Raw genomic sequence first — 40,657 nt, 5'->3', positions numbered from 1 at the left:
TGATAATTATATGCTGGGGGACACTACAAAAATCTCGCATCTTATTTTTAAAGCAATGATGCAAACATTTGGAACAGACACATCCAGATTCCAACAACCAAGTAGTGTATACACACTGAATAATGAACTGTACATTACTGGAGTGAATCCTGACGTTGTACCACCAGCACCGCCAGCGGCACCACCAGCGGCAGCGCCACCGGCAGCAGCACCACCGGCAGCAGCACCACCAGGAGTTCAAAGTCCGGGACAAAACAATAAGAAAGGAAATAATAAGGATAAAAAGGATAAAGATAAAGGTAAAAAAGATAGAGGCAAGCATGGCTAGGATAAGTAAGGGAAAAAGATAATTGAGTCATGAAGTTTTTATAAGCTCTTGAACTCATCTTGTCATAGTTGATACTACAATCAACTATGGAAAGAACTTTCATGTTTTAACATGATATACTTATCATTATAAAAATCACCATCTATTTCAACATCAAAAAATGAATTATTACATTGATTTATTTAGCTTGTGGACAGGAGCTCTCTGTCTACAAGCTTTTTTGTATCATCCAAATATAATTGCATTTTGGCATTGAGACCTCTAAAAGAGATTGTAGAAGATACAGATCATGATGGAAACGAAAAAGCCCCAAAGTATATCTCTACTTAGGGGGACGTTGTTCATAAGGAAGATATGGAACTTTCTTAGATGTATATGTAATTACATCAGAAGAATAGATTTCAATTTTTAATTTGTTTTCTAACATTTTTGCAAGAATGAGTATCGGTTGATTATATTCATTTTTAAAGATTAAATCAGGCCCATTCCAACTAACGGTAGCATCCCGCTTTGGTGGAACGTATGAAACCTCCCTACTGTGTGAATAGCGATGAACAACTTTTAAACCTGCATTATCAACTGCATTAAAAAGGGTAGACGATACTTGACAAATTCCACCGCCAAGATCTTCTGAAAGTTCCCCTTTCACGATTACAGTAGCAGGCATATATCCTTTTCCTGCTGTTCTTTCTCCAACCACTGTATTAAAGGAAAATAGTTCACCTGGAAACAGAACATAATTACTAATGGCTTTTGCTGCAAGATAAATATTATTGCTTCTTTCTTTATTATTGGAATTAAAGAATGTTACATATTCCCCAATTTTTTCACCTCTAATATTTCCGAGTAATTCACTGTCGACTCTTGGATAAATGGCTAGTAAGGGGACTTCTAATTTAGAGGAACCATTATTAAAATAATAAGAAAAAATTTTTTCCGTAAAAACTTGGCGGTTTAAACGGTAACCAACTTGTTCCGGTATAATATTCCCGTTCTTATCTATAGTTGCATTTTTAGGATTTTTAGTAACATGCTGGTCTATTTCATCCATAAATTTTTTAAGCTTTTCTGTATCCATGATGGGTAATACAGGTAAGTTCATTGAAAAATCAGTACGGTTGACAACTGAGATGGGATAACCATTGTTAGTGATTGATAAGCTTTCTGGCATATTTACTTGTTGAGATAAAATTATTAGCCCAAGCATCCAGCTGAAATTCATATGCTTAAAACCTCCCTAATCTAATTATGAGTTGAAATCTTCATTTCATGTAATTGTAGCTGCACTTTTATTACGGTTATTTCTGGAAAGGAATCCTTTTATAGAAAAAGTTGTGAAGAATTTCACTTAATTACGCCCTTAAAAATGAGGTTCCTTGCGAATACATGTAAGTGGTCGGTACAAGGGAGTGAGAGAAATGAGAATTTCTATACCCGATTTTATAGTCATCTTTTCGGGTTTTATCTATGGTATTTATGAAATATTTATAGATGACACACATGTCTATATCACAAAAATAGTAGGAATGCTGTCCTTAATTTTATCATTATGGGTACTTGTTTCATGTATAGAGTCTAGAAAAGACAAAACAGAATACTAATTGCATATTTAATATGATATGTGAATTTTACGAAAAAGGAAGATTCTTCTGCTGAGGATAGAAAGTGTGGAATTGTTTAGTATATAAGGAATGATGTTTATAGTAAGAATACAAAAAAACATGTAAGAAACGAGGTGGATACCATAGATTTCTTACATGTGTATAATATTTTACATTGTATGGTCATATTTAGATAACGCAGGGATCCGTTTTGTGAGGCGGTTATATATACGAAATACAAATTGTGCAAAAGGCTCTATTCTACCTGAAAGATAAAGGATGCTGGCGCTCGTTCCCCATGAGAGAACTGCAGCTCCTATAATATCTGCCGGATAATGAACGCCTACATATATACGGGAAACTCCAACAAGAACCGCCCAAATACATGCAATATATTTCCAGGCATCTTTGCGCAGCAGCAGCATACTCGCAATTGTAAAGACAAGGATACCGTGATCGCTTACGAATGAAGAATCCTTAGAATGGGATACCAATTGATGTACGTGATGCATGACAAATGGACGGGCATGATAATAAAAATGGTGCAGCAAAACATTCAAAAATAAGGCAAGTATCATAGATAAAACTGTATATAACGCCGTATATTGTTTTGCCATTGCAGTTTTTCGATTCCCACTGCTAAACCATAGAATGATCATGAATAGGACGGCAACAAAAGGTGCACTATTCGTAATACATATCATCGTTTTATCAAGAAGTGCTGAGTGTCCGGCCCATCCATTAATCCATTGAAACGCTGTGTAATTCATGAATCTCTCTCCTTACCTTGATACATATGTTTTCTAAAGAATTGACAGGTTAGCATTTGAGCTATACTATTTCTTCTTTCTTTTAATAGCCATCAATATAAAATAAATGATTGTAACTGCTATTGCTGCTATTGTAATTGGTTGAACGTACGGCTTTGCTAGTGTATTGATGTTTTCCCAGTTTTCTGCAAGTTGTTGTCCCAAATAGATAAATAACACAGACCATGGGAGAATCGCTAATGTTGTATATAATGTAAATGTTCGGAGGGACATGTTAGAAATCCCTGCTGGAATTGAAATAGCATGTCTCACAATAGGAATGAAGCGTGCCGTAAAAATAACTCCTATTCCATACTTTTGAAACCACATTTCTGCTGTCTCAATCTGATTATCCTTTATAAACAGGAATTTTCCGTACTTTCGCAAAAATGGTCTTCCACCAAACTTTCCAATCCAATACAAAAATAATTGTGCGATGAGCCCGCCAATGGTGCCCGCTATAACCGCACCTAAGAAAGTAACTTTTCCTTGTGAAACGAGATATCCAGCGTAAGCCAGTACAATTTCGCTAGGTATTATTTCTACCATTAATCCTAGAGCAATACCTATATAGCCCAGGCTCATTAATGCGAATAGGATAAGACGAATAAACTCACTCATATAAAATCCCCTTGTTGCTATACGTGATGGGTATTACGAATGCAGTAATACAATAAGATGCATATTATCTTTTCTGTAGTTAGGAATATACAAAGAGACACGACTAAAGATTCATGATAAACTGCTTTTATGAAAATTTGATGAGAATCCGATGAAAATATAAAAGAAGTATGTGAAATCGTTGATTTTTCGGGAATATATTTCTAGAAAAGGTGTATAGTACGTGGAATCCCTCCTTTTAGGAGGGATTCCACGTACTATTTTCAAAAAAGGGGAAGGTGTAATTGAAAAGAGTTCTATCAGCTTTAGACAGCTTGTCCTAATTATTTAAGCCTTCGCTGCTTTTAATTGTTCCAATTAACAGACGACCGTTTTTCATTTTTATTTATTTGCTCCTTTTAAGGTACTAAGCGAATTGTTCAGTGCAGATTTGTAATGGCTGGCATCAGGATTTCCTGAACGAACTGCCGCTAATACAACGTCAATCGTTCCATCAATTTTGGTCCATGTTTTGCCATCTATTTTTCTAAGCTTAGGCTCCGATGTGTCCCATTCATGTTCCAAATTGTCAGCTCTTTTTTTCGCTGAAGCAAAGTCATTTGTGTTTACATCATTTAGCATGTTATTTTCAATTTTAACAAAATCTGTTAATTGACCAGATAATGTAGCTTGTGGAGAAGTGGTTTGCGATGCTGTATCATTGCTTAACCGAACATAACCGCCTATACCAACAACTAAGAAAATACACAGTACCACAACTGTTTGCATAAAAACATTTTTCTTGCTTCCATTGGCTTGGTTTGTCTCTGCTGTTTCATTCTTTGCGGTTATATCAATTTTTGTAACGGCAAGAAAAACGATAATCGCTAAAATAGCTATAAGGAAAATTACACTAGTAATTGTTGTCCCCAAGCCTAACCCGCCATTCATTTTTGATTGGGATAGGTAATCTCCTAAGGATGCTCCGAGTGGACGAGTCAGAATATACGCAACCCAAAAAGCTAATATCCTATCAAGTTTCAAAAGCCTCCATACCAGAGATACGCAAGCTATTATAATCACGACTGTTATTCCTGTGCGAAGATAACCAAGACCGAGTTGTTCGGAATATAAATCGCCAACTGCTGTTCCAAGTGCAAATGTGAAAAGAATGGTAAGCCAATAGAAAATTTCTCTTTTTCTTGTATAAATGGAGTGTATCGAGAGTGTTTTTTCACTCAGATACCAAAAAAGAAAAGTTAACCCTAGCAGCACGGAGAAAACTATTGTACTAAGTTCAAGAGGTACTCCCATTGCGTCTGTCAAATTATCGGTTACCAATGTTCCAAATACGCTTATAAGTACAACTGTTATCCAATAAATTCCTGGAACATATCTAGTTGCTCTGAATTGAAAATACAATACAATGAAAAACGCTACTCCCATAATGATTGTAGTTAGAGTTAAACCAAATCCAAGGTTGAAATTTAAAAAGTCAGCAAATGTTTCACCAACAGTTGTACATAAAACTTTGATGATCCAGAAGAAAATAGTAACTTCTGGTACTTTGCTAAGTAAAATTTTCATTTCATTTTGTTTTGTTTCCATATATTACTTCCTTTCAATACTTTATATTGGGATTGAAATAAGATGAAATACATTCACAATAATGAAGAAGCTGTCATAGTCAGTACCTTAGTATCCAGAAAAAGACAGTAATTTCTGAAACCTTATTCAACATCTGTCAAACCTTCTTAATTATTGTCCTAAATTTGTTCAGAATGCTCTATTGATAAATTTCACTCTCCTTTTCAATGAATAGGTAGTTATTTAATCGCTAAATTGTTCACTAAAACAAGTCTTTTATAAAGACGGCCTTTTAACTGTAATTTATTAGTATTAAGAAATCATGAAAATATATTAAATTTTATTAAAGGTTATTTGGAAAGGTAGCCTTTCATATTGTTTCTTTATATTGTTCAGAAAGTTACTATTTTCTGAACACAGAAATATAACAAGTAGTTTAAAGGTTTTTTAGATTAATTTGTGTTCAGTTTTCCTCCTGACGCCCTTAACGTTGTTGATCCGCGTTTTGTTGGCGGGACCCCTTCTGGTTTGTTCGTCCATTCTTCAACAAAGGAAACCGACTAAGAAATCGAGAAATATGAGGTAAAAACGGACTTCTGATAACGTTAATTATGTGAACACGAATACTCTCCAGATCGCTTAGCTGGAGAGTATTTTTGTATAATCCTAGATACATTTAATTCCGATAATTAGGGATTATGTCAATCTGACATGTATATAATATACATTGTAAAAACTACATAACTGTAATGTTTTTTTATAACTATCTTAAATATTATATTTTACAATGAATGAAGTCTTTCTTTGAGAAAGGAGTACAGAATGGAAGAGGCAGTTAAAGAAAATACGAAAAAAAATTCACCTTGGGAAGTATTACAAACTGCTACACGTTTAGGAATTACTTCTTTTGGAGGACCGATTGCTCATTTAGGATATTTTCGAGAAGAATACGTAAATAGACGAAAATGGATAGATGAGAAGAAATATGCAGACTTAGTAGCACTATGTCAATTCTTACCTGGGCCAGCAAGTAGTCAAGTTGGAATTGCTATTGGATTTATGAGAGCCGGCTATTTAGGAGCTCTTGCAGCATGGATTGGTTTTACATTACCTTCTGTAATTGCACTTATTATATTTGCTTATTTTGTCAAAGGAAGTTCCTTTACGGAAACAGGATGGCTTCATGGATTACTGGTAGTTGCGGTAGCTGTAGTTGCTCAAGCGGTTTGGGGAATGGCTAAAAACTTAGCTGCAGATCGTCCCCGTGGTACCATAGCCATAATAGCTACCATCATTACTTTACTCGTACCCAATGCTATAGGACAGGTGGGGACAATTATTGGTGCTGGAGTGATTGGATGGTTATTATTCCGAGAGCATTCTGATACAAAAATAGAGACCAAGTTTACATTTTCCTCTGCTCAAAAAAGAGGAATGGGACTACTCATATTATTTTTCATCCTGTTATTCGGGCTCCCAATTTTGCGACAAATTGTGGATTGGAAAATACTTGCTTTACTAGATAGTTTTTATCGTTCTGGTGCACTTGTATTTGGTGGTGGGCATGTTGTATTGCCTTTATTACAATCAGAAGTTGTGCCAACAGGATGGGTAACGCAAGAAGAGTTCTTATCTGGTTACGGTGCTGCACAAGCTGTACCTGGTCCTCTTTTCACTTTCGCTTCCTATTTGGGTATGGTAGCTAATGGATGGAGTGGAGCTATTATTGCAACAATAGGAATTTTCCTTCCGGCTTTTTTACTTATTATTGGGGCATTACCTTTTTGGGATTGGTTGCGTCATCATCCAAGTTTCGCAGCAGCATTAAGGGGTATAAATGCTGCAGTAGTAGGTATTTTATTAGCAGCTCTCTACGATCCTGTATGGACAAAAGCAATTCATACATCTTTGGATTTTGTGCTTGTACTAATTTCATTTAGCCTTCTTGTTCTTTGGAAGTTTCCACCTTGGATTGTAGTTATTGTAGGAGCGGTAGGAGGATATGTCTTTTCATATTTCTGATTTAGCTCCCGATAACATACGATTATGTTAATACACTCCCTCCAGAGTACTTAACTGGAGGGTATTTTTTATAGGTTTCTAGATACATTGACTGCCGATAATGACGGGTTATGTTAACTGGACTTGTATACGGTATTCATAAAAAAACGCCTAAATAAAATATGTGTTTCGCTACGCAAAATCGTGCATTCCTCCCCGACTTACTCATGGGGCTACGCCCTTCACATTCCTTGAAGTCGGGGTATCCTGCACGAAAAATCTGATGAAAGGGATGTAGTATCTAATCCTTTCCTTGTTTTCCTATTAATCGCGTCACAACAAGCATCGTGCCCGGCAATGAATGGGTTTTTCGATACGCCAAATATTTTCCGCCCCATATCGGCTTATATTTTTCTTTAAAATACCGTAAGCCGCTAAAACTGTACATATAACGTACGTTATTAAAAATTGCGGCTGCCACGCGTTCGGACCAAAAAGAATGAGGGGAAATCCCTACATTCGAAAGGGGAGCCATTCCAATATTGAAATATTGATAGCCTTCTTGCTTAGCCCATTCAAACAGATGCAGCAGCATAGCATCCATAATTCCATTGGGAGCCTCTGGACTGTACCGCATTAAATCAATCGAGATTTCATTGGGCTGGTAGACCGGCATAAGAGTCGTAAAAGCAATAATACGACCATTTTCATCTGCAATCGTGGCGACTGGCGCACGATTGATATAATCCAAATCGAAGTAGCCGAGTGAAAAGCCTTTTTCTTTTTTCCCATCCAGCCAAGCGTCTGATACTCGTTTTAACTGTGTATACAATTCATTTGTAATAGGGGAGGGGATTATAGAAAATACATAGCCTTCCCGTTCAAATCTATGCATAGTTGCACGAAGGCCCGCACGTTTTTTGCCTGAAAGGGTAAACGTACTGACATCCACAACAGCTTCTTCTCCGAGTTTAAAGAAGTTGTAACCAAAGTCATGATACAGTCCCATCCATTTACTTTCAATTTGATAGAAAATACAAGTATATCCAAACTTGTCTGCTTCATGAAGAAACTCTGTAATCACCTTTGAAAAGGATAAAGGGTTGCCGCTTGGATCTCCCAATACAACGAGGCGGTTGCCTGAACGGGCAAATTGAATCAGCGCTTCGCCATCGCTGCTAAAGAAAAAGCGTTTATCCCCAAGAAACCCAAGATGACTTAGTACATTTCCACCATGCTTCTCTAAAAAGAGCTGTAAACCGGCAGCAGAAGCTGGCTGACCCATCATTTTCGTTTGTGAGCGATTGAATAATATCGCTCCTATAAGTAAAAAGACGGGAACAAAGACCGCTGTTACGAGTGTACTTCTATATACTTGTACAGCTGTTCGTACAACGTAATGCGGTTTGAATATGTTTTTCGTTTCTGATAGCCACGTACCGAATGAGTGGTACGCATATAAAATAATAAGCAAAACGATAGCAACTTTTCCTGCATCAACCAGTGTAAGCTCCGTCCGTTCTCGTACAAATCGTTTTCGCAGTGTGTAAAATACAGCAAGAATGATGAGTAGCAGTGACGTTTCTTCTAAATCGATTCCCTTTAGAGCATTGAATACCGCTCCACCGATAAGAGCAATCGATATCATGTAATAGGCTCGTTTCGTTTGATGATATACACCTTTTGATAACAGGATAAGAAGCACCCCGAACGAAAGGGACAAACTGAATGAAACCTGTACGAGCTGTTTTGGTACAAGAATGCGCAGTGCATGCGCCCGGTCAGACTCTGTAGGAAATAAAACGGATAAAATGATTATGCATCCGGTCAAGGCTGACAGCGCTGCTAAAGCCCATGAGCTTAACTTAGAGAAGAAGTTCCGCTGCAGTACCCATAGGACGCCCGTTGTCTCCAAGGCTGGCGCAATAAACGGCTTATCCGCCACCTTCTTCAATGTTGTGCCAGTCATCTCGAATGCTGCAAACGCAAGTCCCAACCCGAACGGGAAGATGTAGTATACAAGGCGATATAGTAGAATGACGGATAGGGCTGTTTCTGCACCTACTCCATATTGCTTTATTCCCATTAGAAAAATAAGATCGAAGGAACCGAGCCCGCCAGGTATAAGGCTGAGGCTGCCGGCGATGGCAGATATAATGTACACACCTAAAGCTTGTCTGAATCCTATGTCCACGCCTAGTAAGGAAAGGATAACGTAAAGAGCAATACCGGCTGATAACCATTCTACAAGCGATGCGAGAGAGTATAGAACCGCAGGACCTTCCTCCCCTGTAAGCGCCTTTCCTTTCTTGTGCCGCAGCTTCGATGTTCCGATGTATACAGGACCAAGAAAGGCGAAAATAATTAATGCAGGCCAAAGCCATGGCTTCTCTTGTAATACAAAACTGGTGTCTAACACACCAATTAACCCTAAGAAGGATAGAAAAGACAGTCCGGTAATAAATGCGGTCGTCATCCATGCGATGTTTTTAATCAGATGCCCATTATCTTGCACGTATGGGCGATAAAGCATTGCGCGCAAGCCAGCCCCTACAAGACCGCCAAAGCCGAAAATACTGTTAAATGAGTTGGCAATCCATGATATACGAAATATTTTTCGCACAGGTATATCTGCCTTCATAGAGCGCAGCATGAGAAAATCATAAAAGAACATCGTGGAGACGGCTAGTGCACCTACTGTTACCGCTAAAAAGAAGCCGCCTGTAGGAATGTGCTTAATGACTTGTACTGCATTACGAACAGATAACGCTGCCAGTTCCTTTCGAGCCTGAACAGCTACAATGACAAGTACAAGCAGGGGAAACCAAAGCTTTCCGATGCGTAAAATCCGTTCCCATGTGATTGGCATATAATCATCTACTTTCAATAAGAGTAAAATATTATGTTTACCCGTGGTATTAGTATATGTACAAGTATAAAAACAAGCATGGCTTTATAGCCACATCCCTAGTTAAATAAATCGTGCTATACAAAGCAGAAAACATTATAATAATCCTTGTTTGTGTTTATCAGTAACAGGGGGATAAAGATGTCAACTATCCACCACTTAGTACGCTTGAAGTGGGGGCTTGCGAGTGACCAGCAGTAAGCAGTACTGACGGTCTAAGACCTCCTACCTTGGAGTGTCCTCTGCATCATGGGCGTGTTGACGATCGCCCTACTACAAGAGACATGGTCAAGTAGCAACCGTTATACACGGCATTTCCTAGTAGCAGTACTCAAATTTCCACACGTACTAGGCAGACGAGTTACGTCTAAGATTTTACGGTTGCAACGTATTCCTGCAACCAACCTCATATTATTCATCCGCAGTCTATTCAAGTATTACCCATTATTATTCAAAAATTAAAAGAAAAAGGATATGAATTTGAAACATACAATGAACAAGAACATTTTATGTTGAACTTTTGGCATGATAATCGTTTATAGGATTCTAGTGCAAAAATAATTTTATCGGCTTTCGCTCTAGCGGTCATACGTTCCTTACATACCTCAACCACATGACGAAGGTTGGTTTGCCTGCATTCAGTGTTTTTATTAGTCTGAGTGCACGTAAAGATAGTTTTTTGTCTGACTTACCCACATGTCTTTCCAAAGTATAACCGTTCTTTGGAGATTCTTCCATCTTATCAAGAATGGTGTCACTTGCTTATTGAACCTTTGTATCTCCATTCTGATTCTCAACGGCTGGATTACATCCACTTACTACTACTGCTGTAAGTAATGCAACCCATAGCAACCGAATCCACTTTATTCCGGTCACCTCGTGTAACAATATACAGGAAATACAGATTTTTCAAAAAAGGAATGTCATATAGAGGTTCCGTCACATGCTGCTAGCTTGATAGGTATTCGTCATGACCCCCTATCTAACATTCTTCAGATAAATTTATCATCAAGATGTTATGTATTATAAATTGACCGATCCAATGAGAGATGAAATAATCTTGATAAAACCACGAATAATTTAGGAGCCAAGGTATATTGAATTTTCTTGGCACATGAGGAGTAAACAGAATGGATAACAAAGACATGGAAGTTGTAGAGCACCTTGAGGAATTTAGAAGGCGTCTTTTCATTATTCTGGGCTGTTTTTTTATCTTTTTAATTTTCGGTTTTGTGTATGTGAAGGATATATACAAAATATTAACACAGAGTCTACCATTCAAGTTGACCATATTGGGTCCTAGCGATATTTTATGGATTTATTTTTCTATATCGGGAATCATTGCATTAGCCCTTACCATTCCTGTAGCAAGCTTTCAGTGTTGGCTATTCGTGAGACCCGGCCTACATGCTCATGAGAGAAAAGCTGCACTGATGTATATTCCTTTTTTGTTTATTTTGTTCGTAACGGGCTTATTAATTGGGTACTTTTTTGTTATGCCAAACGTATTTCGTTTCATCAACTATCTTGGGAAAAATATGTTCATCGAAATGTACACAGTCGATAAATATTTTGGCTTCGTCTTTAATCTTGTTGTTCCATTTGCCGTTTGTTTTGATATGCCCGTCATTCTCATGTTCCTAACTTCTATCGGTATAGTTAAACCGGTATATTTAAAGAAAATGAGACGCTACGCTTACTTTATTCTTGTTGTGATCGCTTGCTGTATCTCTCCGCCTGATTTTGTATCTCATATATCCGTTTCGATTCCTCTAATCTTGTTGTATGAGTGCAGTGTCTTATTGTCAAACTTGGCATACAAAAAACGGCTCAAGAGGGAACAAAATACACATCTAGAAATGGAAGTAAGCAAGTAAATAGCGGCATGTATTTCCTTATAAGAAATACAAAGAATGGCTTTTCAATGGGAAAAGAATCACACGAGAAGCCATTCTTTCTGTACAATTCCAACAAGGAGCTTCACACCCCGCAGCCACTACTTTCCTTGTAATATTGAACTATCGTTCTCCGTTAGTTCAAAACCTTCAATAAGATTTTATGCCAAACTTATCCATGAGAATCTCTTTGAATATGTTGTTGTCAATTTCTTTTTTATATTCTTTTCCATCAATCCATTCGGTGAACGAGGTATCCGTTAGAATTATGTTTCCTCGTTCATTTTGCCTAGTGACTAATGGCTTCTTATTAAAACGAGATTCTGGATGCTCCGATATTATCCTCTGTACCTCATTCAGTTCCGAAAGATCCTTAACCACAACTGTGGAATCAAAAACATACCCTAGTTTCCAATCATCTTGTTTATGTTTCAATTTCATATACAACAAGTGATCACCATACTCACTGTCCGCCTTTTTCACTCTAAATTCACCATTATTGGATATAACAATGTCCCCATTTAATGGGACTGGCTTTAATGGTAAGTTCCCCCCGAATCCGGTATCAACCAAATATTGTTGTCCATCGTGAGTTATGATATTGACTACATGTGTTCTTCCAGTCGCACTCCACCGTTGTCCAATATGATCATATGTAACACCTCTAACTAGGGTTGAATTAAAGCCATTTTCAATTAGAAATAAATAAAAAATAGAGTTGAGCTCATAACACAGCCCACCCTCATTTCTTTTAATCATTTTGTCGATTAGATTCTCTTTTGTAATGTCAGTGGTTCTATTTTCAATTACGCATAAATTTTCAAATGGTATTTCTCTTGCAGTCTTTTCCAGAACGATGTCTAAGTTTTCAAAAGTTATGATTTCGTTTTTTAAGACACCTATCCTATGACGAAATAGCGTATCTAACTTTTCCATTCATCATTTACCTCCCATAGAATTGAAGTATCCTCATATTACAAAAAGAATCTACTTAGAATACCATCTTTTTGGTTCTGGTGCAAAAACTTCAAGATCATGCAATTAGTCTCTAAATCTTAGACATACTGATACTACTACTTTAAAAAAGGGGCAAGTTCACCGAGGGGTGAAGTCTGCCCAAAATCGAAAAGAATTCATTGATAAACTGTTTGGCATTGCATCATAATTCGTAAGTTAGCAGGAAATTCATGTCCTATGTTTTTTTGAAATCATCTTTGCACCAGAACCTTCCAGTGCATGTCAGTAACACACTGGAACTCGTTCTAACTGCATCTTTTTAGCAACGTAGTATCGACTATATCCATCTTTTAATTGTTTTGTTTCCCTATCAATTAAAATAGGTTGGTCGATGGTCCCTGTTTCCTGAATCTTACGAATGACTTTTTCTTGTTTCTCTGCTCTTGGTGTAGTTTGCAAAATAGACTCTGGAACACAAATATCTTGCAATGGAATGATCTCTGTTGTTCCGTCTGGAAGAGTATGCATTACATCTAACCTGACGATCTCTTTTACCTCCTCCACAATCATTTTTTTCTCGGCTTCCTCTTTCATCTGTTTTGACTCTTTAGGCTGCTCTACAATCATTGTCTTCTTTTCCGCTTTAGGCTGTTCATTTTCTTTGTTTGGTAGTTCCGAAATTTGCATACATATAATACCGATTTCCCCAGGACAATCTGTTAGGGAAGCTTCTAAAGTTGGTTCCCCTTGTATAAGAAAGCGATATTGATGAAATTTCCCTGTATCTACTTTTAATTTATTAAACTGTTTTTTACTGACAAACACCGTATAAACAATAGACGTACTTTTATATGGAATACCTTTTGGAGGAGCTATACTTCCTCGTTCTTCCATTTCAAATGAGAAGTAGGTGTTACAATCCCGAACCTCGCTAACTGGAGAACCTGTTAGTGTCATTTTATGTGCCATTATTCCTTCCTCCCCCTATATTTTCTCTCCAATATGGAGTAACATTTGTTACTAGCTTCATTGTATCAAATAATTAGTAGAATATTCTGTACTTATGGAGATTTATTAGTTTTTGATTTAAAAAGGAAATATGAACAGAATTATAATAACAATAACATCAACGTTATTGTTATTGAATAGAGAGAGGAGAGTTAGGTGTCCCTGCTCAAAAACAACAAGTAGTGAGAATGTTCAGAAAGTCCTACCTTTATAAACGAAAAAAGAATCCAAATAATTGAATAATTAATCACAATAAAGTCTCTCCACAAACGGCCCAGATAATGGAATAAACTAAAATGACAGTTAGATATGGTTCCTTTATCACACAACCATACAGTTGCTTACATTTGACGAGCTTACATATACTTGTCAGGTAACTGTAGGGTGCTTATATTCAAGGAGGTAAAAGATGGATTATATTTCACCGAAAGAATCGGTGTTAAAGGTGAAACGGTGGCCTAAAGATACCATAGCGGCGGGTCGTCGTCATACCGTTGGGCTTAAATCTGACGGCACGGTGACGGCTGTGGGTGATAATAAATATGGCCAATGTGATGTAAGCGGCTGGCGCGATATTGTGGCGGTCGCGGCGGGTAATGTTCATATGGCGATGAACACGGGTAATGCTCATACAATTGGGCTTAAATCTGACAGTACTGTGGCGGCTGTGGGTTGGAATAAGCATGACCAATGCGATGTAAACGACTGGCGCGATATTGTAGCGGTTGCGGCGGGTTGGCGTCGTACCATTGGGCTTAAATCGGATGGCACGGTGGTGGCTGTGGGCCAGAATAATGAAGGTGAATGCAATGTGAGCGGCTGGCATGATATTGTGGCGGTCGCGGCGGGTGACTGGCATACCATCGGTCTTAAATGGGATGGCACGGTGACGGCTGTGGGTAATAATCGGTATCGCCAATGCAATGTAAACGGATGGTGCGATATTGTGGCGGTCGCGGCGGGTTATCTTCATACAATCGGGCTTAAATCTGACGGCACGGTGACGGCTGTAGGTTTGAATAAACATGACCAATGCGATGTAAGCGGATGGCGCAGTATTGTGGCGATAGCGGTGGGTAGTAATCATACCATCGGCCTTAAATCTGACGGTACTGTGGTGGCTGTGGGTTGGAATGAGTATGGCCAATGTAATGTAAGTGATTGGCGCGATATTGTGGCGATAGCGGCGGGTTGTGCCCATACTGTCGGGCTTAAATCTGACGGCACGGTGGTGGCTGTGGGCGATAATGAATATGGCCAAAGCGATGTAAGCGGATGGCGCGGCATGCAACTGCCCGGAAATTAGTTTTTAATAACAAGCCAGAGAATCACTGAATGAGTTAATGAGCATTGCTTCAGAAATAAGGCTATTCCATTAGAGGGACAGATTGTTGAGGATGTAGTTTATAATAGTGGGGAACCGTATCATAAGTAAATGGAGTTTTTGCGAAAAAAGTAACAGCACCCTCTATTTTTTGATAGAGAAGTGCTGTTTTGTTATTTGAACGCCTAGATGCACATTTATTGCATGAATGGTTGTTTTTGCTCTTGTGATGAATTTAATTTTTTTTGCTCAATCCGGATTTTCTTATCCAAGTGAAGGAAAAGAATGACCAAATGCAAAAAATGGCTGAATTCCTTCACTTGCGCTTTTGCTTACTTTAATATTCTCCTTTAATTACAAAAAATGAGCCCCGAATTGTTCCAGCTAGTTTAGACTTCTGCCTAGCAAACTTAAACTTCCCTTCTAACTCCTTTGGCACCTCCATCCCTTCAGAAAGCTTAAAACCAACAGCCCGCTTCTTAGGGCCATCAACCGTATACATGACGTTGACCACAAGACCATCCTCATAAATGACGTAGGCAAATTTGATATTTTCCACTTGAAAACGTGACGTTTCTAAAGGTTTGGCCACAAACTCAATATCACGTTCTTCTTTCAAAATTCGGTTCACATAATCAAGGGTCTCCTGGCTTTCGCTAGCTTGTACAACCGTAAATTCATGCTTGTATTTGTTCATAAAATAACGGGCTTCATTAGCACGTAAACCTGCAAGCGCCTCTGCTACAGGTGAAGACTCTAAACCAACCGTAGACACATTTTTAAAATCAACGATATAGGGCAATTCTATCCCTCCTTTTATCTCTTTATTTCCTAACAACAGGAATCCACATTTCACCAAATACTAAGCCATTTCGCTGTCCCATCTCAACCGTTGCATTTGACCCACCAACATAGGCAAAATTCTCTGCTTCTGGCAAGACTTGACCAAAGGCAATGCCCTTTTTACGAAACTATAGAGTATTTTGCTAGAATTCAAAGTCTAGAATCATTTTACTGGTTTGACCTGTAAACTTATAATTATAAGATCCTTTCAGGCTTTCTAAGTCACCGGTAGCTTTGATGATTGTTGCTGGAGAATCTAAATTTCCCTTATCAAATATTCCTTGCTCTATAGCTGTAAATGTTCCCTGTTTTCCCTTATAAGTTCCTTCGAAATACAGAAATCCGGAAATTTTAGAAGTGGCCAAATGACCATCATCTATAGTTGAGTCTAAATAATATAATAAATATTCAACAAAAGCCTTTCCTTTTAATTCACCATTAATATCATATTCGACATGGGCAATGTTAATAGGGAAATCTTTTCTAGTGTCATCGACTGGCTTTTCATCCCATTTGCTTACTGTGAATGTTACCTCCATACACGTAAACCCCCTTCATTATTAGATGAATAATCTACCTTCAGTATATCACCTAAAAAATACCATCAACACTGGTATCTCATAGAAGTGTTTTTATTTATTGTTTTACTAACTTTGTGAGGTATTACAGTTAAAGTAACGGGGGCTACCGTTAGAAAAGTTACATCTTTACTTCCGATAATTAGGGATTATGTAAACTTGACATGTATAAGATATTCATTAAATAGCAAAGGAATGATAAGAGAAATATTGTTGATTATTTGATAGTATAAAATATAAAGAAGAAGGTGGTTATATGAGTTTAAAAATAAGAGAAGGTAGCTTAGAAGATGCTGAATTAATTTGTGAGTTGGTTGTGAATCTTTTATCTGAGTTAAGGGGAAAACCATTAGGTAATCATAGCTTAATGAGTATTTGTAAGGAGTTATTACAGAATAAGAGACAGCCATATATGGTTTACTTAGCTTTTAAAGAGAACGAATGTCTAGGTATTATTACATTGTCGGAATGCGCATCTTTATATGCTCAAGGAACATATGGGATTATTCAGGAGTTATACATAATACCAGATGGCAGGTCTCAAGGTATTGGGAATCAATTAATTAACAGAGCAAAAGACTACGGAATTAAGTGCGGATGGGATAGAATTGAAGTTGGAGCTCCTAGTGTTGAACAGTGGGGAAAAACGATATCTTTTTATAAACGTGAAGGCTTTCAAGAAATAGGGCCGCGTTTAAAATATCATTTATATTGATTTAGCAACTAGTTAATCCAATCATATAGAATGTTGCGATAACGGATGTTATGTTAACAAAAAAGCCCTCCAAGTCGCTTAACCGGAGGGTTTTTGATAGTCTCCCAAAGGACATTGAATCCCGATGATGCAGGATCTTGATAAAGTTATGAGATAGCCTTTCTTATCTCCAAAGATCTATCGTTCAGTTTTCTTTTTACTCGCTGAAGCGCATTATCAATTGTCTTCACAGGCATATCTAATTCTTTTGAAATTTCCTGATAAGATTGACCATCTATATATAAACCTAATACTCTTCTTTCTAAATCACTAAGCAATTCTAGTATTTTTAGTTCTATAATACCGACTTTTTCCTTATTAATGATTAATGCTTCTGGATTCGTTATTTTTTTTTCAGATATCACATCCATAAGCGTATAATTTGATTCTTCATCATAAATAGGTTTATCCAAAGACACACACGAATTTAAAGGAACATGCTTTTGACGACTAGCAGTTTTGATCGCTGTTATAATTTGTCTGGTGATACAAAGGTCAGCAAAGGTCCTAAAAGAGGCCGTTTTTTCTCTTCTAAAATCACGAATGGCTTTATACAAACCAATCATTCCCTCTTGAACAATGTCTTCTTTATCGCCACCAATTAAAAAATATCTTCTTACCTTCGATTGAACAAAATTCATGTATTTGTGGATTAAAAAATTAGAGGACTCACTATCCCCATTGTGAACCAATTCTACCAAAACTTCATCTTCTAACTTATCATAATTTTCTGTTGATTCTACGTTGAAGTGTACACTCATTTATATCCCTCCGCTGAACTGCCAGTAACACTAATTATTGTTTCCTAGTTTTTGTACCAATCTCTATCAAATTCGTCGTTCAAATCAAATATATTTACAAAATAAAAAGGACCTCTATAAGTCCTGTTCCCTTTGGTACCGGCCCCACCTACGCTGTATACCTTTGACAGCCACACGCGCCATCCAACCCAATTACTATCATAACAAAAAACACTTACAACTTCTTGGTTAATCCTTCGTCAAATCCCGCTATTCATATGTCGAAAAATGTACGCAACAAAATAAAAAGGGACACACCGCCCATAAGTATGATTATGTTAATAAGAAACCTCTTCAGACTTTCTGCTCTGAAGAGGTTTTTGATAGTATATGAGACATATCGACTGCCAATAATTCAATATTATGCAAAATAAGGATGGATATGGTATGCAAATAAAAAACATATCTAATCCTCTTCTCACTTGTTAAGATAGAGAAAAATCAAATTTGGAAAAGGAGTGCTATACATGTCTCATTACTATCTCTTTATTATGATGGCGATGCTCCTGATTATCTTGCCTGGTCCCGATACAGTATTAGTAACACAGAATACACTGACTCATAGTAAAAAAGGTGGTTTCCAAACAGTATTAGGAGTCTTCTCTGGTATCCTCGTTCATACCCTTGCAGCTGTATTAGGCATTTCAGCAATTATAGTAAAATCAGCGGTCTTATTCTCCGTTTTTAAATACGCAGGTGCAGTGTACCTAATTTATCTTGGGTATATGTCTCTCTGGTCTACGAGACAAAAGGGTACACAACGTGAGGAGTCCGAAATGTCATCTAAATACAAAGATAAATCAGGATTCAAGCAAGGATTTCTGACTAACCTATTAAATCCAAAGGTAGCCGTCTTCTTTCTTACGTTCTTACCGCAATTTATCGACGGTGGAACTAATACGTTTGTACAACTTCTTGTTATGGGGATTATTTATGCTATCCTTACGTTCATATGGTTTCTGCTTTATATCTACCTTGTACATCGTATAAGTGCATGGCTGAAAAAGCCTTCTACCCAACAATTTATTCAGGGTGTCAGCGGTCTTGTCCTGATTGGATTTGGAATTAAGTTAGTATTAGAAAAACGACACTGAATGATAAAAGTAACTTTCGCTAACGTTAATCATGTGAATATGAAACCCTCCAGCTAAGAACTGGGGGGCGTTTTTTATAGGTTTTAGATACATTGACTCCCGGTAATGCCGGATTATGTTACCCTAAACATATATAGGGCATACATAAAGAAAAGGAGTATTTGGAGGAAGCCTATACATAAAACTATTGATGTTTGATAATAGTTCAAAAAAGAAAGTACGAGGATTAAGAAAAAGATGTCACACTGTTTTAATGTATATCAATATAATAATTTCTGTTTTTTGACTTAGGATTGGATGATATACTATAAACCTATAATTCCATATTATAGGAGGGGGTCTCGTGGGAATAAGAGAACAAAACATTTCAACAAGTAATGGAGCAAGGGAAATATATGTTGACGGCATTAAATTTATAATTTCACATTGGGAATTCAATAATGACGGCATGTATGGGCATATTTATTTTCTTGTACCAAATGGTGTATATGAGTATGGCTCTAACAATGGTGCGTATATGAAACTTTACAACGGTAACTTTTATAGTACTGAGGGTGAAAGGGAATACGATTTAGCACACGCAGCCACTTCTTGTTTTCTTGATGATGATATAAGTCGTTATACCTTTGAATACATTATCACAGAAGCTGCAAAGTTTATAGACTTCAACACGTTGAGAAAAAAGCATCCAATTGCACTTGAGGGTGAAGTTTACGCAAATGTAGAAAAGGAAGAGTTTTATAAAGCATTAAACGAATGGATAGAAAAGAACGGTTGGAAGCATAAATGAATTCCCTTTGTTATGAAAAGCCTCCATTTTTACTTCGAGGGGCTTTTTTTCGTTTCTATCAGATTTTGCTGAAAGAGTACCCCTACTTCAATTTCTTGAAGGGAATGAGCCCAGAAATAAGTAGGGGGTGAATTTCAGCTTTGCGAAGCAACAGCTGCCTTTCAAGGGAAAGAGTTTGTTCTTATCGGGTTGAAATAGTCTAGGTGGGGATCCCAGTTTCGAATGATGTTGATTGCAAGCTTATTATGCTCTACTTACTCAGTATTATTCATAAAAGGAAAAAGCTATCCATAATGAAATGGATAGCCTTTTCCTCTAGAAAATTGGTTTGAGTCATCCCAACAATATTGCCACCAAGGAAGAATCTATTGCGGGATGTAATCCTATTATAACACTTGGTATTCTATGATATACAGAAATTTGCACAAAATTTTACATACACCAATTGAAAAGCATTTAAGTAAAGTAAATGTTATTTACGTTCTTTCTGTTGGTGAACTACCCACCACTTATCCGCTGCGCGTCTTGAAGTGGGGGCTTCGAAAGACAAACAACATCTTTCTCTTTTATTACTACTTCACTCACAAACCTAACGGTTCATGTCCATAGCCTTGAATTTGCGGCGTTCCTACCGCTATTTGGAAACTGATACACATTATGCAGACAACACGCCCATTTCCTTCAAAACATGAGTACCGTATTGCTTGAGGTTAAGTGCTGCATTATAATCTCTATCAGTTTTTGTACCACATCCGGTACATCTGTATATCCTTTCGGATAATGTAAGTTTATCTTTCTTATGTCCGCAACCATTACAGATTTTACTAGATGCGAAATATGTATCAGCAACAATATAATATTTGCCTTTTCTTTCACATTTGTATTTGAGCATCGTGCGAAATAGCCCAAATCCGTTGTCATGTAACTTTTTCCCTAAACGTAAGCATTGTGCCAAGTTCCGTAAGTCAATATCTTCTACCACAACAGCCTGATAATCATTGGTTATCTGATTCGTCATCTTGTGGAGGGTATCTCTTCTTTTATTTTTTACCTTTGCCATGACCTTTTGATATTTACGTACTTGTTTTTGATAATTCTTACTATATAGAATATCACCGTTTTCATCTGTTTTCGCATTGTTTTTCTTACGAGCAAGGGATTGATTCATACGCCGTTGACGGTTTTCAACGATCTTATGGTATCTTGTATAACCGGCAATGTGACCATTACTATCTACATACAGTTGTTCCTGACTATAATCTAAACCGATTACATCATCAGGAGATAAATTCTCTTGTGGTTGAGGTACCTGGAACGGATAATCGATGGACAAGGAGACCATATATCGGGTTCCCTCACGCTTTACCGTCGCCTTTTTAATTACACTATCAGCTGGAACATCTCGATGTAGAATCATAGAAATTCCTTCTTTGAATTTCGGAATACATAAAAAACATTCTCCGTTTTCTTGCCTTATTTTTATATTTCCGTTTGTTTGGTTTGTCGTGTAGCTTAACTTACCTTGCTTTTTACTATGGAATTTAGGCACACCTTTGATGTCTCTAAAAGTAGGAATATAACCCATGGTTTTCATTTTTTTACGTACAGACTTTTTATACTGCATAGGCTTTTTTGCATATTCCTCATTGTATTTCTGAATAGCTGCTTGAAACCTCATTTTCGCATCATTGTAGACAAAAGAATCATTGCTTTTATCTAAATAATCGTACTGAGCAGTAATTGTTGTATAAGAAGGAACCTTATAACGAATAAAACCACCTGCAAATCCAATCCCTTCTAAATGTTCATACAAACCAGCTATATATACATTGTAAACCTTTCTCTCACACCCAAATGCTCGTTCTAGACGTATCGCTTGTTCTTCAGTAGGAACAATAGAAAAACGAAAACCAGAAGTGATCCAACCATCTGGTAAAGATTTTTTTGTTCCTTTTATATGAGTTCCATCTTCCCTAGTTGCCATTTTCAACACCACCTTCCATGTCTTGGTAATACCATTATAACGAATGTATGTTCGATTCTCAATAACCAAATACAAAGAAGAGAAAAAATAGGCTTACGCCTACTGAAAATTCATCCCCCACCTACTCATTGGGCTACGCCCATCGCATTCCTTGAGGAAGGGGACTTCTTTTCAGAAAATCTGTTAAAGTGCGGCACCTTTACCACCATCAATGTTTATTGAGGTACCTGTTACATAAGATGCTGCATCCGATGAAAGAAAAGTAATTACTTTTGCAGCTTCTTCTGTATTACCGATCCGTCCTAATGGAATCTCGTGGCTGGGGTCAGTAGAAAATTCTTCCCATGTCTTATCAGGAGCTTTCTTTTTCCATATTTTCTCAATTTGATTACTGCGAATTAATCCGATACATACCGTATTAACCCTTATTTGGTAGGAGGCAAGATCCTTACTCATTGCTTTTGTAAGAGCCAAACCAGCTGCGCGACTTACGTTTGTTGGTAATCCTGAAGCGGGAGGTGTTTTTGCAGAAGATGTTGTAATGTTAACAATCGAACCCCCACCAACTTCCTTCATGTAAGGAAGGGCATATCGTGAGCAGTGGATAGCACCAAATAACTTTACATCCAAGTCTTCTTTCCATAAAGCGGTTTCAACTTGTTCAAAAGGTTTAGCATTAGCTGTTCCTGCATTATTGATGACAATATCTAAACGCCCAAAATGTTCAGCCGTTTTATCTACGGCATATTTACAATTGTCTTCTTGTGTTACATCAGCTTGGATTGGTAAGACCTCAGTACCAGTTTTTTCAGTAATATAAGCGGCTGCCTTTTGTAGCTGCTCTTCGTTTCGTGCAACGATTGCAATTTTTACTCCTTCATATGCTAAATGAATGGAAGTTTCTAATCCGATTCCCCTACTACCTCCTGTTATAATCGCTACTTTTCCAGTTAAACCCAAATCCATTGTTCGCTAACTCCTTTCAATCTTTTAGATTACTATAAAAAATAAATAGATTCCTCCACTCATCTTGCGCTAACCTGCAGTCAAAAAACAAAAAGTAATCATCCCTAAAAGGAAGATATTAACATATAGCATCTTTATGCTATATTAAACTTCAATTCACGATTATATCTTTTGACAAAGGCTGTCGTCACGATCTAAATGAGGAACTTCGATATCTACTGTGTTTGGATATTTAACTCCAAGGCCTGTATTTAGAGCGACAACAGTTTCATCTTCTTTAATCCATCCTTCCTCTCGTAAGCGTCGTGCAGCTAGAAACGTAGCTGCACCTTCCGGACAAATGAAAGAGCCTTCAAGCTGAGCAACCTTTCTCTGTTCATTTACAATCTTATTTTCTTCTACTGCAATAGCGCATCCATTTGTATTGTATAATGCCTCTAAAACAAGAAAATCTCCTATGGCTTTTGGTACATTGATACCAAAGGCAATGGTTGTGGAATCTGGCCAGAATTCAGATTCTTGTTTTTTCTCGTTCCATGCTTTTACAATAGGTGCGCAGTTTTCGGCCTGTACAGCTACTAGACGAGGAAGGTCACCTTTTATCCAGCCAAGCTCTTTTAATTCATTGAATGCTTTATATATTCCTATTAAACCAACGCCACCTCCTGTTGGATATAAGATGACATCGGGAAGATTCCAGGAGAATTGTTCGGCAATTTCCAGCCCCATTGTTTTCTTACCTTCTATTCGATAAGGCTCTTTAAGCGTAGAGGCATCATAAAGATCTCGCTCTCTAATGGCTTCACCGACAATCTTACCAGCATCGCTAATAAGTCCGTCTACTAAATACAAGTCGGCTCCAGCTACTGCACATTCGTTTCTTGTAATAGCAGGTGCATCTTTGGGCATCACAACTGTTGCTCTTATTTCTGCACGTGATGAATAAAGTGACCAAGCGGCTCCGGCGTTACCATTTGTAGGCATAGCTAACTGTTTAACTCCCAGTTCTTTTGCTTTTGATACACCTACCGCAGCTCCTCTAGCCTTAAATGATCCTGTTGGAATAATACCCTCATCTTTCATATATAAGTTTTGAATACCCATTTCTCTCCCTAGCCTAGGCATTTCTACGATTGGAGTCATTCCCTCACCTAAAGAAACTACATTTTTGGAATCCTCTATCGGAAGAAGTTCATGATATCTCCATAAGTTTGGCTTTCTATTTTGAACAATTTCTGGAGTTAGATTAACTTTTAGGCTATCTAAATCATAAGCTACCAATAAAGGTGAGCCACATTCACACAATTGATGCTTTTCTTTTGTACTATATTCCTTTTTACATTTAGGGCAAAATAAATGAGAAATATAACTAAACGGCATAATAAACACCCCTTTAAATTTTTTAAATATAATACCACATAAAAAAAATAATTTATAGTATTTTCATAGGAATTATGAGATATCATCATAAACCCTTTCTATATCTCAAACCTCTTCTTCATACGCTGTAGCAAGGACAAACAGGGGGGAGGATGAGACAATTGATTTCTACCTATCAAGTTGAATACACGATAACCATTGGAAATCGAGTTATAGGTGAATATCTCACAGTGTATGCCTCTTCTGAATTCATTGCTATAGACAAAGCTAGACAGGAGCTTCATCGTCGTTTTGGTTCTGCAACATCCGTTGAATTGCATACTTCTTCAAGCGTAGATGATGTATCAGAATATATTACTATAGAAATTTAAGTAGTCAGCCCTTCAGATTGTTTAACTGAAGGGCTTTTGGTAGTCTCCTAAATACATTGACTCCGGATAATGGGCAATTATGTTAACTGGGCATGAGAAGAATATGCATTGCTATTCTAACTACATTGATGAATAGGAGCCAACTGAGGAAGTTTTTTTATTGGCCCTCTATATCAACAGCATTTTCATTGACATTCCATATTATTCCGATTAATATAGTGAGAAATATGAAATAATGTAAATCCCTTATCAAGAGAGGTGGAGGGACTGGCCCAATGAAACCTCAGCAACCACAGTTTTTATTCTGTATGGTGCTAATTCCAGAGGAGCTTAGCTTTTTAAGATAAGAAAGGAGAATTTTTATGAGTATTAAAGAAGAGCAACTATGGGTGAATGATTATTTAGACTTATACATTTATGCCGGAAGTATGGGTGATATATCATGGCAGCAAGAAATTACTGAAAAACTACATAATTTCCATAATGAAATTAGAAAACAAACGCCATCCTTCGTGTTTAATAACCTTTTGAAAGAATACAAACATATCAATGAAGAAATTCTTACGATTTCCCACCAACTGCGAGATCAACCTTCTAATAGCTATTTACACGAGAAAATTTTGGAACTACAACAACAACGTATTTCATTAGATATCGAGATTCGTTTAGTGAAAAATCAACTCTAGAAATTATGTAGTATACAATTATAAAAGCATCTTTCAAAAACTGTCCGGCTATTTAGCAAGTTTAACTCTTTACTTATGCAGATACAAAACGTTCAGAGGAGGAGAAAAGAGTGAAAAATGGCAATACGGTCATCTTTAAAGGGGAAGAGTATAAAGTCATATGGATATACAATAATGGTACTTGTGAGATTCAGAAAAATGATCGGGGAGGTAAAGTAGAGCTAGTAGCATTTTCTGAATTAACTATTTTATAAGATATAGTGAGTGTACATATAAAAAGCACCTTATCGAAGTAAGATAAGGCGCTTTTTCAATAAGTACTAGCATTTTTCTTTCATGTTCATCATCATGTTCATCATAGATGTCATCATTACATCACACTCTTGCATTTTAGACATCATTTGATTCATGTCCATCATCATTTCTTTTTCACACATTTGCTCCATCATCATTCTCATACACTTCATCTCGCACATCATTCTTTCCATACATGTCATCATAGACATATCCATGCACATTTTTTCCATTTTGATTTCCTCCTAAATGTATAAGTTTTTGAGATAGATAAGTGATAAAAAAAAATAAAAAAGCACATAAACAGTTACTCAGATGTATTGAATAATTGAAGAAGTACAGAAGCATCGGAATACGAATCCTGTAATTCGAATCATTATGATACATAAAGAACTTTTTAGTGCTTCTTGTCGTCGAGACAGCGTTTCTCTTCTATCCAAATTGATTATATGATTCTCATTTATTACTATCAATGCATTACATAGTATCTTAACAATATTTACTAATTTTCAAAAATGCTGTCGATATCTTTGCTTTAATGTAATCTTATTCATAATCTTATCCCCTCCCTCAAAAGCTTTTAGTAGATTCCACATTTATAATTATGATGCAATAAATTGTGTTCGCCAACTCTTATGTAAGGTTTTTTAACAGAAAATTTATAATTTTCAAATAAATTAAACCAATTCTTTATCTTATTTCTCTTTCTCATTTTTTGCTGTCGATTTTCGAGCACGCACATAATGAAAACATACGATAAGCAATTTTTGACATGGAACTTCCTCAAAAAGGTAGGGAAGAGCATACATCTCTTTCATAGTATGTAAGAGCTTCATAACCTCGCTACTCTTATACACGAGTGTCATACCGTCATACCCTCCTTTCATTTATGGCCTGCTTCTATATACAAGTAGGGATTCCCTGCACACCATTGATGCCCTGTTAGCAATGCCCGAGCACTTACTCCTGAGAAAAAGGAGGCTATAAAGGCATCCCCTGCTTGTTAGTATTTACTTATAGGGAATCCCTTTGTAGTAGCTACAGATCATGTAACCAAGGACAAAGTAGGAGTATCATACACGACGGTCATACCGTCATGCCTTCCTTTCATTTATGGCCTGCTTCTATATACAAGTAGGGATCCCCCCTGCACATCATTGATACCCTGTTAGCAACCTGCGAACACTTACCCCTGAGAAAAAGGGGACTATGAGGGCATCCCTTGCTTGTTAGTGGTTTCTTATAGGGAATCCCTTTGTAGTAGCTACAGATCATGTAATCAAGGACAAAGTAGGAATATAATACACGACAGTCATACCGTCATGCCTTCCTTCCGTATAAGAGAAGAGGCCTTCGGGATAAAAGTAAGACTGACTATCCTCGACACATGGCATGAGGTAAAAATTAGCAGAGTCGTGAAATCAAACGATAATAAACCATCTTTATTTAACAAACGTTTAAAAAAGAAAGGTTATTGTGTAGATTGTGATGAGTTCTGAGATTTTTAAAAAGTAGTTCCCAATTTGCAAGAATTCCCTTTCCTTATGTCTATTATAAAATTTATATTAATTTTAAATTATGATATGTGAAATTTTAAATTTGCATACATTACCGTTTATATCATTTGTATAGTAAAAGGTGATCGACCTTAAAGGATGCGTTATAATAAACATGTTATATATCTTAATAAATCAAAAAATACCAATAATTGTGTATCCGTACCTTCTAACGGAATCCCACTACGTCCAGGTAAAATATTTTTTGCACCATTCTTCTGTACTAATCTGCATTACTTTTTATCCACTTCGTTAAATAAAAGGAATCCATTTTGAAAAAGGATTAATCAAAATGGACACGCTTAAAGAGTGTAGGGATAGGACTGAACGGCATAATTGCTCAAGTAGATTGCAACCAAAAAGTTATTTGATCGTATTACTATATTAATATCCTCGTAACATTGATGCATTATGATGAAAGGGTGAAAAAGAGAAGGGGAATCATGAAATGAATATTGAAAAATTTAATGATAGCGCAGAATTGTTAAAAGTAGTTGCCCATCCTGTAAGACTTGCACTTGTAAAATTCATGATTGATAACGGCCCGTTAAATGTAACTTCTCTTCACGAGGAGTTCAGAATGCCGCAAAGTACAGTTAGCCAACATCTATCAAAATTGAAGTCTGTCAAGGTTATTTCAGGAACACGCAAGGGCTTAGAAATTTATTATGAGGTAAAGGACAAGCGAGTGGAAACGATCCTGGATGCGGTAATCAGTGCCTAATTATTAGCTATTTGGTACATAAATTCATTAGAGGCGAGTCGCTGCGGCGGTTCGCTTTTTATTTGGCTTTATTAAAGAATGTTGTTGATTTTCTTATCAAACTACCGAATACCGGTTAATTAAGCAAGAAATTGTTTAATTCTACTTGGTCAAGAATACAACCAAATGACACGGTATTAGATAATCATCAGAGTAATAGTTTAATCTTCATCGTTACATATCATAAAATTATAATAATAAGTAAAATAAGTTTTTGATGTATTAAATGATGAAATAAGTAGACAATGTATGTGTTTTTAGGAAAATAAAAACATCAAAAAGTAAAAAAAGACATCCTCTTGATGATTAGGTGTCTTTTTACATCCAGAAATCAGTATATTCATGTTTCTTTCCTACTAACCCATCTAAAGCCTTGAGAATCTTATTAGCTGTCTTTACATTCGGACCTACAGCTTTGTATTTACAGAGCCGACTTATGGTCGCTGTACTGACCTTACTAAATTCGGATAATGTTTTCTGAGATATGTTGTGTTTATACATATACTTTGCTAGCTTGGTCTCAGGTAGTTTTCCTAAGTTCATCCAACGTATAGCCATATGAGTTCCCCCCTTACCATTAGTCTATCCAGTGTTCTTATTCTGTAAACATATCATTAATTGAATTGTCCAAAAATTTCATTTCTTATATTTTGCAAAAATGAGAATAGTGTACAAGCTATATTTAATAAAATTTATCAGGACGTCAATAAGACGTTACGTCAAAAGGGGGCTTATCAAATGACAAAAGAAACAGCTATTTATTTATTACAGAGTAAAGACGTCTATTTAACGCCAAAAGGAAGAAAAATGCTTTATAAGATGTTGTCGAAAGAAAATAAGAGAAAGGTAGCACAAAAATAATGGTATACCGTCCTACAGTTCGATATGCAGATGTTTTTCGTGATTATGTAGGGGCTCTTTTCCATGCTACTACATTAGATCGTAACCAGATCATCCGAGGAGCTCTTTTTGCTGCAGCACAATCAAAAGAGTTCCAGGAACTATTAGAGCCCTATAAAAAGAAAGACGTCCCTCTTCCTTCTTCACCATGGCACCTCGAACAACACGTATTATGGCTAGAACAGTGTCCTAAAATAGAAGGGGGAGGTAAGGACGTCAATGTTAACGATAAACGAATGGGTGAAGTTAAAAGGGATTTTGAAATATATAAGCGACGAGAAGTCAGTTCGCCAAAAACTCAAGCGCAGGATATTCAATATAGATGTAACCAATCGATTGAGGGACGAGAAAGGAAGGTTCCTTCCCAACCGCGAATCCAACCTAAGGTCATTAATCAAGGAGGAATCTCCATTAGAATCGGATGAGTCAGATAAGCCAATTAAATTAGTAAAAGTGAAAGGTAGCTATGGAACTTATAAGATTAAGGAAAGATGGTTTACGAACGAAGAAAAGGTGGTTTTGTATGTATTTGCTGCTATAACAATTCTGGTCATATTATTATAGGGAATTTTATAGACACGACTATCCTCAGTAAAAAGCACAAAAATCAGAATTGTGCTTTTTTACAGATTTTCCGAACGAGAAAGCCCACGCAGGGCGTAGCCCGTCTTTAGACGTGGAATGAGAGTAAGGTCAAATACGGAGTATCACAGATAAACCGAAGGTTTGTGATGCTTCAAATATTTGAAAACTCCACTCTTTTTTTGTTGCTCTTATGTTGCAGTATTTTATTAAAACTGATACATTTTTTATATGAATGAATATAGAAAAACAAGCACAACTGTATCATTGTTGAACTATCATTTTGTGTTCTGTCCTCGGTATAGAAGAAAGATTTTTCTGCAAGCGGAGGTAGAAAAACGCTTTAAAGAGTTAGTACATGAAATGTGCGAAGAGCTGCAAATACAGATTGTCGCTCTTGTATGTAATGAGGATCATACGCATATGTTTCTCAACGCACTTCCATCATTAAGTCCTGCGGATATTATGGCAAAAATCAAAGGAGTGACTTCCAAAAAATTGCGTGAAGAATTCCCGCACCTCCGGCACTTACCAAGCCTATGGACACGCTCGTACTTCGTTTCTACCGCAGGAAATGTATCGAGTGAAATGGTTAAACAATACGTTGAAAGTCAGAAAAAACGAGGCTAGAAAGGAGCTGAAACCTATGACAAGAAAGAGTACGCCAACCTATACAATCGAATTTCCCTTGCGCATTCCCCTTTGGCAACAGCACCGCTTGGAAAAGAAATTTAAAATTGCTAGAACTGTCTACAATTCTTGTCTAGGTGAAACTCTGAAACGACATAGAGCCGTAAAAGCGGATAAGCAGTATCGCACATTGCTTAGAGAACCTAAGTCAAAACAACGTGATAAGCAATTAGCGGATATTCGTTTAGCTTACGGCTTTTCTGAATATCGATTGCACAATTTTGTGAAGTCCGTTCAACAAAAACTTAAGGAACATATCGGTAGCTTTGAGGCACAAAAACTTGCTACAAGAGCGTTTCAAACAGTAGAGAAACTACATTATGGAACGGCAAAAACAGTACGTTTTAAAGCGTTTGATGATGACATTTCTGTTGAAAATAAATCAAATACCACTGGCTTGCGGTATACAGATGGCAATATTCTTTGGGGCGATAAACCGACAAAGAAAAATCCTAAACCTAAGAATTGGTTATGTATGCCGATCGAACCAAAAGCCGATGATGAATATGCTCACGTATCCTTGGTGGATAAGACAAAATATGTGCGCATCTTAAAACGTGAAGTACGCGGTAAGGTACGCTACTTCGTCCAGCTCATTCAAGAAGGCTATCCACCAGCCAAACGCAATCGTAAGATTGCGAATGATGAAAGCAAACGGGTAGGTATTGATATTGGTTCTTCTACAATTGCCATTAGCAGTGAAAATACAGTAGAACTTCGTGAGCTTTCACCAGAGTGTCATACGAGTGAAAAAGCGCTGCGTTGTATACAACGAAAAATGGATCGGTCTAGGCTAACTACCAATCCCGCCAATTTCAATGACAATGGAACAGCTAAGAAAGGTAGATTCGTTTGGAGCTACTCCAACCGATACGAGAAACTGCGTCAGAAACGCAAAGAATTATACCGAAAACTTGCCGTTCAACGAAAAATGTCTCACGAAAAGCTGGCAAATGATATCCTTGCTCTTGGTTCTGATATACGAGTAGAAACCATGCGGTTTCAGTCCCTGCAAAAACGTGCGAAGCATACAACTCGTAATAAGAAGAATGGTAAGATGAACTGTAAAAAACGGTTTGGGAAATCCATTGCCAACCATGCTCCCGCCATGCTGCTAACAATAATTGACCGTAAACTTGGTTATCAGGGATGTTCAATGAAGAAGATAGATACCTACTCTACAAAAGCAAGTCAGTTCAATCATGTAACTGGTGAATATAACAAGAAACAACTCTCGGAACGTTGGAATGATTTTGGGGAGTTCCGCATCCAACGTGATTTATATAGTTCCTTCTTAATAGGAAATACAAATGAAACTCTCAATTCCGTTGATGTAAATTTATGCAACGCACAATGGGATCGCTTTGTTGAATTGCATAATCGTGAGATTGCACGACTCAAACAATCGTCAAGTAAAACATTGCGTTGGTTTGCCGCATAAATACAAATCTGATTGGTCGTGACAACGCCCAAGAGAAGTCGGAACGATAAGCACATCAAGAGTCTTTTTAGGCTTGTTGAGAGAAGTGCCTTGCTATACGCAATACGTCCGTTCATGTTCTAGGAGAGCGCACACCAGTGCTTTGGTAGAAACTCTTTCCGCAAGGAAAGATAAGGGTACCATTGAGAAGTGTGCTAGATACCATGTATCCACTGTACCCTAGAACCCCACTGCTTCAGCGGTGGGAGTTGTCAGATGTCCCAAAAATCCGTGCTACGATAGGTGTGAGAATGATCTACCTTTCGGATAGCAGCCAATATCTTTTTCATCACGTTTGTGTTAGGCGTATAATCTTTATTTTTGCAGGCCTTACTTACTGTGGATTCATCGATTTCCGCAAATTTAGCAAACTCTTTTTGCGTAATCCCGTTCCGATCTAACCACATTTTTAATTTCGTACGGAACTTTCGTTGCAACATGTTTCTTCTCCCCTATGCTTGTATTTTTTGTTTACAAGTTTGGACAGAAAATTGGATTTCTAAACAATACTTTTTGCTGGCATTCCCATTTTACAATGAGTTATAAGGAGTGAAGACGAACGATTTTACGGATGAATGACGATGGAAAGCGGTATACATAGAATGCTACGATTCCATTACACTAGCTTACGAGAATCGTAGCAAAGGGGTATTCCGAAAGAACTCAAACTTTTGTATTTATTACCCTGTTTAAAAGGGGCAGTGCCAGGTCCTTTTAAGGAACTGTTCAAGCTTTGGATCAAGCTCATTGGTATGCTCCACTTCCTACACTCTTGCTCTGAAATTTTGCTTAAATCGTTGTACGGCGCTTCCTTCTGGTTGTGGCGCTTTTTCAGCTAATCCAGCGTGGTGGAAATCTCTAACAACATGATGATGCACACGCTTTTGCTCTTCCATTAATACATGCAAATCACGAACAGCATTCCTGTAATCAGCTTTTTGTACCTTTAGTTCCTGCTCAATTCTGTGTAAATCCTCTACCATTTGTAGCTGAATGGTTTCACGGTAGTAATCGTCTAACTCATGCACCGTCTTTTGAAATGACTTCTATTTGGCTCAAGCGGCAATATATCATTTTATTGGACTCGTATTTGCATAGTAAACGACCTAATTTTTCGCAAAGCTGCTTAGCCTTTTTCAAAAGTTTTTCCCTACCTTCTTTCACCTTTTTTTCCTTCCTTTTTAGGTGTCGTTTTTCAAGAGAGATTGAAGAGCATAAGGGATTTCTGCTATCACATAGCGTGATAGACTAGGCAAAGCCTAGTGAAAACGTGATATCAATAAAAGTGTTTGGATGTCTCCATTGTGTTCCCCTATTTTTGAGGGATGTCCCTATCGTGTCCCCATAGAAAGTAAGCGATGTCCCCCTCACGTCCCCATCATTTTTTTCTAAAACCTTATATTTTTAATGGATGTTAAATCTCTCAATTGATTGTTTTTTATGTTCTTAACGCCCATTCATTTTTCTTATAAAGGACGAGATTTTCTTCCACTTTTAGTGGTTGCTTTTTTCTCTCTACTCTATTTGATTCTTACTTACTCTTTTCCTATCCTAATCTTTTGTTTAACCCCCTTTGATCTGTGTATTTTCGATACTCCAGATTGAATACAACCCATTTACAACTCTACGACAACCTACCAATACATTCAGAAACTGGGTATACATGCAACGAATCTTAAAAGGCCTGTAAAGCCATCTAAAGAAGGTTAATTAAAATATAAAGAAAATTCTACCACTCTATAGAAATAAACGCTTAAAAACGATTCTAGAAAGTCTGACATGCATTATAGAATTAGTTGTTACCCTAACTGCCAGAAATTTCTGAGGATCTAGCGGATCCTTAATAGTTATCTACTTGAAATAATTAAGGACTTGTATGTCAAAAAGTGACTGTAAAGAGAGCTACACACAAAACAAGATGGGGACATGAGGGAGCCATTGTATAAAATCTATGGGACCACGAGGGGGACATTAGTCGAAAAAAGGGGCACACAATGGGGACACTTCGTCTTTTTTCCTGTACCCACGATTTCGTCAGGCGTTGCCGGACTCCACAACCTAGTTGGGGACAGAAATCCCTTATGCTCTTCAGCCTCTTTAATTTTTTGGCACTAAAAAAGGGCTGCATACACAACCCCATGCCAATCAACTCCAAACATTTAGCATTCCGAGCATCCTTTGGCCTCTTCTCGAACACATTTTTAGCTGCGCACAATGCTTCCAAGCGCCTTTCGTTAATTTTAAATTTCATTTCTAATCCATCCATCTTTCCCCATGCCTCGCCATTCCCCCGCTAGCATAACATCTGTCATCGTATCGTCCACTATCTCGGCCCCTTTTTTTGAAAAATCCACCGATATTAGCATAGTTAAAATGTCCCTAGGCGAATCCATAAATAAACCACCTTAATCATAAAAATTAAAGTGGTTTCTTATACATTTTGAGCTCTTCTTCTAATCTACGTCGTTCTTCTTCCAAATCTATTTCTTGTTCGCCTACATTTGAGAATAACGAAAATTCTTCTTGCCTCCAAAGGGGATATTCATTTTCTTCCTCTTTTTGTTTTTGCAGCCAAAGGGGAACTATTTCTTTTCTACCTTTGGCAGTTTTGAAAACAGAAGCTGTAAGATTGTTTTGGATTGCCCATGTTACGAATCCAATGGGATTATGTACTGACCTTGAATTTACAGCATATCTTAGCAATTCAGTAACTTTGTATGTCCCATATTTGCTCCAGAACTCCACTATTTCTTTTTTCACGAACAACCCAAATTTGTTTATTTGTTGGTTTATTTCTTCTATTGCTTCGGTTTCTGGTTCGATGTTTGGAGAAGAAAGCTCCTCTACTTTTGATTTGATGAAAAAACGAATAGAGGTGACTTTTCTACCAGTTTTAATTTCCTCAAAAGTAAAATCTATATCAGTTTTTGCTCGTAATTCTTTTTGTGTATCAAGAATTGCTCTTCTTTTGAAATCTGCATATAAAGCGTAGGTATCTTCGACACCAAGTATCTCTTTCAACTCGTTCACTTCAAATACTTTTTCATCTCTAAATGAATAGCGCTTTAAAAGTTCATACATTCTAATAGAAAATGAACGCTTTAGCCTGACAACATTTTGAAGTTCATATGAAGTAAAATTCTTTTTTAATTCAAAAAAGAACTCTTTTAATTCTTCATCAATACCTAATTCCATGTAACCTTCCCGTTCTTTGTATACAACCTTCGTTAACCATGTTGTTTGAATGATTCGGTCCCCAATTCGGACTTCGAATGCATTCCCTCGTAGTTTCAAAGTTAATTTTCTAAGTTCACTATATGCACTATTACCTTTTAAGCCTATTAGGTCACAGAATTCCTTGATTCCAATTATATATGTTTTATCATAAGAATCATTTTTAGAAATTTTCGCAGCTACAGTTAGAATTAACTTTTGTTCCATTAATCCTAACCGATATTTTGATTCCATCAGTTCGTTCCCCTTCCGAACTATATCTGATGGTTGCAATTTAGTCATTCATTCATCCCCTTAGTTCCAAACTTTACTAATTTTATTATCCATAAATAAGATAAATATGACAATTATTTTTCCTGACATAGTTAACACCAAATTTGTCATAGTGGCACCAAAACTGACATAGTTAACACCAAATTTGTCATAGTTATACACCAAATCTGTCATAATTAACACCAAATTTGTCATAGTTAACACCAAAACTGACATAGTTAACACCAAATTTGTCATAGTTAGAAGCGAAAAAGCCAGTCATATCAAGCACTCCAGCGTCCCTTAATGTTTTAATGTTTTTAAATGTTTAATAAATAATGTAAATAACAAACAAGGAGTTGTTGTGTATTTCACCATTTCTTTTGTTAAAGTACGTACTTAGAATAATAGACACCAAATCTGTCATAGTTTAGTTCAAAAAGCATCGATTCATTCCTAATTTTTATGCTAGTTAAGTTCCGATTTGAATAGTAGGCACCAAATTTGTCATAGTTAATATTACAGCTTTCACTATTTGTAATAGTTTATAGTTCTATCTTTTTTGTTATAGTTCCACTTCTAAACAACAGACCGTATTTAAAATAATGCTTTTCAGAAAGATAGAACACATCAAAACCGGTTTCTTTTTCTACCCGGGTAACTTTGTATTGAAATTTCGATAGAGTCGCTAGAATCGAGTGCTAGGGCCCTTAAAATAAACATTAGAACTATGGAACCAGATTTATGAACTGGCTTAAGACTAAACTATTTTTGTACAGGTTGGTTTAGTTGTGTTTGAGGCTCCTAACGCTCCCATCCAGCAAGCGACAATAGAATTACATAAAATCTAATTGAAGCAATAGAATCGATCGCTAGGATCCTCAAAATGAATGTTTAACCAGTACATACTAGTTGAGTCTATCCAAAGGGAAAATTATTATTGTTCTTGCCTGTAGATTTTTCCAAACATTTTGATTTCAGTACATTTATTTTTTAAAAATGTCTCTATTTTTAGTAGTTCTAGATAGGATATTATTGCTTCGCTATCGCCCAATATATTATAGGCAAATTGCATCAATTCTTTGATAGAGAAATTACTAGTGAGAGTAATAAACTTACTTTATCTTGCGAACATAACGCTATTATTCATAGGATGTTTTTAAGCAGAACTATTCTATAGAATCTATAGAAGCATTTTATTGAGATGGTTTAAAAAGGCTTTCACCAGATAATCGGAAAGACCTTTGTGAATCTTCCTTTGTTTGGTAATCAGGGAAACTTTTTAAGGGAATGGCTCGTAGAAGCTTCTATAGAAGGGCTAAATTTGTAGATTTTTAGGGAGGAATCATTCTCAATTTTATTTTTATGAAATTTTCATTTTCTATATACAGGATTACTTAGGGAATGGTGCTTCTGATATGAGGGAATGGCTTTAAAAAGAAATGAGCCAAGTCTCCTTGTATCGGTATCCTCAGCTCATATAACTAAGGGAATGGCTCCAGCTCTCTAATTTTCAAAGAGGCGCCGGAACCATCCCTTTTTATTCTTCTGTGTTGGTTTTTCCTGTTGAAGTGTATCCCTAATGCTATTAAATTCTGTATTAAGCATTCTTTCAGTTTGAGAACGAAAGTCCTTCATAAATTCTGTTGACGATGCTACTTCTTCTCTATATTTTTGTAACTCCTCTGTTATCAATTCTTTCGCTACCTCTGATCTTTCTGAATGGTTTTGTCCCATTCTCTCCATGAATTCCCTTGTTGTTTGAACGGTTATAGTTTGTTCATTCATACTACTTTGAATGCCCCTCGTTACTTCATAGATTTCATGAATAGATTTTCTTTGAAATTCCAGTTCCTTTTGAGTCGATTCTATTAATAACAATTTCTCAGGATTCGCTTGGATTGAATCTAACTTTTTTTCCGCCTCAGAAAGTCTAGAATCAATTTTTTCCACAGCTTTCATGAGTTTGGAGAACATTTCGAAGACTTGTTCAGCTGAAATGGTAGCAGCGTGTTCTATAGAATCTATAGAATACTCTTTTCGCCATGCGAGGACGATTGTTTCAATTGCTTTCTCTACAGTTACGCTGGAGCTTTTCAATTCTCCTATTTTTCGAAAAATTGAAATCTCTTGTTCTCGTATTTTTCTCGTTCCATCGGGCTTTTTTGCAAATTCGTAACCCTGCCTATCTAGCTCCGTACAATATTTGCTGATGGTACTGGGTTGTACCTGAATTACTTTAGCAGCCTCTTTAATCGTGTATACAAGTTCAACGTTGGTGTCGCTAGGAATCTCTTGCAGGAATTTCATACTCAACCTCCCTTTCTGTATTTTATAGGTTCCACATGAGTTCTATAGACTCTATAGAATACAGGATTAAAACATTCATTACTACTATAAGGATTCTATAAGATGTTCTACAACCCTTTTGCAAAGTGGCTTCGTAGCAAGATTTTAGGATTCTATAGGCTCTATAGAATCTATGATATGTATATAGAACATCGTGCACTATAGGAAACTCTTTAACACTAGTTATATCTTAGGGGGAATTCCTTTTTGAATCTATTGGAATAATTTATTTTCTAAACAAGAATTGATAAAAAATAATAATAATTCGTTTTGATTTAAAATCTAATTAAAACGAATAAAAAAGAGAAGTTCTTCCTGCGAGGAGAATGAAAGGATAAGCGAAAAATATGTTCAGAATGATTTGATTTAAATTCGAATATATTTATTTTTAATAAAAACGATTATATTTAAACGTAAACATATTTGTTGTGATTCAAAATGTTGATTGTGCAAATAGGTTTTGGTAAAATGTAACTAATAACAATTTAAATGTAAGTTTTATTGATTTGTTTTTTGAGAATCATTCAATCTGTTAATTGTGGGGAGGAAATTTGAATGGTGAAATATCAAATGGAAGTACAAAATGATAACGGAAATAGCCAACATAAAATTATAGTGGACGGTACGCTTCTTAAACACCCTAATGTATATACAGTGCTTCATAGCATTCCAGGTGAAACGGATGGAGATTTACAAACAGCTGTTGTTAATTTACATAAAAACATTGATGTGAGAATTGAATCAAAAGCAATTGGAGGGGACTCAAGACGCTATTTAATCGGTGATGCTGCTCTCGAGAGTGTAGTTGGCAGTGACTTATATAATATGGACGTGACAAACGTTCAAAAACATAAAGAAAAACTTCCGATTGTCAACACTTTGGGAATTATTGCTGTTATGGCGGTGAAAAAACATTTCCAACAGATTGGTTCTCTAACTGATGCAGAAACAATAGAAGTGCAAGTTGACATGATAACAGCTCTCCCGGCAAGCATTCATACTGTGAAGACGGAAAAGGAGTTTTCTGAGAAATTTTTAAACGGTGTACACGAAGTTAAGGTATACGTAAAAAATCTAACGATCAACGTTCAGATCCGCTTTGAATCCGTACAAACCCTGCGTGAGGGGGTTCCTGCTATGTTTGCCATCATTGAAGATGGAAAAGGGAACTATCGCAATGATGACTTATTTAAAAGATTTAAAGAAGAGTACAAGTTGGAAAAAGTAGATGGTTCATACTTGCTAGAAAAGAGAATCTTACACTGTGATATCGGGGATGGTTCAACTGAATTAATTTTCACGCAAGGATACGCAGCTGACCCTCTAAAATCCAGTGGTGAAAAATTTGGTTTGGGACAAGCTATTGAAAAAGCAGCTGTAAATATGAGTGAAGAAGAAGGTATGGAAATCACTCGACAGCAGTACAGTAAATTTTTAAAAGGTGAAGGTAAACAAAGATTAGTAAAAGCGGCAAAGGAGCATTTGAATGCTGCGAAGTCAGAAGTTGTAGAAAGATTATATGACGTAATTACAAAGAAAGCAAAAGTATTAAAATATGAATTCGATGTACTGGTTGTGTATGGAGGAGCGTCTATTTTGTTAGAAGATTCGTTGTATCCGAAATTCAAAGATTTTTGTGATAAGAACGAAATGGAACTTTTATGGGCTCCACCTGAGTTTGCTACTGAAATGAATGTACAAGGCATGCAAATCTATCAGGAAATCATGAAAGAACAGGCGGATGAAGAAATTGCAGCTTCGGAAGATTCTGAAGAATAAAATTTAAATGCAGATAGGGGGAGGGGATCTCCTCCTATTCGGCTATGATTTTTATAGGCAGGAGGGAAATACATGGCTTCAACGAAAGTCTTGCAAATACGTGTTGGAATGAAATCTTCCGATGCTTTTAAGGAGTGGGTAGAGAATCAGGGGGAAGATGCGAATGAAAATGCAAAACGTGTATTGGAACATTTTATTTCAATTTATGGTACGGGAAACATAAATGAAAAGTCAGTTAAAATTAAAATGTCACAGGACTTTTTACTTGCCGAAAATGCTCTTGACGACAGGTTGTTTTCTAGATATGAGAAAACAAAGGAAGTGGCAAGTGACTCTCCGAAAGGGGATTATACTGAGAAACAAGTGGTTGTAAATGAATCGGTAACTGAAGAAAACAAGGTAAACCAAGAAAATGTAATAAAAGAAACTGAAAAAAAAGTGGAGTCAAAGCCAGATAAGGATGTGGCGACAAATGACAACCCAAGAAAAGTAAGGCAACGGAGGAATATTTCCGTAAATTAAATAAAAGAGTTCCTGATGAATGAACTGGCTCCCAAAAGTTAGACACGAGCGTGTCAGGCAGTCTTTTAGGCATGAGCCCGGTATTGAACCGGGCTCATGCCATTTTTGCCTTAATCCGTTTATGATTGTAATAGTAAATATACTGAGCCATTTGGTAGTGCCAGACCTGGTCAGAATGCAGGGTGAGAGAGTGCTCTTCCGGTAAACGTTCGAGGGCCATAGCCAACATCTCCGAAACGAGTTTATACACAGAACGAGACTTCACATTGTAAGCAATAATTTCGCCGTTGTACAGGTCCAGGACAGGGGAGAGATAGAGTTTTTCCCCATGTAGATGGAATTCTGTCACATCCGTTACCCATTTCTCATTCGGCTTCGTGGCAGTAAAGTTACGCGCCAGGATGTTTGGAGCGATTTTGCCCACATTTCCTCGATAAGAACGGTACTTCTTCATCCGGACTAGGCTTTTTAAGCCCATCTCATTCATGAGACGAAGAACGGTCTTATGGTTACAGATATAGCCCCGGTTGCGCAATTCCAGTGTAATCCGGCGGTAACCGTAACGCCCCTGATATTCCTCGGAAATCTGGCGAATCACTTCCTTGAGCTCACTATATTTGTCCACACGTCCCATTTGTTTGACCCGATAATAATAGGTACTGCGCGCCATATCAGCGACTTTCACAAGGTGGATCACCCGAAACTCATGCCTTAACTTATAAATCACTTGCGCTTTGTCTTGATCTGTAATCTTTCCTTTTCCTAAATTAAGGCTTGTAACAATTGTGTTTTTTTAATCGCAAATGTAATTATTTTCGATCAAAATGTAGGAATGATGGCTCTCAATCCCAGTACTACTAAGGGTTTTCGGGATCCGAAAAGGTTTAGAAGATTTAAAAGCTTATATGTTAAAACACATAAAAGGAGTGTGTTCTCATTTAGGAAGTTTAAGATATTTATATTAAAACATATACAAGTTCACGTTTTCCTAA

Annotated in this window: 37 protein-coding genes, 3 pseudogenes and 1 riboswitch; of the genes and pseudogenes, 18 read left to right on the top strand and 22 right to left on the bottom strand. The window is 36.9% G+C overall.

Annotated elements, in window-relative coordinates:
• Nucleotides 1-328: hypothetical protein (locus AAHB12_RS25735; RefSeq protein ID WP_446715616.1), on the top strand; the 328-nt coding region annotated here is incomplete at its 5' end.
• 322 nt (nt 329-650) lie between these two features.
• Here AAHB12_RS25735 and AAHB12_RS25730 read toward each other — a convergent pair.
• The 4 genes from AAHB12_RS25730 to AAHB12_RS25715 form a co-directional block, all read right to left on the bottom strand.
• Nucleotides 651-1,550: a VanW family protein gene (locus AAHB12_RS25730; protein WP_342048016.1), complete on the bottom strand. Its 900-nt coding sequence runs from the start codon at nt 1,548-1,550 to the stop codon at nt 651-653.
• A 549-nt stretch (nt 1,551-2,099) separates the two neighbouring features.
• Nucleotides 2,100-2,699 (bottom strand): undecaprenyl-diphosphatase, encoded by a 600-nt coding sequence (locus AAHB12_RS25725; protein ID WP_342048015.1) that lies wholly within the window; start codon nt 2,697-2,699, stop codon nt 2,100-2,102.
• A 66-nt stretch (nt 2,700-2,765) separates the two neighbouring features.
• Nucleotides 2,766-3,359 carry a DedA family protein gene (locus AAHB12_RS25720; RefSeq protein WP_342048014.1) on the bottom strand — a complete coding sequence of 198 codons (594 nt, stop codon included), beginning with the start codon at nt 3,357-3,359 and terminating at the stop codon, nt 2,766-2,768.
• A 381-nt stretch (nt 3,360-3,740) separates the two neighbouring features.
• Nucleotides 3,741-4,946, bottom strand: coding sequence for a COG4705 family protein (locus tag AAHB12_RS25715; RefSeq protein WP_342048012.1), 1,206 nt, complete (start codon nt 4,944-4,946; stop codon nt 3,741-3,743).
• A gap of 801 nt (nt 4,947-5,747) precedes the next feature.
• Here AAHB12_RS25715 and AAHB12_RS25710 point away from each other — a divergent pair.
• On the top strand, nt 5,748-6,947 hold the full coding sequence (locus AAHB12_RS25710; protein WP_342048010.1) for a chromate transporter: 1,200 nt from the start codon (nt 5,748-5,750) through the stop codon (nt 6,945-6,947).
• A gap of 280 nt (nt 6,948-7,227) precedes the next feature.
• Here the strand turns inward: AAHB12_RS25710 and mprF are convergent, their stop codons facing one another.
• The gene (gene mprF / locus AAHB12_RS25705) at nt 7,228-9,795 is read right to left on the bottom strand and encodes a bifunctional lysylphosphatidylglycerol flippase/synthetase MprF (protein ID WP_342048008.1); all 2,568 of its coding nucleotides are present in this window, start codon (nt 9,793-9,795) and stop codon (nt 7,228-7,230) included.
• A gap of 1,169 nt (nt 9,796-10,964) precedes the next feature.
• Here mprF and tatC point away from each other — a divergent pair.
• A complete protein-coding gene (gene tatC, locus AAHB12_RS25695) occupies nt 10,965-11,711 on the top strand; it encodes a twin-arginine translocase subunit TatC (RefSeq protein WP_342048006.1) in 747 nt (248 codons plus the stop codon).
• 168 nt (nt 11,712-11,879) lie between these two features.
• Here tatC and AAHB12_RS25690 read toward each other — a convergent pair whose 3' ends face one another.
• On the bottom strand, nt 11,880-12,665 hold the full coding sequence (locus tag AAHB12_RS25690) for an arylamine N-acetyltransferase family protein (RefSeq protein ID WP_342048005.1): 786 nt from the start codon (nt 12,663-12,665) through the stop codon (nt 11,880-11,882).
• 142 nt (nt 12,666-12,807) lie between these two features.
• On the opposite strand from AAHB12_RS25690, the pseudogene AAHB12_RS25685 reads away from it, so the two are divergent.
• Nucleotides 12,808-12,894, top strand: a pseudogene (locus AAHB12_RS25685) (IS6 family transposase); the annotation flags it as partial.
• 74 nt (nt 12,895-12,968) lie between these two features.
• On the opposite strand, the gene AAHB12_RS25680 reads toward AAHB12_RS25685, so the two are convergent.
• On the bottom strand, nt 12,969-13,655 hold the full coding sequence (locus tag AAHB12_RS25680) for a plasmid stabilization protein (RefSeq protein WP_342048004.1): 687 nt from the start codon (nt 13,653-13,655) through the stop codon (nt 12,969-12,971).
• Nucleotides 13,656-14,103: 448 nt separating this feature from the next.
• Here AAHB12_RS25680 and AAHB12_RS25675 point away from each other — a divergent pair, with 448 nt between their 5' ends.
• The gene (locus tag AAHB12_RS25675) at nt 14,104-15,000 is read left to right on the top strand and encodes an RCC1 domain-containing protein (RefSeq protein WP_342048003.1); all 897 of its coding nucleotides are present in this window, start codon (nt 14,104-14,106) and stop codon (nt 14,998-15,000) included.
• A gap of 355 nt (nt 15,001-15,355) precedes the next feature.
• Here the strand turns inward: AAHB12_RS25675 and AAHB12_RS25670 are convergent, their stop codons facing one another.
• The 3 genes and pseudogenes from AAHB12_RS25670 to AAHB12_RS25660 form a co-directional block, all read right to left on the bottom strand.
• Nucleotides 15,356-15,820 carry a phage tail protein gene (locus tag AAHB12_RS25670; RefSeq protein WP_342048002.1) on the bottom strand — a complete coding sequence of 155 codons (465 nt, stop codon included), beginning with the start codon at nt 15,818-15,820 and terminating at the stop codon, nt 15,356-15,358.
• Nucleotides 15,821-15,842: 22 nt separating this feature from the next.
• Nucleotides 15,843-15,977 (bottom strand): annotated as a pseudogene (locus tag AAHB12_RS25665) (transcriptional regulator); the annotation flags it as partial.
• Between the two features lie 27 nt (nt 15,978-16,004).
• Nucleotides 16,005-16,400: a DUF3224 domain-containing protein gene (locus AAHB12_RS25660; RefSeq protein ID WP_342048001.1), complete on the bottom strand. Its 396-nt coding sequence runs from the start codon at nt 16,398-16,400 to the stop codon at nt 16,005-16,007.
• Between the two features lie 295 nt (nt 16,401-16,695).
• Here AAHB12_RS25660 and AAHB12_RS25655 point away from each other — a divergent pair, with 295 nt between their 5' ends.
• Nucleotides 16,696-17,154 (top strand): GNAT family N-acetyltransferase, encoded by a 459-nt coding sequence (locus tag AAHB12_RS25655; protein ID WP_342047999.1) that lies wholly within the window; start codon nt 16,696-16,698, stop codon nt 17,152-17,154.
• A gap of 146 nt (nt 17,155-17,300) precedes the next feature.
• Here AAHB12_RS25655 and sigH read toward each other — a convergent pair whose 3' ends face one another.
• Entirely contained in the window at nt 17,301-17,954 is a 654-nt protein-coding gene (gene sigH, locus AAHB12_RS25650) for an RNA polymerase sporulation sigma factor SigH (RefSeq protein WP_342047996.1), read from the bottom strand.
• A 506-nt stretch (nt 17,955-18,460) separates the two neighbouring features.
• Here sigH and AAHB12_RS25645 point away from each other — a divergent pair.
• The gene (locus tag AAHB12_RS25645) at nt 18,461-19,087 is read left to right on the top strand and encodes a LysE family translocator (protein WP_342047995.1); all 627 of its coding nucleotides are present in this window, start codon (nt 18,461-18,463) and stop codon (nt 19,085-19,087) included.
• 343 nt (nt 19,088-19,430) lie between these two features.
• Complete coding sequence (locus AAHB12_RS25640; protein WP_342047994.1) at nt 19,431-19,877, top strand: hypothetical protein; 447 nt, start codon at nt 19,431-19,433, stop codon at nt 19,875-19,877.
• A 655-nt stretch (nt 19,878-20,532) separates the two neighbouring features.
• On the opposite strand, the gene AAHB12_RS25635 is transcribed toward AAHB12_RS25640, so the two are convergent.
• The 3 genes from AAHB12_RS25635 to AAHB12_RS25625 all read right to left on the bottom strand — a co-directional run bounded on the left by AAHB12_RS25635 (nt 20,533) and on the right by AAHB12_RS25625 (nt 24,207).
• Nucleotides 20,533-21,861, bottom strand: coding sequence for an RNA-guided endonuclease InsQ/TnpB family protein (locus tag AAHB12_RS25635; RefSeq protein ID WP_342047992.1), 1,329 nt, complete (start codon nt 21,859-21,861; stop codon nt 20,533-20,535).
• 183 nt (nt 21,862-22,044) lie between these two features.
• Entirely contained in the window at nt 22,045-22,827 is a 783-nt protein-coding gene (locus AAHB12_RS25630) for an SDR family NAD(P)-dependent oxidoreductase (protein WP_342047990.1), read from the bottom strand.
• 162 nt (nt 22,828-22,989) lie between these two features.
• Nucleotides 22,990-24,207, bottom strand: coding sequence for a threonine synthase (locus AAHB12_RS25625; RefSeq protein WP_342048018.1), 1,218 nt, complete (start codon nt 24,205-24,207; stop codon nt 22,990-22,992).
• A 152-nt stretch (nt 24,208-24,359) separates the two neighbouring features.
• Between AAHB12_RS25625 and AAHB12_RS25620 the strand changes: the two genes are divergently transcribed.
• The 3 genes from AAHB12_RS25620 to AAHB12_RS25610 all read left to right on the top strand — a co-directional run bounded on the left by AAHB12_RS25620 (nt 24,360) and on the right by AAHB12_RS25610 (nt 25,518).
• Complete coding sequence (locus AAHB12_RS25620) at nt 24,360-24,578, top strand: hypothetical protein (protein WP_342047988.1); 219 nt, start codon at nt 24,360-24,362, stop codon at nt 24,576-24,578.
• Nucleotides 24,579-24,821: 243 nt separating this feature from the next.
• Nucleotides 24,822-24,928, top strand: a riboswitch (SAM riboswitch).
• 12 nt (nt 24,929-24,940) lie between these two features.
• A complete protein-coding gene (locus tag AAHB12_RS25615) occupies nt 24,941-25,264 on the top strand; it encodes a hypothetical protein (protein ID WP_342047987.1) in 324 nt (107 codons plus the stop codon).
• Nucleotides 25,265-25,374: 110 nt separating this feature from the next.
• Nucleotides 25,375-25,518, top strand: coding sequence for a hypothetical protein (locus tag AAHB12_RS25610; RefSeq protein ID WP_342047985.1), 144 nt, complete (start codon nt 25,375-25,377; stop codon nt 25,516-25,518).
• Nucleotides 25,519-25,584: 66 nt separating this feature from the next.
• Here the strand turns inward: AAHB12_RS25610 and AAHB12_RS25605 are convergent, their stop codons facing one another.
• Entirely contained in the window at nt 25,585-25,791 is a 207-nt protein-coding gene (locus AAHB12_RS25605) for a hypothetical protein (protein WP_342047984.1), read from the bottom strand.
• A 1,771-nt stretch (nt 25,792-27,562) separates the two neighbouring features.
• Here AAHB12_RS25605 and AAHB12_RS25600 point away from each other — a divergent pair.
• Nucleotides 27,563-27,838: an ArsR/SmtB family transcription factor gene (locus tag AAHB12_RS25600; RefSeq protein WP_342047068.1), complete on the top strand. Its 276-nt coding sequence runs from the start codon at nt 27,563-27,565 to the stop codon at nt 27,836-27,838.
• A 357-nt stretch (nt 27,839-28,195) separates the two neighbouring features.
• Here AAHB12_RS25600 and AAHB12_RS25595 read toward each other — a convergent pair whose 3' ends face one another.
• On the bottom strand, nt 28,196-28,435 hold the full coding sequence (locus AAHB12_RS25595) for a helix-turn-helix domain-containing protein (protein WP_342047982.1): 240 nt from the start codon (nt 28,433-28,435) through the stop codon (nt 28,196-28,198).
• A gap of 180 nt (nt 28,436-28,615) precedes the next feature.
• Here AAHB12_RS25595 and AAHB12_RS25590 point away from each other — a divergent pair, with 180 nt between their 5' ends.
• From AAHB12_RS25590 to AAHB12_RS25575, 4 genes are all read left to right on the top strand, one after another.
• Entirely contained in the window at nt 28,616-28,738 is a 123-nt protein-coding gene (locus tag AAHB12_RS25590) for a hypothetical protein (RefSeq protein ID WP_342047980.1), read from the top strand.
• 258 nt (nt 28,739-28,996) lie between these two features.
• Nucleotides 28,997-29,341, top strand: a complete 345-nt coding sequence (locus tag AAHB12_RS25585; RefSeq protein ID WP_342047979.1) for a hypothetical protein — start codon at nt 28,997-28,999, stop codon at nt 29,339-29,341.
• Between the two features lie 249 nt (nt 29,342-29,590).
• On the top strand, nt 29,591-29,989 hold the full coding sequence (gene tnpA / locus AAHB12_RS25580) for an IS200/IS605 family transposase (protein WP_342047978.1): 399 nt from the start codon (nt 29,591-29,593) through the stop codon (nt 29,987-29,989).
• 190 nt (nt 29,990-30,179) lie between these two features.
• Nucleotides 30,180-31,490, top strand: coding sequence for an RNA-guided endonuclease TnpB family protein (locus AAHB12_RS25575; RefSeq protein ID WP_342047977.1), 1,311 nt, complete (start codon nt 30,180-30,182; stop codon nt 31,488-31,490).
• Nucleotides 31,491-31,741: 251 nt separating this feature from the next.
• Here AAHB12_RS25575 and AAHB12_RS25570 read toward each other — a convergent pair whose 3' ends face one another.
• The 5 genes from AAHB12_RS25570 to AAHB12_RS25550 all read right to left on the bottom strand — a co-directional run bounded on the left by AAHB12_RS25570 (nt 31,742) and on the right by AAHB12_RS25550 (nt 37,325).
• Complete coding sequence (locus tag AAHB12_RS25570) at nt 31,742-31,969, bottom strand: helix-turn-helix transcriptional regulator (RefSeq protein ID WP_342047976.1); 228 nt, start codon at nt 31,967-31,969, stop codon at nt 31,742-31,744.
• Between the two features lie 324 nt (nt 31,970-32,293).
• Nucleotides 32,294-32,557 carry a hypothetical protein gene (locus AAHB12_RS25565; RefSeq protein WP_342047975.1) on the bottom strand — a complete coding sequence of 88 codons (264 nt, stop codon included), beginning with the start codon at nt 32,555-32,557 and terminating at the stop codon, nt 32,294-32,296.
• A 1,212-nt stretch (nt 32,558-33,769) separates the two neighbouring features.
• Nucleotides 33,770-33,922: a hypothetical protein gene (locus tag AAHB12_RS25560; RefSeq protein ID WP_342047973.1), complete on the bottom strand. Its 153-nt coding sequence runs from the start codon at nt 33,920-33,922 to the stop codon at nt 33,770-33,772.
• Between the two features lie 25 nt (nt 33,923-33,947).
• Nucleotides 33,948-35,045, bottom strand: a complete 1,098-nt coding sequence (locus AAHB12_RS25555; protein ID WP_342047972.1) for a replication initiation protein — start codon at nt 35,043-35,045, stop codon at nt 33,948-33,950.
• A 1,476-nt stretch (nt 35,046-36,521) separates the two neighbouring features.
• Nucleotides 36,522-37,325 carry a hypothetical protein gene (locus tag AAHB12_RS25550; protein WP_342047971.1) on the bottom strand — a complete coding sequence of 268 codons (804 nt, stop codon included), beginning with the start codon at nt 37,323-37,325 and terminating at the stop codon, nt 36,522-36,524.
• A 594-nt stretch (nt 37,326-37,919) separates the two neighbouring features.
• Between AAHB12_RS25550 and AAHB12_RS25545 the strand changes: the two genes are divergently transcribed.
• Entirely contained in the window at nt 37,920-39,143 is a 1,224-nt protein-coding gene (locus tag AAHB12_RS25545) for a ParM/StbA family protein (RefSeq protein ID WP_342047970.1), read from the top strand.
• Nucleotides 39,144-39,215: 72 nt separating this feature from the next.
• Complete coding sequence (locus AAHB12_RS25540) at nt 39,216-39,665, top strand: hypothetical protein (RefSeq protein WP_342047968.1); 450 nt, start codon at nt 39,216-39,218, stop codon at nt 39,663-39,665.
• Between the two features lie 65 nt (nt 39,666-39,730).
• On the opposite strand, the pseudogene AAHB12_RS25535 reads toward AAHB12_RS25540, so the two are convergent.
• Nucleotides 39,731-40,446 (bottom strand): annotated as a pseudogene (locus tag AAHB12_RS25535) (IS3 family transposase); the annotation flags it as partial.
• Nucleotides 40,447-40,657: the final 211 nt, after the last annotated feature.

Source organism: Bacillus sp. OTU530 (assembly GCF_038440375.1).
Note: the sequence above shows the minus strand (reverse complement) of the source record. Positions and strands in the feature narration are given on the sequence as shown.

Coding starts and splice junctions, on each gene's coding strand:
- AAHB12_RS25730 (WP_342048016.1), bottom strand. CDS start 1,550: ATGAATTTCAGCTGGATGCTTGGGCTAATAATTTTATCTCAACAAGTA.
- AAHB12_RS25725 (WP_342048015.1), bottom strand. CDS start 2,699: ATGAATTACACAGCGTTTCAATGGATTAATGGATGGGCCGGACACTCA.
- AAHB12_RS25720 (WP_342048014.1), bottom strand. CDS start 3,359: ATGAGTGAGTTTATTCGTCTTATCCTATTCGCATTAATGAGCCTGGGC.
- AAHB12_RS25715 (WP_342048012.1), bottom strand. CDS start 4,946: ATGGAAACAAAACAAAATGAAATGAAAATTTTACTTAGCAAAGTACCA.
- AAHB12_RS25710 (WP_342048010.1), top strand. CDS start 5,748: ATGGAAGAGGCAGTTAAAGAAAATACGAAAAAAAATTCACCTTGGGAA.
- mprF (WP_342048008.1), bottom strand. CDS start 9,795: ATGCCAATCACATGGGAACGGATTTTACGCATCGGAAAGCTTTGGTTT.
- tatC (WP_342048006.1), top strand. CDS start 10,965: ATGGATAACAAAGACATGGAAGTTGTAGAGCACCTTGAGGAATTTAGA.
- AAHB12_RS25690 (WP_342048005.1), bottom strand. CDS start 12,665: ATGGAAAAGTTAGATACGCTATTTCGTCATAGGATAGGTGTCTTAAAA.
- AAHB12_RS25680 (WP_342048004.1), bottom strand. CDS start 13,655: ATGGCACATAAAATGACACTAACAGGTTCTCCAGTTAGCGAGGTTCGG.
- AAHB12_RS25675 (WP_342048003.1), top strand. CDS start 14,104: ATGGATTATATTTCACCGAAAGAATCGGTGTTAAAGGTGAAACGGTGG.
- AAHB12_RS25660 (WP_342048001.1), bottom strand. CDS start 16,400: ATGGAGGTAACATTCACAGTAAGCAAATGGGATGAAAAGCCAGTCGAT.
- AAHB12_RS25655 (WP_342047999.1), top strand. CDS start 16,696: ATGAGTTTAAAAATAAGAGAAGGTAGCTTAGAAGATGCTGAATTAATT.
- sigH (WP_342047996.1), bottom strand. CDS start 17,954: ATGAGTGTACACTTCAACGTAGAATCAACAGAAAATTATGATAAGTTA.
- AAHB12_RS25645 (WP_342047995.1), top strand. CDS start 18,461: ATGTCTCATTACTATCTCTTTATTATGATGGCGATGCTCCTGATTATC.
- AAHB12_RS25635 (WP_342047992.1), bottom strand. CDS start 21,861: ATGGCAACTAGGGAAGATGGAACTCATATAAAAGGAACAAAAAAATCT.
- AAHB12_RS25630 (WP_342047990.1), bottom strand. CDS start 22,827: ATGGATTTGGGTTTAACTGGAAAAGTAGCGATTATAACAGGAGGTAGT.
- AAHB12_RS25625 (WP_342048018.1), bottom strand. CDS start 24,207: ATGCCGTTTAGTTATATTTCTCATTTATTTTGCCCTAAATGTAAAAAG.
- AAHB12_RS25620 (WP_342047988.1), top strand. CDS start 24,360: ATGAGACAATTGATTTCTACCTATCAAGTTGAATACACGATAACCATT.
- AAHB12_RS25615 (WP_342047987.1), top strand. CDS start 24,941: ATGAGTATTAAAGAAGAGCAACTATGGGTGAATGATTATTTAGACTTA.
- AAHB12_RS25605 (WP_342047984.1), bottom strand. CDS start 25,791: ATGGAAAAAATGTGCATGGATATGTCTATGATGACATGTATGGAAAGA.
- AAHB12_RS25600 (WP_342047068.1), top strand. CDS start 27,563: ATGAATATTGAAAAATTTAATGATAGCGCAGAATTGTTAAAAGTAGTT.
- AAHB12_RS25595 (WP_342047982.1), bottom strand. CDS start 28,435: ATGGCTATACGTTGGATGAACTTAGGAAAACTACCTGAGACCAAGCTA.
- AAHB12_RS25590 (WP_342047980.1), top strand. CDS start 28,616: ATGACAAAAGAAACAGCTATTTATTTATTACAGAGTAAAGACGTCTAT.
- AAHB12_RS25585 (WP_342047979.1), top strand. CDS start 28,997: ATGTTAACGATAAACGAATGGGTGAAGTTAAAAGGGATTTTGAAATAT.
- tnpA (WP_342047978.1), top strand. CDS start 29,591: ATGAATGAATATAGAAAAACAAGCACAACTGTATCATTGTTGAACTAT.
- AAHB12_RS25570 (WP_342047976.1), bottom strand. CDS start 31,969: ATGTTGCAACGAAAGTTCCGTACGAAATTAAAAATGTGGTTAGATCGG.
- AAHB12_RS25560 (WP_342047973.1), bottom strand. CDS start 33,922: ATGGATTCGCCTAGGGACATTTTAACTATGCTAATATCGGTGGATTTT.
- AAHB12_RS25555 (WP_342047972.1), bottom strand. CDS start 35,045: ATGACTAAATTGCAACCATCAGATATAGTTCGGAAGGGGAACGAACTG.
- AAHB12_RS25550 (WP_342047971.1), bottom strand. CDS start 37,325: ATGAAATTCCTGCAAGAGATTCCTAGCGACACCAACGTTGAACTTGTA.
- AAHB12_RS25545 (WP_342047970.1), top strand. CDS start 37,920: ATGGTGAAATATCAAATGGAAGTACAAAATGATAACGGAAATAGCCAA.
- AAHB12_RS25540 (WP_342047968.1), top strand. CDS start 39,216: ATGGCTTCAACGAAAGTCTTGCAAATACGTGTTGGAATGAAATCTTCC.